The organism is Methylobacterium sp. CM6257 (assembly GCF_054611515.1).
The window spans coordinates 4,022,497-4,079,324 of the sequence record NZ_CM137735.1 but is presented as its reverse complement, the minus strand read 5'-3'; the positions used below and the strand labels follow the sequence as shown (position 1 = coordinate 4,079,324).

Below are 56,828 nucleotides of genomic sequence, written 5' to 3'. Positions count from 1 at the left end.
CCCGCATGCCCGGATCGTTCGTGGCGTTGTAGAGGCGCGTCGCCAGAATGCGGCCGGTCGCCTCGGCGGCGACGTTGCAGTACATGTCGGCCGCGATGTTGCCGCTGGCGTAGATGTGGCTCATGTCGAAGGGCAGGCCGTCGGAATTGCCCGGGAAGGCCGCCATGCCGGTGGACAGCAGCGTCTTGTGCAGCATCCCCTCGGCGATGTGGCGCGGATTCTCGCCGCCCATGACGGCGCCGACGATCGCGTCCGCAGCCCCGGCCTCCTGCACCTTGGTGGGTGCGGTCTCGAGGTTCATCGCCACCGCGGTCGCGAGCATCTCGATATGGCCGATCTCCTCGGTGGCCGTATTGAGCAGCATGTCGCGGTACTTGGTGGTCGGAGCGCGATTGCCCCAGGCCTGGAAGAAATACTGGAAGCAGACCCGGATCTCGCCCTCAATGCCGCCGATCGCCTGCTGGAGCATGCGGGCGTAGAGGGGATCCGGGCTCTCGACCCGGACTGGATACTGGAGTCGCTTGTCGTGATAGTACATGATGTCTGTCCCTCGCGAGAGGCACGGCGCACTCAAGCCCACCGCGCGATCGGCCGCCAGCCCCGTACTCCGTGGGAGCATTGAGCCTCGCCTTTATCCAACCCCGCTGTCGGAACCCGGTTCGATCTCCAGGCGCATTTAGAACGATTAAGACGCGTTCAATTCGATTTTCTCACGTTGAATCAAGCTACAAGCATCGAAAATTTCGTTCCATTGCGATGCCTCAACCGGCGAACACGGATCACAACACAGGTTAAGACGCACATACGCATGTTAGAATGACGGATCGGCTCGCCTTGGTCGGGTGCAGAACCTGCCGCAGCGCGCCGTCAATCTGAGGATCTGTCTTCCGGACCCTTCCTCGAAGCCGCGCAGCCGAGATGGGTACCGCGAGCGGAGCCGCGCCGCCCAGCCCCCGAACGCGGATATCAGCCAAGCTTTTCCGGAATTCATCCCGAATTCGCACGACGAAATCCGGCTTCTCTCGGGCGTACGGTGGCGTACGCAGCAATCAATACATGGTTCAGCATTAGCCAGAAGACACGGATCGGTTTTATACATGAAATCGTGCCGATCAATACTGCTTGGCTGATTCAGGGTTGGCGCACCGCCAACGGTTTGGAGTGCACCGATGCTCATCGCCCATCCCACCAACCTGGCAGACCTCCTGGTAGCCCGTCCCGACGACCCCGACGGCTTCGCGAAATCCTTCGGCCTCCCGATGCGGGAGCGCTCGATCCCGAAGCAGCACGACCTGCTGCTGCCCGGCACCGAGCCGGAGGTCGCCCATCTGCTGCTTGCCGGCCATACCTGCCGCTATCGCATGCTGCGGGACGGTCGGCGCCAGATCACCTCCATCCTGGTGCCCGGGGACATGTGCGACCTCGAAGCGATCCTGTTGGGCCGCGCCGATTACGCGGTCAGCACACTCACCCGCTGCACGGTGGGCGAAATCCATCTCTCACGGATCGCCGAGCTCGACAGCCAGGATCTCGCCACCGCTCTGAGCCGGCGCCTGCGCCGCGACGAGGCCATCGCCCGCGAATGGATCGTCAGCCTGGGCCGGCGCGTCGGACTCGAGCGGATGGCGCACCTGCTGTGCGAGTTGCGCTGGCGGCTCGCAGTGGTCGGGCTCGCGACAGAGGACAGCTTCGAGATGCGGATCACGCAGAACGATTTCGCCGATGCCCTGGGCCTGACCTCCGTACACGTGAACCGCGTGCTGAAATGCCTGCGCGACAGCCAGCTGATCCACCTGAAGAGCGGCCGGTTGACCTTCCTCGACCGTGGACGGCTGGAACGCCTCGCGCAGTTCGACCCGGCCTATCTGGAGACCTGGGCCGATCCGATCTGAGGCTAAGTCCGCTCGATGGCTTCGGTCGATCTGACCCGTGGGAGCGCGGCGCTCGCAGGGACGGCGGCGCATCAGGGTCTGTCATCCGCAGCCGCGCGAGCCGCACCCGATCCGGAGTACCGGATTCCAGACCCTTTCCTGACATGCCGATGCCGGTCCGGCTGGCCGCCTCCGGCGCCGTCGGCTCGGAAAAGTGCCCCACCCATCGCAGGCAGGCGAGGCCAAGTCGGGTCTCGGGTGAGATCTCGTCGGAACCTGCATGAACGGGCGACGAGATACCGGATCGGCATCGGAGACGGGAGCGATCCGGCCCATTCTCGACTAGGCCCGCAGGCAGCGGACCGCTTTGACATAAGCCAATCTTGCGATGCCCGCCGCGGCTACAGAAGCCCGGTCCGCCGGGCGAGCATCACGCCGAGGGCTAGGCCGGCGGCCAGGCTGACGGCCAGCATGGCGAAGTTCGTCCAGAACCGGACCGGCCGGCTGGAACCGTCGATCCCGCTCGCGCGCAGCCGCACCCAAGGCACGTAGAGGTAGAGCGCGATGAGGGTCAGGATCAGGAACGCCAACGTGGCGAGCCGCCCGGTCACGAGCGCGGCGCCGGCCAGGACGGCCCAGCCGAGGACGAGGCCCACCATGGTGAACAGGGCTGTCGAATTCACGTCCGCACGATCCCTTCAGCGGATGACCTCTGCGGGGCGGCCACCTCGGCGACGCAGTCTGCCACAGGCTGCGTCACAGCGCCCGAAGCATCAACCGGGCTGATCGCTAGATCGGAGAGTTTGCTGGTGCTGCGAGAGAGGATTGAACTCTCGACCTCTTCATTACCAATGAAGTGCTCTACCACTGAGCTACCGCAGCAGGTGACCGGAGCGCTCCGCGGGGGGCGTGTCCGTCCGGCCGAGTGGGGCCATAACGGATCGTCGACGCGTTGGCAACGCCGTGTTGCGCATCCAGGCGTTTTAGGTGCGGCACGCGGCGCGGATGATGGCGGCGAGACCCGGCTCGGACACCGCCTCGGCAGCCTCCGCAGGCGTGAACCAGCGCAGCTCGCGCTGATTCTCCTCCGGGAAATGCTTGAGCTGCTTGCGGACCTTGAGCGGAAACACCTTCACCTGACACAGGACGGCATCGAGGTTCTTCAGGCGCTTCTGATAGATGTAGTGGCCGAGCGGCCGCTTGCCGACGGCACCCCGTAGGCCCGCCTCCTCGTAGGCCTCGCGGGCAGCGGCCTGAAACGGCTTGCGGCCCTTCATCGGCCACCCCTTCGGGATCACCCAGCGCCGGCTCTCCCGCGACGTCACCAGGAGAATCTTGGGTTTCCCGTCGCGCCCATGCCGAAATGGCAGCGCGCCGACCTGCCGCCGCGGCTCATCGTCGTCGAAAATGGTCACGACCACACCGCGCGGCGCCGAATCCGGGCCGAACCGGGATCGATCGGAGGCGTATCCGAAGCGTGGGGAACAGCGGGACGGATGATCGGACCCTCGGTCGGCGGCGGACGCACAGGCTATACGGTACAGCCGCTCTCGCAACTCTCGGTAGATGAACCGCGCGTTGCGCTGTGGAGTTCGCCGCCCTCCCGGGGCGCAGGCCGTCGGACCGGCGCCCGGCCGGGCCGGTCACCCGGTTCTGCGCACGGCACGCTCGGCGGCAGCGGCGGGCAGCGCGGCGGCGGCCATCCCGGCCGAGACCGGATCGGTCCCGGCGGGCTTCGCGCCGCTTTCCCGCGCGGGTACCAGGGTCGGGACGGGCGCTGCCGGCGCGGATTGTGTCGGACCAGGCGAGGTCGGGCTGGCCGGGACAAGGGCCGGCGCGGCCGGCGCGGCCTCCGGTTCGACCGGCGGCGCGGAGGCCGCCAGGGTGTTCGGCGGCTCGCGCCACGCGAAGGCGTCGAGGCGCCCGGTGACCGGCGAGACCGGCGCCCAGGTCTCGGAGGCGATGCCGTCGGCGATCCAGACGCGGTCGCGCGGGGCACGAGCGGCGCGGGCGAGCCACTCGCGGGCCTGACCGGAGGCGGCGCCGTGCTCGGCCTCCTCGATCGCCGCCATCATCAGGCAGGCGCGCGCGGTCGGCCGGTCGGCGAGCAGCGGCTTCACGGCCTCCCGGGCGCGCTTGTAATCCCGCGCGTCGAGGGCGGCCTGCCCCAGGGCGAGCCGGGACTCCGGATCCCAGACGGACAGCTTCGCCAGGACCTCGGCGCGGGCGAGACGATCGCGGACCGAGTCACCGGGCCGCAGGCCGAGATAGACCTTGGCGAGGTCGGGATGGGGATTGGCCTTCCAGGCCGCCTCGACGATCCGGGCCGCCTTCTTGAAGTCGCCGCGGCGGGCGAGGAGCCGGCCGGCGATGCAGGCCGCCGGCACCAAGTCCGGGGCGAGCTTGACCGCCCGAAGAGCCCGTTCGGTGGCGAGTTCGGGCTCGCCGGCCTCGCGCTCACCGGCGATCGCCGTCAGCAGGACGGCCCGCTGGCGCCGGGCGCTCGCCTTGTCGATCAGACCCAGCGAGGAGCGCCGCTCGATGGTCTCCAGAGCCGCGGCCCAGTCCCCGTCCGCGCTCTGGGCTTCCAGGAGCGCGTCGTTGGCCCAAGGGACGCTCGGGGCGAGGCGGGCAGCCTCCACCGCGTAGGCCCGGGCGGCCGTCTCATCCTCCCGGCGGCGGGCCTCGACGAACAGGCCGCGCAGGCCCAGCACCCGCGTTTCCGGATCGTCGACCATGCGCTGGAAGGCGCTCTCGGCCGCGTCCCGGTCGCCGGAGATCTGCGCCGCCTGCGCCTTGAGCAGCAGCGTCAGGGGCTCGGTGCCGAGCAGCCGCTCGGCGTCCCCAGCGAAGCGGCGGGCCGCAAGGGGATCGCCCGAGCCCACCGCCACCATGCCCCGGGAAAGGGCGGAGAGACCTTTGGCCCGGCGCCGCTCGGCGGAGCCGCGGACCAGGGCTTCGGGCAGGCCGATCACGCCGCGCACGACCGCCCAGAGCAGGCCGAGCCCGATGGCCGCGACGATCACGCCGACGAGGGCGACCGCGAGGCTGGTGCCGATCTGGTAGCCGTTCCACACGATGGTGACGGTGCCGGGCCTGTCGGCGATCCAGACCGCCCCGTAGGCGGCGAGTGCGAGCAGGGCCAGGAAGGCGAGGGCGCGCCACATGGGGTCAAAGTCTCCTGTCGACGGCCGTCCGGCGGCCGCCCCTGGGTGCGGGAGGAGCGGAGCGCCTGCGCGTCCGCCCGGAGAGGTTGCGGCCGCGCAGCGCGCGGATCGATGCCGTCACCGTCTAGCGGCCGGAGGCGGCGGGCGCCGTCGAGGACGGCGCGGCGCCGGTGGGCAGAGCCTTGAAGGCGCTCGCCAGCAGCGTCCGCACAGCCTCCTCGGCGTCGGCCCGGGCCTTGAGCTTGGCACCGAAATCGCCCGCCTGATCCCGCGCCTCGGCAGGCAGCGCGGCGAAGGCCGCGGAGGCCGACGGCAGGTCGCCCCGGTCGAGCGCCGCCTGGACCTTGCCCTCCGGATCGGCGGAGGCCTCGGGGGCCGCCGGAGCGTCGACCTTGCGCACCTGCACGAGGCCGTCGGCCATGCTGAGGAGCTTGGAGCGAAAATCGCCCGTCTCGGCGGCGTTCTTGGCCCGCTGCGCCTGCCGCTTGGCTGCGATCTTCTCGGCGATGGGACGGAACTCGTCGGCGAGCTGGCCCGCCGTGGGAGCCCCCGTCTCGGCGAAGGGCGCGAGGGACGCGGCCTGCGAATCCGTGCCCGGATCGAGCTTGCGCAGGCTCGCCAGCGGCTCGGCATAGGGCATGCCGGCTTCCAGCGCGGCGGCCACACGGTCGACCACCACGACCCGCAGGGCCGCGTGGACGGTGCCGGCCTCGGCGCGCTGCGCTACGCTCTTGTCCAGGGCGGCGATCTGCTCCGCCTGCTCCTGCAGCCGGCGATCGACCGCCTTCGCGGCCTCCGCGGCCTGAGCCTGCCCGGCCTCGGCGGCGGTACGGCTCGCCTGGGTCGCCGCCTGGACCGCCTCCGTGGCAGCCTTCACCCGCGCCTCGAGTGCCTGTTGCAGCGAATCGAGACGCTGGCCCAGAGCCGCATCGGCCTCGGCATTGGCCTTGGTCCGCTGCTCCACCTCGCCCTGGAGTGCGGCGATCTGCTTGGATGCGTCTTCCGCCGCCCCCTTGTTCGCCCCGCCATCCTCCAGCGCCTTCAGCCGGTTCTCCAGATCGGCGATCTGCTTGGCGTTGTCCTGGACGACGCCGAGCTTCGAATCGGCGGGCTGGTCGCGGCCGGGCTCCTCTTGAAGTGCGGCCACGCGCTGGTCGAGGCTGTCGAGGCGGGCGACGAGATCCGCCGGCACGGCAGGCGCCTGCCCGGAGCCTTGCCCGTCGGTCGTGCCCGCAGCCGACGCCGGGGCGTTGGCGCCCTTGTCCAGCGCCTGCTTGGCGGCCGACTCGGCGGAGGCCACGCGCTTTTCGAGGCCGGCGAGGGCATCGCGGGGGGCGAGCCCATCGATACGTTTGTCCAGGGACGCGAGCTGGCCCGACAGCCTCTGATCGAGGGCGTTGAGGCGCGGGTCGGGACCGATGCCGGCCTTCTCGGCGCCGAACAGCAGGCCCGCCCCGATCACGCCGCCGAGCAGGCCGGCGGCCGCGATCGAGCCGAACCCGGCGCGCGCGCGGGCGGGCGGCGGGGCCGCAGGGGGCGGCACGTCGGCCGAGGCCGCACCCGCCCCCCCTTTCGGCGGCTCCTTCGCGCCATCCTTCATGCCGTCCTTGGGCGGCTCCCGGCCAGGCGTCGGCGGATCGGGGATGCGCTTGGCCTTCAGGTCGATGATCGGCCCGGCCGTCACGGCACCGGCGGCCGCCGCGCCCGCAGCGCCCGGCGCGGCACCGGCCGGGCGGGCGCCGGCCTGCGGACCGGAGCCTGGCTGGCCAGCCTTCGGCGGCTCGGCCTTCGCGGCCTCCGGCTTCGGAGGCTCGGACTTCGCGCCGGTCGAACTCGCCTTGGCGGCCTCCTGTGCGGCGGCCGTGGGGCCGCTGGGCTTGCCCGGCTCGACCTTGCCCGGCTCACCCTGAGGGGCATCCGGCTTCGCGCCGTCCGCGGCACCCGCGCCGGTACCAGGCTTGCCGGTCTCCGGCTTCGCCTCGGGGGCGCCGGGCTTGGCGGCCACGACAGGATCGGTCGCGGGCTTGGGCGGCGTGCCGGCACCGGAACCCGGGGTTGGCGCGGTCGGCTTTGCGCCGCCGGCAAGGGGAGCCGACGAAGAGGCGGATTTCGGCCCCGACCCGGGCTGACCGGGCTTCGAGGCCGCGGCGTCCGGCTTCCGGCCGCCAGGTCCGGGCTTGTCGGCGTCGCTGGGTGGTTGCGTCACGGGCAAGTCCTCCAACTCTTCGGCGTCGCCGCGACCCCCTAGCACCGCGGTGGCCCCCGGCGCGAGGGCGAGATACGGCGGCTCGTCGCACCTGTCACCGCATGCCTGCGTCCGCCAGGGCTTCGAGCAGCTCCGTTTCCCGCGGGCGTGCCGCGACGAAATGGACCGGGATGCCGTCCGCTTCCAGGGGGGCCGCGACGTCCGCCGACAGGCAGTAATGCCTCAGGGCGCGGAAAGCTCCGCCGTGACCCGCTCCATCCACGAGCGCGAGCGCGACGGCGGCGCTGCGCCGGGAATAGTGCAGGACGGCGTCGAGGGCTCCCTCGGCGAGCGCGGTATCGACGGCATCCGGCAGGTTGCCCAGCGCCTCCGCCGTATAGGCCACGAAGGTTGTGAGTCGGAAACCGGCGGCCGCGAGCGTCGCGGCGGGCTCGCCCTTGCGCTCGGCCCCGGTCGCGTGGAGCAGGCACGCGCCCGGCGCGAGCGCCTCGGCGACCAGGACGGAGAGCCCGGCGGCGTCACCTGGCCCCTCCCGCACCGGCCCGAGCCCGGCCTCCGCGGCCAGCGCGGCCGTCCGGGCACCGACCGCGAAAACCGGCAGGTTCCGCAGGGAAGCGGCCTGTCGAAGGGTCGGCACGGCGTTGGCGCTGGTCAGGAGCAGCGCATCGAACGGCCCCTCGGGCGGGCGGGCACCGGTAGGCCGCACCACGAGGACCGGGGCCACGAGCGGCGCGTGGCCGCGCGCCGCCAGCGCCGCGCCGGTCCGCGTCGCCCCCGGTTCCGGCCGCGCCACCCAGACGCGCACGCTCTAGCCTTCGAGCTTCAGGCGGACGCCGTGGCGCACCGCGCCCCCCGGCGCGAGCCGGCGCTGCGAGTCGCGCTCGGCCAGGTCGCCGGAGAAGTCCGCCCAGTCGGCGTAGCCGGTCCAGCATTCCAGCGACAGGAAGGGCGCGGTCGGCTTGGTCCAGACCGCCAGATGGGGGAAATCGGCCATCTCCATGCGGATCGCCTTGCCGGGCCCGGTGAAGCGCATCCGGTGGCTGCGCGCGTTCCGGAACACGAAGGCCTCGGTGAAGATCGCCGGGTCGAGGGGCAGCGTGTCGCCCGCCATCGGGATCGGCTGCTCGTCGCGCAGCAGCAGGCCGCCGGGACCGACCCGCGGGGCGAAAGGGCGCTCGGCGTGCTCGAATTCCACCGCGTAGCCGCCGTCCTTGGCGCGCGTCCCGCCCGCGAAGGGCCACGGGAAGGCCGGGTGGAACCCGAGCGCGTAGGGCAGGGGCCCGTCGCCGGGATTGGTGACGGTCACGTCGAAGTCGAGGCCGGCCGGCCGCACCCGCGCGGCGACGTCGAGCCGGAAGGCGAAGGGGTAGTGCGCCCGGGTCTCCGGCCCGTCGGTCAGGCGCAGCGTCACCGCGTCGGCGCTCTGCGCGACCACCTGGAAGGGCAGGTCGCGGGCGAAGCCGTGCTGGCCCATCGGGTAGCTCGCGCCTCCGACGCGGATCTGGCCGCCCTGCGAGGCGCCGACCACCGGGAAGAGCCACGGGGCGTGGCGGTTCCAGTACGCCGGGTCACCGCTCCAGAGGTACTCGGTCCCGCCGACCCGCCAGGAGACCGGTTCGGCCCCGTGCGTAGCAAGCACGGCCGTGGTGCCGTCCGGTGCGGTCAGCTCGATGCGCATGCTCACTGTGGTCTCCCGGTCAACCCTCGGAGAGCCGAGGTAACGGAGGCAGACGCGGACGCAAGGGCCTCGTCACGCCGCCGTGCCGAGCCCCGGCAGGACTTTCTCGGGCGGCCCGGAGGCGACGAGCCGGCCGGCCTCCAGAACATGGACCGCGTCGGCCCCCTCCAGGGTCGATAGGCGGTGGGCGATCAGGATCAGCGTCCGCCGGCCCGACAGGGCCCGCAAAGCCCGCATCACCGCTCCCTGCGTCTCGTCGTCGAGGGCCGACGTCGCCTCGTCGAACACGATCACGTCGGGGTCGTGGTAGAGCGCCCGGGCGATGCCGATGCGCTGGCGCTGGCCGCCCGAGAGCCGCGCCCCGCGCTCGCCGACCCGCTCCGCGTAGCCGTGCGGCAGGGCGGCGACAAAATCGTGGGCGCCGGCGAGCCGCGCCGCCCGCTCCACCGCGGCGGGATCCGGCACGTCGAGACCGAGCGCGATGTTCTCCGCCACCGTGCCGTCCACCAGGAACACCTCCTGCGGCACGTAGCCGATGCGGTTCTGCCACGCCGGCAGGGCGGCGGGATCGAGAGGCTGCCCGTCCACGGTGATGCGGCCGGCGCTGGGGCCCAGCACCCCGAGGATCAGGCCGGCGAGGGTCGACTTGCCCGAGCCGGTCCGGCCAGCAAGCCCGACCGTGGTGTTGACCGGGATCGTCAGGTCGATGCCGGCGAGGGCCGGCCGGCCGGTGCCGTAATCGAAGCCGACCCCTTCGAGACGGATCTCCCGTTTGAAGGGCAGGCGCCCCGCGGTGCGGGGGAGGGGCTCCCGCTCGTCGGCAAGCTCGTCGAGGATCACCTGCACCGCCGGCAGGGTGAAGCGCATCAGCGCCACCGAGGTGAAGATGTTCTGGAAGGCCGGCAGCATGCGGTAGCCCGCGAAGGCGAACAGGCCGAGCAGCGGCAGGATCCCGGCGACGTCGAGCCCCTGCGCCAGGGCGAACAGCACCACCACGATCACTCCGCCGAAGGCCAGCGCCTCGATGACGAAGCGCGGCATCTGGCCGGTGAGCTGGCTCGCCGCGGTGGCGATCGCGTAGGCGCGCGCCGGGGCGTCGAACCGCGCCGCGAAGGCCTCCGCGCGCCCGTAGAGCTTCAGCTCGGTGAGCGCCCCGAAGGTCTCCTGCACGATCCGGAAGCGGGCCTCGTTGTCGGCCACGGTGCGGCTGCCGAGCCGGGCGAGCCGGGCCCGCATCACCAGGTAGATGCCGACATAGAGCCCCCCGAAGCCGCCGCCGAGGATCAGCGCGAGCTGCGGCGCGTAGGCGACCAGGAAGGTGATCACCGCGAGCGCCGAGCTCGCCCGCGAGGCCAGCACGGTAGCCGGGGTCAGTGCGCCGATCACCAGCCGGTCGGTCTCGGAGAGCACGTTCTTGGCGAGTTCGGCGCTGTTGGCCTGTGCGAAGAACAGCCGCTCGCGGTCGAGGTAGCGGAACAGCAGTCGACGGCTGAGGCCGTAGCCCGCGAGATGCGTGAACCGGAGCTGCGCGTAGGTCAGCCCGGCATTGACCACCGCCGTGGTGAGGATCGCCGCGAGGGCCGCACCGCCGGTGACCAGCAGGAAGCTGCGCTCGTCAGTCAGGCCGAGGAAGGTCCGAGCCTGGGCCAGATAGGGGATGCGGTTCGCGGCGGACGGATCGCCGACCAGCGTCAGGAACGGGATCACCGAGGCGACGCCGACCACCTCCAGCAGCGCCGCCACCGCGAGGCCGAAGGCGATCAGGGCGAGGCGGTGCCGGTCGGGCGCCCGCATGGCGCGCACGAGATCGATCAGCGCGCGCATGTCTTCGACGGGTTGGGCTCGGTGGCTCGCATGACCGGTCCGGGCTTAAGGGGCGCGCTCCGGCCTGTCCACGCCGCGCTCAGCCGACCTTCCTGAGGGAGGCGAGGTCCACGGCACCCGTCTGGCTGGAGAAGGTCAGCGTCTGCGAGCCCGGGTCGGCCCGCGCGACGCCACTGATACGGTGATCGCCGCTGTCGTAGTAGGTCGAGACCTCATCGTCGCGGGCATGAGGAGCCGGTGCTTGCCGGGGTAGAAGGCGTATTTCATCCCGTTCTGCGCCCCGCTGGTCGATGGCACGCCGAGATCCTTCGGCCACCAGGGCTCAATGCCCCCATCGGCTCCTTGGGCTTCATGAGTTCCATTGCCTTCATCGGCTCCACGGCCTCAATCCTCCCGTCGGCTGCGAGACGGGAGGACGCGGGCGTGCGGGAAGCCCGTCTCGAACCGACGCCGCACGGTGACGCTCTCACCCTTGGCGACGAGACCGCCGCCCCCGCAGCCGGTCCCCACCAGGGCCTGGCCGGTGGCGTCCTGAACCACGAACCTGCTGCCGACGAGCTGGGTGACCGTGCCCCGGATCGCCATCGCGCCCGAGGGTGCCAGCGCGGGGATCGAAACCGGCTCGACCGGCGCCGGCTGGCTTGGCGTGCCCTGCGCCAGGGACAGGCCTACGGCACGGAGCGCCAGCGGCGCGGTCACCGGCCTGCGGGCGGAGTTGCGCCTGCCCACCCGATCGCGCGAGGATCAGGCGAGCGCCTCGCGCAGGATCGGGCGGATGCGCGGATCGGCGCAATGGGCGACGTTGAAGCGCATGTAGCCGTTCCACTCGTCCGACAGGCTGAACGAGGTGCCCGGCGCCAGCACCATGCCCCGGGCGAGCGCCCGGCGGGCGACGTCGGCCCCGTCGCGCCCGTCCGGCAGGCGCATCCACAGGAAGAAGCCGCCCCGGGGCTGCGCCCAGGTTTCCAGGCCGCAGGCGCGCAGCGCCGCCGAGGACTGCACCATCGCGCCGGCCAAGCGCCGGCGGGTCTCGGCGAGGTGCCGCCGGTAGGCACCCTCGGTGATCAGCGTGTGCACGAGGGCCGCGGTGACGTGCCCGTTGCCGAGGCTCAGCGCCAGCTTGAGATCGACCAGGGGCTCGACCCAGTCGGGCCGCAGGGCGATCCAGCCGCAGCGCGCGGCGGCCGACAGGGTCTTCGAGAAGCTGCCGATCTGGATCACCCGCTCCAGCCCGTCGAAACCCGCGAGGCGCGGGGCCGCCTCGGGCTCGAGATCGCCGAAGATCTCGTCCTCGACGATGAGGGTGTCGTGCGCCTCGCACAGCTTCAGCAGGCGATGCGCCACCGTCGGCGCGAGGCTCGCCCCCGTCGGGTTCTGGAGCGCCGCGTTGGTCAGGTAGAAGCGCGGCCGGTGCCGCTCCAGCAGGGTGGCGAACGCCCGCAGGTCCGGCCCCTCCGGGGTCACCGGGACGCCGACGACCGAGACCCGCTGGGCGCGCAGCAGCGCGAGGAAGTTGAAGTAGCAGGGATCGTCCACCAGTACGGTGTCGCCGGGCTGGAGCAGAAAGCGGCAGACGAGGTCCAGCGCCTGTGTGGCGGATTCCACCAGCACGATCTGGTCGGGCTCGGCGCCGACGCCTTTCTCGCCGACCTTGCGGGCGATCTGGTTGCGCAGAGGCTCGTAGCCCAGCGGCCGGTCGTAATTGGTCATCTCGGCGAGGTCGGCCCGCGCCACCCGGCGGAGGCCGCGCCGGATCGCCTCGTGGGGCATCCAGGAATCGGGCAGCCACCCGGCCCCGGGCTTGAGCTGGTCGGAGCCCGCCTGCTGCGCCTGCCGGGTGATCCAGAGCGGGTCGACGATCCGGTCTAGTCGGGGCCCCATCGCCTGGAGCGAGAGCGGCCGGGTCTTGCCGGCGACGTAGAAGCCGGAGCCCGGCCGCGCCACCACGGCGCCCTCTGCGGCGAGCCGCTCATAAGCCTCCACGACGGTCGACTTCGAGACCTTCATCGCGTCCGCGAAGGCGCGCACCGACGGGATCCGGACGCCCGGGACCAGCCGCCGCGCCGCGATCCGCTCGCGGATCTCCCCGGCCACGGCTTCGACACGCGTCCCGGCAGGCTTGGTGGCGATCGACATCCGTACTGCCCATCCGACCGGACAATTCTTCCGAACCGTACCGAAGTGTTCCTGTCGCCGCCAGCCCCGCCGGGGCAGGATCGCGCCGCCCCAGAGAGACGGAGGAGGGGATCATGGACCATTGCCTTTCCGGGACGGCCGACAGCGGAACCCGGCCCTCGCGGATCGCCCGGTCGGCCGGAGCGATCGCCGAGGCCATCGCGGAGGTGCGGGCCGGCCTGTCGCGCGCGGGGATGAACCGCCGCGTGATGCAGCGCCTCTCGACGCTGTCGGCGCGGGAGCTGAAGGATATCGGGCTGACGCCGCAGGACGTGGCCGACGCCCACGCGCCGGGGATCGGCGATGCCATCGATCTGCTGATCGGGCGGCGCGACGAACGTCGGAGCGCCCAACGGACGACACGGCGGTGGTGACCGGGCAGGGGGTGGCCTAGGATCGCCCGGATGACGCTGCGTGATGTTCTGGCCGCGCTCTTGGTGGTCACGATTCTCGGGGTGAACTTCGTGGCCATCAAGGTCGGGCTGGAGACGGTCCCGCCGCTGATGCTGTGCACCCTGCGCTTCGCCTGCGCGGCCGCCCCGGCAGTTCTGGTGATCCGGCCGCCCCGGGCCCCCGCCGCCCTGGTGGCCGGGTTCGGTCTGGCGCTCGGGGTCGGGCAGTTCGGGCTGCTGTTCACGGCGATTCGACTCGGGATGCCGGCCGGCCTGTCGTCGCTGCTGATCCAGGTCCAGGTGCCGTTCACCGTGGCGCTGGCCTGGGCCCTCCTGAAGGAGCGCCCACGGGGCCTTCAGGTCCTGGGCGGCGTCATCGCGCTCCTGGGCGTGGCCGCGGTGGCTCTCGGACGCGCCGGGGGCGCCCCGCCAGGCCCGTTGCTGATGGTGGTCGGCGCCGCGCTGGCTTGGGCCTGCGCGAACGTGATCGCGAAGCGGATCGGCCGGGTCGACATGCGCGCCCTGATGGTCTGGGGCAGCCTCGCCACGACACCGCCGCTGCTGGTCCTGTCGCTGGTCGTGGAAGGGCCCGGCGCCCTGACGGCCCTGGCGCATCCGGACTGGCTGACGGTCCTGTCCGTCGCGTTCCAGGCCTATCCGACGACGCTCCTCGCCTTCGGCCTCTGGAACCGGCTCCTGACCCGTTACCCGGCGGCCGCCGTGACGCCCTTCGCCCTCCTGGTTCCCGTGGCGGGGATCCTGAGCACGCACCTGATCCTCGGCGAACCGCTGAGCGCCGACATCCTGGCGGGCGGCAGCCTGATCCTCGCCGGGATCGCCTTGAGCCTCCGCGGCACCCGCCCGAGCCCAGTCCCTGCGATGAAGTCCGAACCCGAAGCGCCTAAGGCGGCCTGACCATTGGTCGAAGGCCGGGGAGGGGATCGCCCTAGCGGTCCGGATCAGTCCGGCCGAAACGGACGTCTTCCCACTGGCGCGGAGAGCCGCAGGACCGCCTTTACTGGATGTTCAGGGAACGTGGCGCGGGCGACGGGGCTCGAACCCGCGACCTCCGGCGTGACAGGCCGGCACTCTAACCAACTGAGCTACGCCCGCACGGCGTGGCCGCCTTGAAAGGGGCGTTTCGCCCGGCGACGGGGCGGGGTTTATGGGGCGCGTCGGGAGCTGTCAAGCGTGTCCGGCGCGGATTCGCACCGACCTCGACTTAGGGACCTGCGCGCTTCCGCCGTGTTGCAGCTGCGCCGCCGCCCGCCCATCTCAGGACACGGGTGACAGCGCGCTTTGTGCGACGCGACAAGCCATTGTCACGGGGCGGCGGCTCGACTAAGCCTCCGGCCGCGCGCACCCTGGCATAAGAACAATTCCACGGGCGAATCCGGGTCGGCGTCGCACCGCGGTTTTCTACGTCTCGCGAGGCCCTGGCATGACCGGATTGTTGGCGGATTACCTGCCGCTCATCGTGTTCATCGGCGTGGCGCTGTTCATTGCCACGGCGTTGCTGGTCGTGCCGTTTCTGGTCGCCTTCAAGAGCCCGGATCCGGAGAAGCTCTCGGCCTACGAGTGCGGCTTCAACGCCTTCGACGATGCCCGCATGAAGTTCGACGTGCGCTTCTACCTCGTCGCGATCCTGTTCATCATCTTCGACCTCGAGGTCGCGTTCCTGTTTCCCTGGGCGATCACCTTCGGGGATCTGGGCTGGTTCGGCTTCTGGTCGATGATCGTCTTCCTGGGCGTGCTGACCGTCGGTTTCGTCTACGAGTGGCGCAAGGGCGCCCTCGAGTGGGACTGACGTCCCGCCGCCAGCCGCCCGCACAGAATCCTTGAGTCGCCGATGGCCCTGATCACTGATACCAACCGCGCCCCCGCGATCGCGCCCCAGCCGAAGGGGATCATCGATCCCAACACCGGCCGCCCGATCGGCGCGGACGATCCGACCTTCCTGTCGATCAGCGACGAGCTGGCCGACCGGGGCTTCCTGCTCACCACGACGGACGAGCTGATCAACTGGGCCCGGACAGGCTCGCTGATGTGGATGACCTTCGGCCTCGCCTGCTGCGCGGTCGAGATGATGCAGATGTCGATGCCGCGCTACGATTGCGAGCGATTCGGCTTCGCGCCCCGCGGTTCGCCCCGCCAGTCCGATGTGATGATCGTTGCCGGAACCCTGACCAACAAGATGGCCCCGGCCCTGCGCAAGGTCTACGACCAGATGCCGGAGCCGCGCTACGTCATCTCCATGGGCTCCTGCGCCAACGGCGGCGGCTACTACCACTACTCCTATTCGGTGGTGCGCGGCTGCGACCGGGTGGTGCCGGTGGACATCTACGTGCCCGGATGCCCGCCCACCGCCGAGGCGCTGCTCTACGGCGTGCTGCTGCTGCAGAAGAAGATTCGCCGAACCGGCACGATCGAGCGCTGAGGAGCGGCCATGACGAACGGCATCTCGATCCTCCCTCACACGCAGCCGGAATACGGCGCGGGCGCCCTGCCGGGCCTGGTCGAGCGCATCACGGGTGCGCTCGGGCCGGCGGTGGTGTCTCACACCCTCGCGTTCGGCGAGCTCACGCTAGTGATCCAGGCCTCCGACATCGTCTACGCGCTGACCTACCTGCGCGACGATTCCGGCTGCGCCTTCCGCAACTTCATCGACATCTGCGGCGTGGACTACCCCCAGCGCGAGAAGCGCTTCGACGTGGTCTACCACCTGCTCTCCCTGCGCCACAACGTGCGCATCCGGTTGAAGGTTCAGACCGACGAGGTGACCCCTGTCCCCTCGGTGATCGAGGTGTTTCCCGCCGCCAACTGGTACGAGCGCGAGACCTACGACCTCTACGGGATCCTGTTCTCGGGTCATCCCGACCTGCGCCGCCTGCTCACCGATTACGGCTTCGAGGGGCACCCCCTGCGCAAGGACTTCCCGCTCACCGGCTTCGTCGAGGTCCGCTACGACCAGGACCAAGCGCGCGTGGTCTACGAGCCGGTGCAGCTAACCCAGGAATTCCGGAACTTCGATTTCCTCTCGCCCTGGGAGGGCACGGATTACGTGCTGCCGGGCGACGAGAAGAAGTCGGCCTGAGAACGGGGCCGTCCGATGACCGAACACAACATCCGCAACTTCGCGATCAACTTCGGCCCGCAGCATCCGGCGGCGCACGGCGTGCTCCGCCTCGTGCTGGAACTCGACGGCGAGGTGGTCGAGCGGGTCGATCCGCATATTGGGCTGCTCCACCGCGGCACCGAGAAGCTGATCGAGTACAAGACGTACCTGCAGGCGACGCCCTATTTCGACCGGCTCGACTACGTGTCGCCGATGAACCAGGAGCACGCCTTCTGCCTGGCGATCGAGAAGCTCGCCGGGATCGAGGTGCCACGGCGCGCGCAGCTGATCCGCGTGCTGTTCTGTGAGATCGGCCGCCTGCTGTCGCACCTCCTCAACGTCACCACGCAGGCGATGGACGTCGGCGCCCTCACGCCCCCGCTCTGGGGCTTCGAGGAGCGCGAGAAGCTGATGATCTTCTACGAGCGGGCCTCCGGCGCCCGGCTCCACGCCAACTACTTCCGGCCCGGCGGCGTCCACCAGGACCTGCCGCCGAAGCTGATCGACGACATCGACGCGTTCTGCGACCCGTTCCTGCAGGTCGTCCAGGATCTCGACGACCTCGTCATGGCCAACCGCATCTTCAAGCAGCGCAACGTCGACATCGGCATCGTGTCGGTGGACGAGGCGATGCAGTGGGGCTTCTCGGGCGTGATGGTGCGCGGCTCAGGAATTCCCTGGGACCTGCGCAAGGCGCAGCCCTACGAGTGCTACGAGGAGATGGAGTTCGACATCCCCGTCGGGAAGAACGGCGACACCTACGACCGGCAGGTGATCCGCATGGAGGAGATGCGCCAGTCGGTGCGCATCATGAAGCAGTGCATTGCCAAGCTGCGCGAGCCGGCCGGCCAGGGCCCGATCGCCGCGCTGGACGGCAAGTTCGCGCCGCCGCCGCGCCGGGAGATGAAGCGCTCGATGGAGGCGCTCATCCACCACTTCAAGCTCTACACCGAGGGCTTCCACGTGCCCGAGGGCGAGGTCTACGCCGCGGTCGAGGCGCCGAAGGGCGAGTTCGGCGTGTACCTGGTGTCCGACGGGACCAACAAGCCGTATCGCTGCAAGATCCGCGCGCCGGGCTTCGCGCATCTGCAGGCGATGGACTGGATGTGCCGCGGGCACCTCTTAGCCGACGTGTCCTGCGTGCTCGGCACGCTCGACATCGTGTTCGGCGAAGTGGATCGGTAAGACAGAAGCGATGGCAAACCGCAGACTCGCCCCGGCCTCGGAGCAGCCCGAGAGCTTCGCGTTCACCCCCGAGAACGCGGAGTGGGCGAAGACCCAGATCGCCAAGTACCCCGAGGGGCGTCAGGCCTCCGCGGTCATCCCGCTCCTGTGGAAGGCGCAGGAGCAGAACGGCGGCTGGCTGCCGCGCGCCGCCATCGAGGCTGTGGCGGCCGAGCTCGGCATGCCCAACATCCGCGTGCTGGAGGTTGCGACCTTCTACACGATGTTCGCCCTAGAGCCGGTGGGGCGCTTCTGGATCCAGGTCTGCGGGACGGTCCCGTGCGATTCCTGCGGAGCGCGCGGGCTGAAGGAGATGCTCCAGGCCCGGCTCGGGCCGCCCGGCCATGTCTCGGCCGACGGCAACTTCTCGTGGCTCGAGGTCGAGTGCCTGGGCGCCTGCTGCAACGCGCCGATGGTGCAGATCAACCAGGACTACTACGAGGACCTGACCCCGGAATCGCTGGGGCAGCTGATGGACGATCTCGCCGCCGGCCGGCCCGTGAAGGTCGGCTCGCAGATCGGGCGCGTCTCGTCCGAGCCCCTGGGCGGCGCCGACACCCTCACCGACCCGACCCTGTTCGACGGCTCGCGCGTCGGCGCTTGGCGCAAGCGCTTCGAGGAGGCCGGCAAGACTGAGGAGCCGGTCGCCGCGACCGGCGAGGCAGCCGCGAGCACGCAACAGGCCGCCACGGATCCGAAGCCGGCCCGGCCCGATGCCGGGCGCCCGGTGGAGCGGACGGTGAGCGATGCGCCGGCCCAGCGCGCCGCCGCGGGCGAGACGCCGGTCAAGCCCGAGGATCGCGCCGACGCGGCCGAGCGCGGCCGTTCCACCGCCAAGCACGGCGTCGCGCGCCAGGGCGACGCGGACGTGCTCGACGCGCCGGCCAAGCGGGTCGCCGAGGGTGAGCCGGCCGCCGGCGATCAGGGCCATCAGGAAGCGCCGGACCGCGACGCGGTTCCGCAGCAGCCCGAGGCCTCCGGCGCGAGCCAGGCCGAGGTGGCAGCCGAGGATGAGGAGGCCCGCGTCGCCGGGGCTCTCGCGGCCCTGCCGAAGGACGCGACCCCCGAGCAGAAGGCGAATGCGGTCGGCACCCGGCCGCTGGGCCTCGACGCCGCCCGCGCCGGGCAGCCGGACGATCTCACCCGGATCAAGGGCATCGGCCCGGGCAACAGCCAGCGCCTGAACGGGCTCGGCATCTACCATTTCGACCAGATCGCCGGTTGGTCCCGCGCCGAGATCGCCTGGGTCGGCACCTACCTCGCGTTCCCGGGTCGCATCGACCGCGAGGACTGGGTGGGGCAGGCCAAGGCCCTGTCGGCGCCGGCTCAGTGAGGACCTGACATGCTGTCGGATCAGGATCGCATCTTCACCAACCTCTACGGGCTGCACTCTCCGGGTCTGGAGGCCGCCAAGAAGCGCGGCGCCTGGGACGGGACCAAGTTCCTGCTCAGCCAAGGCCGCGACTGGATCATCGAGGAGATGAAAGCCTCGGGTCTGCGCGGCCGCGGCGGCGCGGGCTTCCCCACCGGCCTCAAATGGTCGTTCATGCCCAAGAAGTCCGATGGGCGCCCGCACTACCTCGTGGTCAATGCCGACGAGTCGGAGCCGGGCACCTGCAAGGACCGGGAGATCATGCGGCACGATCCGCACCTCCTGATCGAGGGCTGCATGCTGGCCTGCTTCGCCATGGGCGCACATGCCTGCTACGTCTACATCCGCGGCGAATACGTCGCCGAGAAGCACGCGCTCCAGAAGGCGGTGGACGAGGCCTACGCGGCCCGCCTCGTCGGCCAGTCGAACGTGCACGACTACCCGTTCGACATCTACGTCCACCACGGCGCGGGCGCCTATATCTGCGGCGAGGAGACGGCCCTCATCGAGAGCCTCGAGGGCAAGAAGGGGATGCCGCGGCTGAAGCCGCCATTCCCGGCCAATATGGGCCTCTACGGCTGCCCCACGACGGTGAACAACGTCGAGTCGATCGCGGTCGCCGGCACGATCCTGCGCCGGGGCGGTGCGTGGTTCGCGGGCCTCGGCGGCAAGAACAACACCGGCACCAAGCTCTTCTGCGTCTCCGGCCACGTCAACAAGCCGTGCAACGTCGAGGAGGAGATGGGCATCACCTTCCGCGAGCTCATCGACCGCCATTGCGGCGGCATGCGCGGCGGCTGGGACAATCTCCTGTGCTCGATCCCGGGCGGTTCGTCGGTGCCGCTGGTGCCGGGTGAGCAGATCGTCGACGCCAAGATGGATTTCGACACGCTCCGCAACCTCGGCTCCGGCCTAGGCACGGCGGCGGTGATCGTGCTCGACAAGTCGACCGACATCGTCGCGGCGATCACGCGGATCTCGTACTTCTACAAGCACGAATCCTGCGGCCAGTGCACGCCCTGCCGCGAGGGTACCGGCTGGATGTGGCGGGTGATGCAGCGCATGACCGAGGGCCGCGCGCAGAAGCGCGAGATCGACATGCTGTTCGAGGTCACCAAGCAGATCGAGGGGCACACCATCTGCGCGCTCGGCGATGCGGCGGCGTGGCCGATCCAGGGCCTGATCCGGCACTTCCGTCCCGAGATCGAGAAGCGCATCGACCGTTACACCGCCAACCCGCACAGCGAGCCTGTGCCGATGGCAGCCGAGTAGAGGCACGATGCCGTTGTCCAACCCACAGCTTCATCCCGAGGTGCCCGCGTCAGCGGGCCTCGAAGGAGGCCTCCGGAGATCGCGGGGCGGGCTGGAAATCTCCTTCGAGGCTCGGCTGCGCCTCGCACCTCGGGATGAGGGCGTGGGTGGGATCAGACCTCGCGCGTTTGGGCCAGTTTACGAGACGATCCGATGACAAAAATCCTCGTCGACGGCACCGAGGTCGATGTTCCCGCCGACTACACCCTGCTCCAGGCCTGCGAGGCCGCGGGGGCCGAGATCCCGCGCTTCTGCTTCCACGAGCGCCTGTCGATCGCCGGCAATTGCCGCATGTGCCTCGTCGAGCTGAAGGGCGCGCCGAAGCCCGTGGCGTCCTGCGCCTACGCGGTGAAGGATTGCCGCCCCGGCCCGAACGGCGAGCCGCCGGAGGTGCTGACGCGCTCGCAGGGCACCAAGAAGGCCCGCGAGGGGGTGATGGAGTTCCTCCTCATCAACCATCCCCTCGACTGTCCGATCTGCGACCAGGGCGGCCATTGCGACCTCCAGGACCAGGCGATGGCCTACGGGGTCGATTCGACCCGCTACAAGGAGAACAAGCGCGCGGTCGAGGAGAAGTATATCGGCCCGCTGGTGCGGACCGCGATGAACCGCTGCATCCACTGCACCCGCTGCGTGCGCTTCCTCGCCGAGGTGGCGGGCGTGCCGGACCTCGGCGCGATCGGCCGCGGCGAGGACATGGAGATCACCAGCTACCTCGAGCAGTCGATGGCCTCGGAGCTTCAGGGCAACGTCGCGGACCTCTGCCCGGTGGGCGCCCTCGTGCACCGGCCGCAGAGCTACAACGTGCGGCCCTGGGAGCTGAACAAGACCGAGTCGGTCGACGTGATGGACGCGGTCGGCTCAGCGATCCGCATCGACACGCGCGGCCGCGAGGTCATGCAGATCGAGCCGCGGATCAGCGAGGAGATCAACGAGGAGTGGATCTCCGACAAGACCCGCTACCACATCGACGGGCTGCGGATGCAGCGCCTCGACCGGCCCTACCTGCGCGAGAACGGCCGGCTCCGGCCCTCCTCCTGGGCGGAGGCGTTCCAGGCCATCGCCGCCAGGGTCAAGGGCACGGATCCGAAGCGCATCGGCGCGGTCGTCGGAGATCTCGCGGGCGTGGAGGAGATCTTCGCGCTGCGCGAACTGATGCGGAGTCTCGGCTCGCCGAACCTCGACTGCCGCCAGACCGATGCCGGCCTCGACCCGGCGCTCGGCCGTGCCTCGTACATCTTCAACCCGACCATCGCGGGCATCGAGGCGGCGGACGCGATCCTGATCGTCGGCGCCAACCCGCGCACCGAGGCCTCGCTGCTGAACGTGCGCATCCGCAAGCGCTGGCGCATGGCGCCGCTGGCGGTGGGTGTCATCGGCGAGCCGATCGATCTGACCTATCCGAGCCACTACATCGGCGCGGGCCCCGACTCGCTCGCGGCGCTCGCCCGCGGCGAACACAGCTTCCTGGAGGTGCTCAAGGCGGCGAAGGCGCCGCTCGTGATCGTCGGCGCCAATGCCGAGCCGGGGGTTCTGGCCGCGGCGGCGTCGCTCGCCAAGGAGATCGGCGCGGTCTCGACGGAGTGGAACGGCTTCGGCGTTCTGCACACGTCGGCAGCGCGAGTGGGGGCGCTCGATCTCGGCTTCGTGCCGGGGGAGGGCGGTCTGACCTTCTCGGGCATGCTGGAGCCGGGGGCACTCGACGTGCTGTTCAACCTCGGGGCCGACGAGCGCGACGTGCCGCCGGGCGCCTTCATGATCTACCAGGGCACCCACGGCGATCGCGGGGCCTCCCGCGCCGACGTGATCCTGCCGGCCGCTGCCTACAGCGAGAAGTCGGCAACCTGGGTGAACACGGAAGGCCGAGTCCAGATGGGCAACCGCGCCGCCTTCCCGCCGGGCGACGCCCGCGAGGATTGGGCGATCCTGCGCGCCCTGTCGGACGTGCTGGGTCACCGCCTGCCTTTCGATTCGCTCACCGCGCTCCGCCGGGCACTCTACGCCGCCCACCCGCACCTCGCGGCGGTCGGGACCGTGGAGCCGGGCAACGTGGCGGAGGCTGTTGACCGGCTCGCCGTCCGCGGCAGCACGACAGGCGGACCGGCCTTCGCCTCGCAGGTGACCGACTTCTACCTCACCAACCCGATCACCCGCGCCTCGCGCATCCTTGCCGAATGCTCGCGCATCGCCCGTGAGCGCGCCGCCGAGGCGCGGCCCCTGGCGGCGGCCGAGTAGGAGCCACCGATGACCCCGCTCGAAATCCTCGGGACCGTGCTCCTGATCGTGCTGAAGAGCTTCGTGCTCCTCGCCGCGCTCCTCGTCTTCATCGCCTACGCACTGCTCGCCGACCGGAAGATCTGGGCGGCGGTGCAGCTCCGCCGCGGCCCGAACGTGGTCGGGCCGTTCGGCCTGTTCCAGTCCTTCGCCGACCTGATCAAGTTCGTGATCAAGGAGCCGGTAATCCCGGCGGGCGCCAACAAGGCGATCTACCTGCTGGCGCCGCTGGTCTTCGCGATGCTCGCCCTGTCGAGCTGGGCGGTGATCCCGCTCGCCGACGGCTGGGCGATCGCCGACATCAACGTCGGCATCACCTACATCTTCGCGATCTCGTCGCTCGGCGTGTACGGCGTCATCATGGGCGGCTGGGCGTCGAACTCGAAATACGCGTTCCTGGGCGCGCTCCGCTCGGCGGCGCAGATGATCTCCTACGAGGTGTCCCTCGGCTTCGTGATCATCTGCGTGCTGCTCTGCGCCGGCTCGCTCAACCTGTCGCGCATCGTGATGGCGCAGGATACCAGCCTCGGCATCTTCGGCTGGTACTGGCTGTGGCTGTTCCCGATGTTCGTGGTGTTCTTCGTCTCGGCGCTGGCCGAGACCAACCGCCCGCCCTTCGACCTGCCGGAGGCCGAGTCGGAGCTCGTGGCCGGCTACATGGTCGAATATTCCTCGACCCCGTACCTGCTGTTCATGCTGGGCGAGTACGTCGCCATCATGAGCATGTGCGCGCTGGGCACGGTCCTGTTCATGGGCGGCTGGCTCTCACCGATCCCGTTCGCACCCTTCACCTGGGTGCCCGGCGTGATCTGGTTCGTCCTGAAGGCGAGCTTCCTGTTCTTCCTCTTCGCGATGGTGAAATCCATCGTGCCCCGCTACCGCTACGATCAGCTCATGCGCCTCGGCTGGAAGGTGTTCCTGCCGCTCTCGTTGATCTCGGTCGTGGTCGTCGCCTTCGTGCTCAAGCTGACCGGCCTCGCGCCGGGCGCCTGAGCCCACCCTTCGCATCGGAGATCCGGGCATGAAGCTCGATCAGGTCGCCAAGAGCCTTCTCCTGAAGGAGTTCGTGTCCGGGATGATCCTCGGCATGCGCTACTTCTTCAAGCCGAAGGCCACGATCAACTATCCCTTCGAGATGGGCCATCGCGGCCCGCGCTTCCGGGGTGAGCACGCGCTCCGCCGCTATCCCAACGGCGAGGAGCGCTGCATCGCCTGCAAGCTCTGCGAGGCGATCTGCCCCGCCCAGGCCATCACCATCGAGGCCGGCCCGCGCCGCAACGACGGTACCCGCCGCACGACGCGCTACGACATCGACATGGTGAAGTGCATCTATTGCGGCATGTGCCAGGAGGCCTGCCCGGTGGACGCCATCGTCGAAGGGCCGAACTTCGAATTCTCGGTGGAGACCCGGGAGGAGCTTCTCTACGACAAGCAGAAGCTCCTGCTGAACGGCGACCGCTGGGAGCGCGAGATCGCCCGCAACATCGCGATGGACGCGCCTTACCGCTAATGCATCATTCCGAAAGGCGGTCACCGGCTTTCGGAAGAAGATGATGCAACACCAAGGCTCTAGAGCATCGCACCGGTTCCCGTTTCCGGTGCGATGCTCTAGAGCCATGCCGGGGGCGCTGTTGTGCCCCCGCCGACCGGGTTCTATAGACGGGCCGCCCGCTGCGGACCGTCTCCACGCACGGCAGAAGGGGCCGCTCCGGCGGCCGATCCCGACCAGCGCATGACCGCAGCAGCCGCCTTCTTCTACCTGTTCGCGAGCATCACGGTCGCGTCGGGCTTCATGGTGATCGCCTCGCGCAATCCCGTCGCCTCGGTGCTGTTCCTGATTCTCGCCTTCGTGAACGCCGCCGGACTGTTCGTCCTGATGGGCGCCGAGTTCCTCGCGATGATCCTCGTGGTCGTCTACGTGGGCGCGGTGGCGGTCCTGTTCCTGTTCGTGGTGATGATGCTCGACGTCGACTTCGCCGAGCTGCGCCAGGGCTTCCAGCAATACCTGCCGATCGGCGGCCTGATCGGGGCGATCTTCCTGGTCGAGCTGCTGCTGGTGGTGGGCTCCTGGAGCATCGATCCGGGTCTCGTCCAGGCGCCGCTCGGCAACGTCGCGGCGGCCGAGAACCTCACCAACGCCCAGGCGCTCGGCCGGGTGATCTACACGGAATACGCCTACTTCTTTCAGCTCGCCGGCCTGATCCTGCTGGTCGCCATGATCGGCGCGATCGTGCTGACGCTCCGCGACCGGCCGGGCGTCAAGCGCCAGAACATCGCGGTGCAGAACGCCCGCACCCAGGCGATGGCAGTGGAGACCCGCAAGGTCCCGTCGCGCCAGGGTGTCGAGGTCTGATGCCCGCCGGAGGATTGGAACGATGATCGGCCTGAGCCACTACCTGACCGTCGCGGCGATCCTGTTCACGCTCGGCGTGCTCGGCATCTTCATCAACCGCAAGAACATCATCGTCATCCTGATGTCGGTCGAGCTGATCCTGCTCTCGGTCAACATCAACCTCGTCGCCTTCTCGACGCAGCTGAACGACATCACCGGACAGGTCTTCGCCCTGTTCGTGCTGACGGTCGCGGCCGCCGAGTCGGCAATCGGCCTCGCGATCCTCGTGGTGTTCTTCCGCAATCGCGGCTCCATCGCGGTGGAAGACGTGAGCATGATGAAGGGCTAGGGCCTTCTTCTTCGCGCGCCCCGAGTGACATCCGGACGCCGCCGCTTGAGCGGACGGCCCGGAGGACGGACTGCAAGAGAGCGATGTATCACGCGATCGTCTTCTTCCCGCTCATCGGCTTCCTGATCGCCGGCCTGTTCGGCCGGTACATCGGGGCGCGGGCCTGCGAGTACATCACCACGGCGCTCCTCGCCTTCACGGCGCTGATCGCCTGGGGCGTGTTCCTCGACGGCGGCCACGCCGAGCGGGTGCAGGTCGCCTCTTGGTTCTCGGCCGGGGACCTGCAGGTCGACTGGGCCTTCAAGATCGATACCCTGACCCGGGTCATGCTCGTGGTCGTGACCACGGTCTCGACCCTCGTGCACCTCTATTCCGTGGGCTACATGGAGGAGGATCCGCACCGGCCGCGCTTCTTCGCCTACCTGTCGCTGTTCACCTTCGCCATGCTGATGCTGGTGACGGCCGACAACCTCGTGCAGATGTTCTTCGGCTGGGAGGGCGTGGGCCTCGCCTCCTACCTGCTGATCGGCTTCTGGTACGAGAAGCCCTCGGCCAACGCCGCCGCCATGAAGGCGTTCATCGTCAACCGCGTCGGCGATTTCGGCTTCTCGCTCGGCATCTTCCTGGTCTTCGCGCTGACCGGCTCGGTGGCGTTCGACGCGATCTTCGGCAAGGTCGACACCATCAAGACGCTGAGCTTCCACTTCCTCGGCTACGACTGGAACGCCCTGACGCTCGCCTGCCTGCTGCTGTTCATGGGCGCCATGGGCAAGTCGGCGCAATTCCTGCTGCACACCTGGCTGCCAGACGCCATGGAGGGTCCGACGCCGGTCTCGGCGCTGATCCACGCCGCCACCATGGTGACCGCCGGCGTGTTCATGGTCGCGCGCCTGTCGCCGCTGTTCGAGGAGGCGCCGAACGCGCTCATCGTGGTGACGGTGATCGGCGGCATCACGGCCTTCTTCGCGGCCACGGTCGGCCTCGTGCAGAACGACATCAAGCGGGTGATCGCCTACTCGACCTGCTCGCAGCTCGGCTACATGTTCGTGGCGCTCGGCGTCGGCGCCTACGCGGCGGGCGTGTTCCACCTGTTCACCCACGCCTTCTTCAAGGCGCTGCTGTTCCTGGGAGCCGGCTCGGTCATCCACGCGATGCACCACGAGCAGGACATGCGGAACATGGGCGGCCTGCGCCGCTACATCCCCTACACCAGCGCCATGATGGCGATCGGCTCGCTCGCGCTGATCGGCTTCCCCTACACGGCCGGCTACTATTCGAAGGACGCGATCATCGAGGCGGCCTACGCGTCGACCCGGCCGGGCCACACGCTCGCCTTCCTGTGCACCGTGGTGGCGGCCTTCTTCACCTCGTTCTACTCGTGGCGCCTGTTCTTCATGACCTTCGAGGGGCCGGCCCGATGGGGTGCGCACGCGGCCCACGACCATCATGACGCCCCCGCGGTGGCGCACTCCGCCATGGCGCACGAGGCGGATGGGGCCCCCGGCCACACCGAGGGCGTCGCCCACGACGACCGCGGCCACGATATCGAACCGGCGCACAAGAGCGACCTCGTCGCCGACGACCATCACGGGCACGGCCACCACGGTGACCACACGCCCCACGAGAGCCCGCTGGTGATGACGATCCCGCTGGCGATCCTCGCCTTCGGCGCGCTGTTCGCCGGGATCATCTTCCACAACCGCTTCATCGGCGAGGGGATGGACGGATTCTGGGGCCACGCCCTGGCGCACGGCCCCGAGAACCACATCATGCACGAGATCCACGAGGTCCCGGCGCTGGTCTCCTATTCGCCGCTGATCATGCTGATCCTCGGCTTCGTCCTGGCCTTTTGGATGTACATCCGCCGGCCGGAGCTGCCGGGCCAGCTCGCCGCGCAGCAGCCGTCGCTGTACCGCTTCCTGCTCAACAAGTGGTACTTCGACGAGATCTACGACCGGATCTTCGTCCGGCCGGCCAAGGATTTCGGCCTGTTCCTGTGGAAGCAGGGCGACGGGAGGATCATCGACGGGCTCGGTCCCAACGGTATCGCGGCGCGCGTCATTGACGTGACCCGCGGGGTCGTCCGCCTCCAGACCGGCTACCTCTACCACTACGCCTTCGTCATGCTCATCGGCGTCGCCGGCCTGATCAGCTGGTACCTGATGTCCGGCCTGCCCAAGGGTGCTCACTGACATGCTCGGCCTCGGCATCCTCTCCGGTCTGCTGATCGTGCCGCTCTGCGGCGCGGCCTTCATCCTGACGCTGAACGGCGACGAGGAATCGGTCGCGCGCAACAGCCGCTGGGCCGCGCTCGCGACCACGATCGTCACTTTCCTCCTCTCTCTGGTGGCATGGAGCCGCTACGACGCCGCCTCGTCGAGCTTCCAACTGGTGGAGAGCCACGCGTGGCTCACCGAGACGATCCGGTTCAAGCTCGGCGTCGACGGCTTCTCGATGCCGCTGATCCTGCTGACCACCTTCCTGATGCCGTTCTGCATCGGGGCCTCGTGGCACTCGATCCATTTCCGGGTGAAGGAGTACTTCGTCGCCTTCCTCGTCCTCGAGACGACGATGATCGGCGTGTTCGCCTCCCTCGACCTGCTGCTGTTCTACCTGTTCTTCGAGGCCGGCCTGATCCCGATGTTCCTGATCATCGGCATCTGGGGTGGGCAGCGCCGGATCTACGCGAGCTTCAAGTTCTTCCTCTACACCCTGCTCGGCTCGGTGCTGATGCTGCTCGCCGTGATGGCGATGTACTGGCAGGCCGGCACCACCGACATCCCGACCCTGCTGCAGTACCGCTTCCCGGTGCAGATGCAGACCTGGCTGTGGCTCGCCTTCTTCGCCTCCTTCGCGGTGAAGATGCCGATGTGGCCGGTCCATACCTGGCTGCCCGACGCCCACGTGGAGGCGCCCACCGCCGGGTCGGTGATCCTGGCCGGCATCCTCCTGAAGATGGGCGGCTACGGCTTCATCCGGATCTCGCTGCCGATGCTGCCGGTGGCGAGCCAGGACTTCGCCCCACTGGTCTTCGCCCTCTCGGTGATCGCGATCATCTTCACCTCGCTCACCGCGATGATGCAGACCGACATCAAGAAGCTGATCGCCTACTCGTCGGTGGCCCATATGGGCTTCGTGACGCTGGGCCTGTTCACGCTGAACGAGCAGGGCATCCAGGGCGCCCTGTTCCTGATGATCTCCCACGGCATCGTGTCGGGCGCGCTCTTCCTCTGCGTCGGCGTCATCTACGACCGGATGCACACCCGCGAGATCGCCGCCTATGGCGGCCTCGTGAAGCGCATGCCGCTCTACGCTGTGGCCATGATGGTCTTCACCATGGCCAATGTCGGCCTGCCAGGCACCTCCGGTTTCGTCGGCGAGTTCCTGTCGATGCTCGGCGCCTTCAAGGCGAACCCGAACGTCGCCTTCTTCTCGACCTTCGGCATCATCCTGTCGGCCGCCTACGCCCTGTGGCTCTACGCCCGTGTGATCTACGGCAAGCTGGAGAAGCCGAACCTCCAGGGCATCCTGGATCTGGATCTCCGGGAAAAGATCATCCTGGGCCCTCTCGTGGCACTGACGATCTATTACGGCGTGCACCCGGCCCCCGTGCTCGACGTGTTCGCACCCTCGACCGACGCGCTGATGACCAGCATGAAGGCCGCCCTGTCCAACACCCAGACCGCCGCCGCCGCGCTGCCGGTCCCGCGCTGAGACGGAACAGATGCCCACCGTCCACTCCGTCCTGCCCTCGCTGGCCCCGCTCCTGCCCGAGCTGATCCTCGGCGTCGGGGTCATGGTTCTGATCCTCTACGGCGCCTGGCGCGGTGACCGCTCGGCGGAGACCGTGAGCATCGGCGCCCTGGCTCTGCTGCTCGTCGCCCTGTTCGTGGTCGTGTCGCAGCCGGTCCACGGCCGGGTGACCACCCTGTCGGGGGCGTTCGTGTCCGACGCGTTCTCCAAGGTGATGAAGTCCTTGGTGCTGCTGGGCTCCTCGGCGACGATCCTGCTGGCGCATGACTTCTTCAAGCGTGAGCGCATCAACCGGTTCGAGTTTCCGGTCCTGATCGTGCTCTGCACCATCGGCATGATGGTGATGGTCTCGGCCAACGACCTGATCGCGCTCTATCTCGGCCTGGAGCTGCAGTCGCTCGCCGCCTATGTGATCGCGGCCTTCCACCGGGATGACCTGAAGTCCACCGAGGCCGGCCTCAAGTACTTCGTGCTCGGCGCGCTCTCCTCGGGCATGCTGCTCTACGGCGCCTCGCTGATCTACGGCTTCACCGGCACGGTCTCGTTCCCCGGCATCGTCTCGGCGCTGAACGAGAACGCGGGTCTGGGCATCGTGCTCGGGATCGTGTTCGTGGCCGCCGGCGTGTGCTTCAAGATGTCGGCGGTGCCGTTCCACATGTGGACGCCGGACGTCTACGAGGGCGCGCCAACTCCCGTGACGGCGTTCTTCGCCTCCGCGCCTAAGATGGCGGCGGTCTCGATGACGGTCCGCGTCTTCATCGGCGCGCTCCCGGATGTGACGGCGGTCTGGCAGCAGATCTTCGTCTTCGTCTCAGTGGTGTCGATGGCGCTCGGCTCCTTCGCGGCCATTGGCCAGACCTCGATCAAGCGGCTGATGGCCTACTCGTCCATCGCCAATATCGGCTACGCGCTGATCGGACTCGCCTGCGGCTCCGAGGAGGGGATCAGCGGTCTCGTCACCTACATGATCATCTATCTGGCGATGACGCTGGGCTCCTTCGCGATCATCCTGTCGCTCCGGCGCCGGGACGTGATGTTCGAGTCGATCGAGGATCTCGCGGGCCTGTCGCGGACCCATCCCTGGCTCGCCTTCTGCCTCGCCGCGATGATGTTCTCGCTCGCCGGCATCCCGCCGCTCGCCGGGTTCTTCGCGAAGTTCTACGTGTTCGCTGCCGCCATTAAGGCGGGCCTCGTGACGCTCGCGGTGATCGGCGTGGTGACCAGCGTGGTCGGCGCCTACTACTACCTGCGCGTCGTGCGGATCATGTATTTCGACGAGCCGAAGGAGCCCTACGAGGCGATGGCGCCGGGACTGCGCGTGGTGCTGGCCCTGTCGAGCGTCGTGGTGGTTCTGTTCTTCCTGATGCCGGGGCCGCTGGTCGGCGCCGCCGGTCGGGCGGCCCGGGCTCTGTTCTAGGCCGGCCTTGAGCTATCGACTCGGGCCCGAGGCACGCGCCCAGGGCCACCGCCTGCATGTCCACGAGACCCTGGCCTCCACCAACACGGAGGCCATGGCGCAGGCGCGTGCAGGGGAGACCGGCCCGCTCTGGGTCGTGACGCACCGCCAGGAGGCGGGCCGGGGCCGGCGCGGCAATACCTGGGCGTCCCTGCCCGGCAATCTCGCGGCGAGCGTGCTCTGGCCAGTCGCCGGAGTCGCGCCGGAGCACCTCGCGGAACTCGGGTTCGTGGCCGGCCTCGCCCTGATCGAGGCGCTGGACGCGGCCTGCGGCACCCTGCCGGATACCGGTTCCGGCACCAAAGCCCGATCTCTCAGGCTCAAGTGGCCCAATGACGTGCTGCTCGGCGGCGCGAAGCTCGCGGGCCTGCTGTTGGAGGCGGAGACGCTGCCGGCCGGCCGGCGGGCGGTCGTGGTCGGCTTCGGCGTCAACGTCGCGGCGGCCCCGGAGGGTTTCCGCGCAGCAAGCTTGGCAGCGGCGGGTTACGCGGGCAGCGCGGAGGCGCTACTGGAACACCTCTCGGACCGGATGGCTGCGCGGGCACGCGCCTGGGACCGGGGACGGAATTTCGCTGACCTGCGCGCGACTTGGCTCGCGCGGGCCGCGGGTCTCGGGTCGGAGATCGCGGTGCACAGCGGCGGGCACATCCTGCGGGGCGTGTTCGAGACGATCGACGAGGGGGGGCGGCTCGTGATCCTCGCCCCCGATGGGAACCGGCATACCGTGACGGCGGGCGAGGTGCATTTCGGATCGGCCGCGACGGCGGCCTGACGTTGGACGACGACAGATGGTGATGGGACAGGAGGAGCTGGTCTTCCTGCCGCTCGGCGGCGTGGGCGAGATCGGGATGAATGCGGCGCTCTACGGGTTCGGCCCGGAGAAGGGCCGGAAGTGGATCATGGTCGATTGCGGGATGGGCTTCGCCGGCGAGGAGAAGATGCCGGGGATCGACCTGATGTACCCGGACCTCACCTTCATCGAGGAGAAGCGCAAGGATCTGCTGGGCATCTTCATCACCCACGCGCACGAGGACCATATCGGGGCGATCTCGGAGTTGTGGCCCCGCCTCAAGGCGCCGGTCTACGCCACGCGCTTTGCCAAGAACCTGCTGGAGACCCGCCGCCTCTCCGATCCCGGCGCGCCGAAGGTCGACCTGCGGGAGGTGAAGCCGGGCCGGCGCGTGACCGTCGGCCCGTTCGAACTCGAATACGTCCCGGTCTCGCACTCCATCCCCGAGTCGAACGCCATCGCGATCCGCACGGCGGCGGGCCTCGTCGTCCATACCGGCGACTGGAAGATCGACCCGACCCCCGTGGCCGGTGAGGTCACCTCGCCCGAGGCGTTCAAGGCGCTCGGCGACGAGGGCATCCTGGCCCTCGTCTGCGATTCGACCAACGTGGTGCGCGAGGGCTTCTCTCCGAGCGAGCAGGAGGTCGCGGCGACGCTGAAGCGGCTGATTGCGGAGGCTCCGCACCGGGTCGCGGTGACCACCTTCGCGTCGAACGTCGCCCGCATCCGCGCCGTGGCCGAGGCGGCCGTGGCCTGCGGGCGTGAGATCGTGGCGGTCGGCCGGGCCATGGATCGGGTAATCGACGTGGCCCGGGAGTGCGGCTACCTCGACGGCCTGCCGGAGTTCCGCCGCTCGGATTCCTGGAAGAGCCTGCCCCGCGAGCGCGTCGTGGCCCTGCTCACCGGCTCGCAGGGCGAGCCCCGGGCGGCGCTCGCCCGGGTCTCCCGCCGCGACCACCCGGATATCAGCCTGACCGCGGGCGACCAGGTCATCTTCTCCTCACGCGCGATCCCCGGCAACGAGCGCGACGTCGGCGCGATCATCAACGATCTGATCGAGCAGGGTGTCGAGGTGGTCACCGACCGGACCGAGCTCGTCCACGTCTCCGGCCATCCGCGCCGGGACGAGATGGTCGAGATGTACAAGTGGACCCGCCCCGGCACCGCGATCCCGGTGCACGGCGAGGCGCTGCACCTCGACGAGCATGCCCGCTTCGCCCGCGCCCAGGGCGTGCAGAACGTGGTCAAGGCCCGCAATGGCAGCCTCATCCGCCTGAGCCCCGGCAAGCCCGAGGTGATCGACCACGTGAAGGGCGGCCGCCTGTTCAAGGACGGCGACGTCCTGATCGACGAGAAGGATCGGGCGATCCCCGAGCGGCGCAAGCTCATGCAGGCGGGTCTGGTCTCGGTGGCCATCGCCATCGACGAGGACGGGGTCGTGCTCGGCGAGCCGGCGGTGGACATCATCGGCCTGCCCAACCGCGGACGCTCCGGCGAGCCCCTGATCGAGACGGTGGTCGATGCCGTGTCGCGCACCCTGTCGGGAATGTCGCGGGGCAAGCTGAAGGATTCGGAGGGCGTCGAGAAGACGGTCGACCGAGCCGTGCGCACCGCAGTCAACGAGGTCTGGGGCAAGAAGCCCGCCTGCCACGTGCAGGTGGTCGAAGTTTGAGGTACGAGATCGGAAGAGCGTACCACGGCGGAGCCAATCGCCCCTCATCCTGAGGTACCCGCGCCAGCGGGTCTCGAAGGCGCCCTCCAGTCAGAACCGCGATTTCTGGAGGTCTCCTTCGAGGCTGCTACGCAGCACCTCAGGATGAGGTCGGCGGAGGGAACAGGCGCGATCTGCCGATCGGTACGCGAACGGGGAGGAACCAGCATGATCGGGCGTCTCAATCACGTGGCCATCGCGGTGCAGGATCTCGATGCCGCCTGCGCGGTCTACCGCGACACGCTGGGCGCCACGATCACACCCCCCCTTCCGCAGCCCGAGCACGGCGTCACGGTCGTGTTCGTGGAGCTGCCGAACAGCAAGATCGAGCTGATGTCCCCGCTGGGCGAGGGCTCGCCGATCGAAGCTTTCGTGGCCCGTAACCCGGGCGGCGGCATCCACCATGTCTGCTACGAGGTGGACGACATCCTGGCCGCCCGCGACAAGCTCAAAGCGCAGGGCGCCCGGGTGCTCGGCACTGGCGAGCCGCGGATCGGCGCCCACGGCAAGCCGGTCCTGTTCCTGCACCCGAAGGACTTCCTCGGCACCCTGGTCGAACTCGAGCAGGTGTGAGCCGGATGATGAACACGCTGGCCCGCTCGACGCCGGTGACGCTCGCCGTCATCGCCGTGCTGATCGCCGCCTTCGTGGCGGCGGCGGTGGGCCTGTTCAAGCTGACCGTAGGGGGCGCCATCGCCCTCTACTTTGTGGTCTGGTGGACGCTGCTCTTCGCGGTCCTGCCCCTGCGCAACCAGCCTGAGACGCGGCCGACCCATGTCGTGCCGGGACAGGATCCGGGTGCGCCCGCAGCCCCGCGGCTGCGCGAGAAGGCCATCTGGACGACGCTTGTGGCAGGGGCTGCCTTCCTGATTGCCCTGGCGGTGTTCCCGCTCACCGGATTGTAGCGCGGCTCAGAGGAGCGATACCGCGGGCGTCACCGTCAGCGACTTGCCCGCTCGGGCGACCAGCTGCGCGAAGGCCAGGGCGGCTGCGGAAGCCTGCGCGGCCGACGGGAAGGTCTGATCTGACTCGGCGATCGTCTCGCCGGTGCCGTTGAGCAGGACCCAGGACCAGCTTGTGTCGTCCTGACGGATCTGGAAGTAAATGGCAGGCTCGCTGGGCAGGCTCCGCGGCCGACCACGCATCGCAAAAAAGCCTGGCGCGTTAATGGCTTGGCAAGACAAATTCGAGAGGCGGACGAACCTGCGGGTTCTCCGCGCTTTCACCGCCCTCCACAGCGCGGCCTGGTGCAGCCGTCCGAAACCGCCCGCGGCCGCGGGTCGAGGCGCATCCCGCGGGAGAGGCAAAACCAGCGTCGGCGCGTATGGCCAAGAATAAAAAAAGCAAGGCCCGAGGCCTTGCTTTTCAAGCTTCAGTGGCTCGACCTTTAAATATCCCACGCATTGGCTGCGGGGCGGTCGCTTTTCCTCCCGAGACTCGGACCTTGCGCCACCTCTTCCGGGCGTCGCAAACATCGCGGGACGCTTATAGGAACAACAATTCGTGTTGTCACCGGGTCTCCGAGAAAAATCTGCGCTTTCTTGCCGGCAAATGGGCAGACCGCCTTTGGCCCGAGCAGCCAGCCGCTCGGTAGCGCTCCGGCGCCACCGGTTCGCCGCGATTACGCCGCGCCGTGGTCGCGCAGTGCTTGTAATTTGCTTCTGCGGCGTGTTGTGTGCCCGCGCGCCGCGGCTCCTCCCGGCCAGATCCAATCCTAAGATCCTGCAGACATGCGTCTCTCCCGCTACTTCATGCCGACCTTGCGCGAGACGCCCAAGGAAGCCGAGATCGTCTCGCACCGGCTGATGCTGCGCGCCGGCCTGGTCCGCCAGGAAGCTGCCGGCATCTACGCGTGGCTGCCGCTGGGCCTGCGGGTTCTGGAGCGCGTCTGCGCGGTAATCCGCCGGGAGCAGGACCGCTCCGGCGCCATCGAGATCCTGATGCCGACGGTACAATCCGCCGAGCTGTGGCGAGAATCCGGACGCTACAACGCTTACGGCAAGGAGATGCTGCGCCTGAAGGACCGGCACGATCGCGAGATGCTCTACGGCCCCACCGCCGAGGAGATGGTCACCGAGATCTTCCGGGCGAGCGTGCGCTCCTACAAGGACCTGCCCAAGAATCTCTACCAGATCTCGTGGAAGTTCCGCGACGAGGTGCGGCCGCGCTTCGGCACGATGCGCTCGCGCGAGTTCCTGATGAAGGACGCCTACTCGTTCGACTTCGATCAGGCCGGGGCACGCCACGCCTACAACCGCATGTTCGTGGCTTACTTGCGCACCTTCGCGGGACTCGGCCTGAAGGCGATCCCGATGCGCGCCGATACCGGCCCGATCGGCGGCGACCTGTCCCACGAGTTCATCATCCTGGCCAAGACCGGCGAGAGCGAGGTCTTCTGCGACAAGGCCTATCTCGACTTCGAGATTCCGCCCGAGACCGTCGACTTCGACGACGTCGCCGCCCTCCAGGGCATCGTCGATGCCTGGACCTCGCACTACGCGGCCACCGAAGAGATGCACGAGCCGGAGGCCTTCGCGGAGGTGCCGGAGGAGAGCCGCATGGCCGCCCGCGGCATCGAGGTCGGGCACATCTTCTATTTCGGCACCAAGTATTCTGAGCCGATGGGCGCCAAGGTCGCCGGTCCGGACGGGATCGAGCGGCCCGTCCATATGGGCTCCTACGGGATCGGCCCGAGCCGGCTGGTGGCGGCGATCATCGAGGCCAGCCACGACGAGGCCGGCATCATCTGGCCGGACTCCGTCGCCCCCTTCGACGTGGCGCTGATCAACCTCAAGGTCGGTGACGCCGCCACCGACGCCGCCTGCGCGCAGATCCAATCCGACCTGGAGACCGCCGGCCTGTCGGTGCTCTACGACGACCGGGACGAGCGCCCTGGCGCCAAGTTCGCCACCGCCGACCTGATCGGCCTGCCCTGGCAGGTGATCGTCGGGCCGAAAGGACTGGCCGAAGGCAAGGTTGAGCTGAAGCGGCGTGCCGGGGGTGAGCGCGAGAGCCTCGCCACCGTCGACCTGCTGGCCCGCATTCGCCGCGTCTGAGACCTCCCATGGCGGCCTCAGCGGCGATCGATCGGGTGAAGGGCTTCACGGCCTCGCTCCGCGAGGGCACCGCGCCCTTCGCGCCGTTCGAGTGGATCCTCGCCGGCCGCTATCTGCGGGCGCGCCGCCGGGGCGGCGGCGTCTCGGTTGTGGCCTTCTTCTCGGTGCTCGGCATCGCGCTCGGGGTCGCGACGCTGATCATCGTCCTCTCGGTGATGAACGGATTCCGGGCGGAGCTGCTGTCGAAGATCGTGGGCATCAACGGCCACCTCTTCGCCACGCCGATCGACCGGCCGTTCAACGACTGGGCCGACCTTTCCGAACGCCTGTCGAAGGTGGCGGGCGTGCGCGCAGCGGTGCCGCTTGTGGAGGGGCAGGCCTTCGCGTCGTCGCAATACGGCGGCTCGGGCGTCATCATCCGCGGCGTGCGGGCCGCCGATCTCGAGGCGCTGGCGGCCGTGTCCACCTCGATCCGCGGCGGTACCCTGGAGGGCTTCGACGACGGCACCGGCGTACTGATCGGACGGCGGCTGGCCGACACGCTGGGGCTGCAGGCCGGCGACACCATCACGCTGGTCACGCCCAAGGGCTCCTCCACGCCCTTCGGAACGGCGCCGCGCACCAAGAGCTACACGGTCAAGGCGGTGTTCGAGGTCGGCATGACCGAGTTCGACCAGACCTTCGTGTTCATGCCCCTCTCCGAAGCCCAGGCCTTCTTCAACAAGGACGGCGACGTCAGCATGATCGAGGTCTATGTCGACGACCCCGACCATGTCGGCGACATGCGCGAGCCGCTGGAGATGGCGGCCGAGCGCCCGATCCTGCTGACCGACTGGCGGCAGCGCAACCGGACCTTCTTCGGGGCGCTGGAGGTCGAGCGCAACGTGATGTTCCTGATCCTCAGCCTGATCGTCGTGGTGGCGACGCTGAACATCATCTCGGGGCTGATCCTGCTGGTGCGCGACAAGTCGAGTGACATCGCGATCCTGCGCACCATGGGAGCGACGCCCGGCACGATCATGCGGGTGTTCCTGATCAACGGCGCGCTGATCGGCGTGGTCGGGACGCTCAGCGGTCTGGCGCTCGGCATCCTGATCACGCTCAACATCAAGCCGATCCAGCACGTGCTGTTTCCGGGCGCCTGGGACCCGACCGTGCGGTTCCTCGCCGAGATCCCGGCCCAGATGAACCCGAAGGAGATCACCGCCGTGGTGATCACCGCGCTGCTGCTGTCGCTCGCCGCGACGCTCTATCCCTCCTGGCGCGCCGCCCGGCTCGATCCGGTGCAGGCCCTCCGCTACGGCTGACGGGCCGCCTCCTCATGAGCGATTCGAGCCAGAGAACCGGTGCCCAGCCGGTGCCGGCCCTGTTCTTTTCCCGCGTGGAGCGGCGCTACCCCCAGGCCGAGGGCGCGCTCGAGATCCTGCGCGGCGCGGACCTCGCGATCTGGCCGGGGGAGCTGGTGGCGCTGGTGGCGCCGTCCGGCGCCGGCAAGTCGACCCTGCTGCACCTCGCCGGCCTCCTGGAGCGTCCGGACGGCGGCGAGATCTATATCGGCGGGCAGCCCACCGCCGCGATGCCGGATGCCGAGCGCACCCGCCTGCGGCGCGAGGAGATGGGCTTCGTCTACCAGTTCCACCACCTGCTGCCGGAATTCTCGGCGCTGGAGAACGTGGTGATGCCGCAGCTCATCCGCGGCCTGAAGAGCCCGGAGGCCAAAAGCCGCGCCACCGAGCTCCTGAGCTTCCTCGGCCTCAAGGAGCGCCTGCCGCATCGCCCGGCCGAGCTGTCGGGGGGCGAGCAGCAGCGCGTCGCCATCGCCCGGGCGGTGGCCAATGGGCCGCGGCTGCTGCTCGCCGACGAGCCCACCGGCAACCTCGATCCGGGCACGGCCGGCCACGTCTTCTCGGTGCTGCTCGCCCTGGTGCGGGCTTCCGGGCTCGCCGCGCTGGTCGCGACCCACAATCTCGACCTCGCCGCCCGCATGGACCGGCGGGTGACGATCCGCGACGGGATGATCACGCCGCTCGACTGAGCGCCGGCGACACGCGCGGTGCGGCGAGCGCTTTACTGGGGCTTGGCCGGAGGGCGATCGCCTGCTCCCGGCTGAGGCCGGCCCGTCGTCCTCACCCTTGCAGGGCAGAGTATCTTCGCTGCGGGCTCATCCGCCTGATCACGCGCCACGCGCCGATCGCAGGCCCGATCGCTCGGGCCGCGGCCGCCCGGACGGCCTTCCGGTCGCTGGATTTCGTGTGCTGGGACATTCCGGTGCCCATCGGAGCCGCCGCGGGGTGCGCGGCGCGCCCAAGAGCACGCATCTTTTAATCCACCCCGCCGCGTGCGACGCGGCACGCCGCGACAGACATCGCCACCATATATAGTAATCACGCAAGACAAAACAGAACCGGACAAACGGTCTGTACTCTGCAATCTCTGGAGCAACCTCATGAAGAGCCGTTTAGCTGCCGCACTCACTGTACTTGTCCTTGGAGGCGCGCCGCTCTCGTCAGCCATGGCGGCCAACGAGACCCGCTGGACCGGCTTTGCCCCCTATACGCCAGAGACCACCGGCGCGCTCGGGCTCGGCGCCCACGATGCGCCCTTCTACGAGGGCTGCCCGATGAGCTCGGCGGCCGAGGGCAATGCCAACCAGCAGACCCGCCCTGTGAAGCAGTACGGCCAGACCGCCGGCGGATACCGCTGCTGATCCGGCGGGGAGGCGGATGAAGCTCAAGGCTCTCTCCTACGCGATGATCGGCGCTTTCGTGAGCGGCCTTGTCATGACGCTCGTCGGCTCGGTCAGCGTGCTGCTGAGCCACTGATGCCGCGGCGCTGCCCGACGCAGGGGCGGCGCCGCTCCGGACATTCCGGCCAGGGCTCAGGGCTGGATGGCCGCGATCAAGCTGAACGGATCCGAGCCCTGTCGGGGATCAGTGCCCCGGAGCGGAGCCTGCTGCGCGGCGCCGGCCGGCTTCGGTCCGTGCATCCGAGGCGGCCAGCGCCTCGAGATGATCACAGGCCTCCGTGATCGCGTCGCGGCTCTCCGCCATGCGCGCCCGGGCCTGCGCGCAGGCCCGGATCACTGCCGGGTCGGTCAGCAGCCGGCCAATCACCCGGGCGGCGCGGGCCGGCCGAAAGGCACGGCGGCTCAGGGTGGCCCCGAGAGTCCGGTCCTTCAGGCGCCGCCCCTCGTCGAAATGATCGAACGCCACCGGGACCACGAGCTGCGGGATACCCGCCGCAAGCGCCTGCGCCACCGTCCCGACGCCGCCGTGATGGACCAGGACGGCGCTCCGGGGCAGCAACGCGCTCAAGGGGGCGTAGGGCAGGTGGATGATCCCGTCCGGCAAAGGCTTCGGGATCTGGCCGCCCTGCGGCGCGAGCAGGACTCCGCGCCGGCCCATCCGGCCGCAGATCTTCACCGCGGTGTCGAAGAAGCCGGCGCCCTGGCGCATCGCCGAGCCGTAGGTGAATACGATCGGCGCCTCGCCCTCCGCCAGGAAGGCCTCCAGCTCCTGCGGCATCGCCGGCACGTCGCCGAACCGATCGACGAGGGGGAAGCCGAGTTGCACCGCCTGGGCGGGCCAGTCAGCCTGCGGCTCGGCATACCAGTCGGGGAACATGAGCAGCATGCGCGCCGGGCTGTTCCACCAGTGCCGCAGCCGGTAGACCGGATCGAGGCCGAGGCGCTCGCGCAGGGCGTTCAGCGGAGGCAGCGTGAACGGACCGACCGCGACCTTGTCGACGCCGAGATTCACGTAGGCGCGCAGCGCGGCCGGCAGGAAGCGCGGCAGCGGCAGCCCCGGCAGCCGGGGCGGATCGTACCGGCTCTCGATCAGGAACGGCATCACGTGCAGCGTGGCAGTGGGCAGGTCGTAAAGATCCTGGGCGAGCCGCGCCCCCCAGCCCAGCGGTGAGGCGACCACGAGCAGGTTGACGCCGCGCGCCCGGGTCGCCCCGAGCCACAGACAGGCCGGCTCCGCCACCTGCAGGGCATAATCGAACATGGGCCGGAAGCCCTGTTGTGGATGCCAGAGATCCGGCTGCCGGATCACCGCCTCGTAATCGGAAACCGTGCCGAGAGGCTGGAAAGCGAGGCCGGCGCGGCGCGCCATGGCCTCGAACGGTGCCGGGGCCGCCAGCGAGACGCCGTGCCCGCGCGCCAGGAGTTGGTGCCCCAGCGCGATGAACGGCAACACGTCGCCGTGTGTCCCGACAGCCACCAGAGCGATGTCGAGCCGTCCGACCGTTCGTTGCGCGGAAATGGCCTGCTCCTTCGAACCCCCCGATCAGCTGACGAGTTCGCCTTGTTCCGGGGCCATGCCAGCCCGCCCGATGCGTATCAAGTCACTTTTTACCGAGATTCAAAAGCGCGGGGAGGGTGCGCCCGCAGGCTCTTCCATCAGAACAAAACATGAACATAATAGGCCTCGAACACGGGAGGCACGACGATGCTGAAGCGGGTGGTCCTGACCGGGATGGTCGAATTCATGGCGTTCGGAATGCTGTTCGCCGCGGTTGGCGCCTGGGCAATAGCTCTGGCACCGGTTCGTTAGCCGGTCTTTATCGCGACCTTGCGGAGGCACCGTTCCGGCAGGCACGCACAGGAAATTGCCGCGGCCCGGCTCGGTCGTCGGCGATCGGTGGGATTCTGGTCTGAGGGCCAAAAGGATAGTGGATAGTGCCGGCGCTGATGCACGGCGGGTACAGCCCTGCGTAGCCCGAGCGACGATGCTGGCAGGCTGTAAGTGGGACCGCCATGCCAAAAGTCCTGAAGGAAGTCGGGTTCGTCCACCTCCATGTCCACTCGTCCTATTCCCTGCTTGAAGGGGCACTGAAGGTCGGCTCCCTGATCAAGGCCGCGGTGGCGGACCGCCAGCCGGCCCTGGCGCTCACCGACACCAACAACCTGTTCGGGGCGCTCGAATTCTCCGAGAAGGCAGCCGGAGAGGGTGTCCAGCCGATCGCCGGCGTGCAGCTCTCGGTGGCGTTCGAGTCCGCCGATCCGCACCAGCGCCAGGCGCCCACGAGCCACGGCATCGTGCTCCTCGCCCAGGACGAGACCGGCTACGCCAACCTGCTGCGGCTGGCGAGCCGCGCCTATTTCGACACGGCGCTCGGCGAGGCACCCCGCCTCGACGCCGCGGCGCTCGCCGGATCCTCGGACGGGCTGATCGCACTCACCGGCGGCCTGTCCGGTCCGCTCGATGCTGCCTTCCGGGCCGGGCGGCCCGAACTGGCGCTCGCCCGCCTGAAGCGGCTCAAGGAGGCGTTCGGCGAGGACCGGCTCTACGTCGAGTTGCAGCGCCACGGCCTGCCCGAGGAGGGGCGAGTCGAAACCGCGCTCCTCGACCTCGCCGGACGGCACGGCCTCGGCATCGTCGCGACGAACGAGCCCTACTTCGCCAAGCCCGACGATTACGACGCGCACGACGCGCTGCTCGCCATCGCGGAGGGCCGCCTCGTCTCGGACGAGCGCCGCCGTCGGCTGACGCCGAGCCACGCGTTCAAGACCCGGGCCGAGATGGCCGAGCTGTTCCGCGACCTGCCGGACGCGCTCCAGGCCACCGTCGAGATCGCCATGCGCTGCGCCGTCCGGGCGCGGACCCGTAAGCCGATCCTGCCGAATTTCGGCGCCGTGGCAGCGGGCGAAACGCCGCCCATGGCGGAGGCCCTGGCGGAGGCGGCGGACACCGGCGTGCAGGCGGTCTCGGCCGACGAGCCGACCGAGCTGCGCCGGCAGGCCGAGGCCGGGCTGGAGCTGCGCCTGAAGCAGCACGGCACGGCGCCGGGCTTCTCGGAGGAGGATTACCGCAAGCGCCTCGCCTTCGAGCTCGACGTCATCGTCAAGATGAAGTTCCCGGGCTACTTCCTGATCGTCTCGGACTTCATCAAGTGGGCCAAGGACCACGACATCCCCGTGGGTCCGGGCCGCGGCTCGGGCGCCGGCTCGCTGGTGGCGTGGTCGCTGCTCATCACCGACCTCGACCCGCTGCGTTTCGGCCTGCTGTTCGAGCGCTTCCTCAACCCCGAGCGCGTCTCGATGCCGGATTTCGACATCGACTTCTGCGTCGAGGGCCGCGAGCGGGTGATCCGCTACGTGCAGCAGCGCTACGGCGAGGGGCAGGTCGGGCAGATCATCACCTTCGGTACGCTCCTCGCCCGCGGCGTGCTGCGCGACGTCGGCCGCGTGCTGGAGATGCCCTACGGGCAAGTCGACAAGCTGACCAAGCTCGTGCCGCAGAACCCCGCGAACCCCGTGACGCTCGCCCAGGCGATCGAGGGCGAGCCGAAGCTCCAGCAGGCCATGGAGGAGGAGCCGATCGTCGCCCGGCTCATCGACATCGCCAAGAAGCTGGAAGGCCTGCACCGGCACGCCTCGACCCACGCGGCCGGCGTGGTGATCGGCGACCGGCCGCTGGAGGAGCTGGTCCCGCTCTACCGAGACCCGAAGACCGGCATGCGGGTGACCCAGTTCAACATGAAATGGGTCGAGCAGGCGGGGCTGGTGAAGTTCGACTTCCTGGGTCTCAAGACCCTGACGATGCTGCGCTGCTGCACGGATCTGCTGAAGAACCGCGGCATCGGGATCGACCTCGCCTCCCTGCCGCTGGATGACCGGAAGACCTACGAGCCCATGGGCCGGGGCGAGACGGTCGGCGTGTTCCAGGTGGAATCGGCCGGCATGCGCAAGGCGCTCTGCGAGATGCAGGCCGACCGCCTGGAGGACATCATCGCGCTGGTGGCGCTCTACCGGCCGGGCCCGATGGCCAACATCCCGGTCTATTGCGAGCGCAAGCTCGGCCGCGACGCCGGCAACGAGGCGTCCTGGTACCCGGATCCGAAGCTGGAGCCGATGCTGAAGGAGACCTTCGGCATCATCGTCTACCAGGAACAGGTGATGGAGATCGCCAAGGTTCTCGCCGGCTACTCGCTCGGCGAGGCCGACATGCTCCGGCGCGCCATGGGCAAGAAGATCCGCGCCGAGATGGACGCGCAGCGCGACCGCTTCCTCAAGGGCTGCACCGAGCGCGGGCTGACCAAGGCCAAGGCCAACGAGATCTTCGACCTGCTGGCGAAGTTCGCCGATTACGGCTTCAACAAGAGCCACGCGGCGGCCTACGCGCTGCTGACCTACCAGACCGCCTACCTGAAGGCGAACTACCCGGTCGAGTTCCTGGCCGCCGCCATGACGCTCGACATCGACAACACCGACAAGCTCGCCGAATTCCGCCAGGACGCGCAGCGCCTCAAGATCACGGTCGAGCCGCCCTCGATCAACACCTCCGGCGAGGTGTTCGAGGTACGCGACGGCAAGATCTTCTACGCGCTGGCGGCCATCAAGGGTGTCGGCCGCGAGGCGGTTCGGGCGCTGGTGGAGGCGCGGGGCGACCGCCCGTTCAAGGACCTCGCCTGCCTCGCCCGCCGGCTGAACCCGCGGCTGATCAACAAGCGCACCCTGGAGAGCCTCGTCCAGGCCGGGGCGCTCGACTGCATCGAGCCGGACCGGGCCCGGGCCTTCGCGGCGATCGAACCGATGATGAAGCTCGCCGCCAGCGCGGCGGAAGCGGAATCCGCCGGCGTCACCGACATGTTCGGCGGCGTGGTGGCGGACGACGTGAGCTTGCGCATCCCGCCGCACGAGATCTGGCCCATGGCCGACACGCTCAAGCGGGAATACGCGGCGATCGGGTTCTTCATCTCGGGCCACCCGCTCGACGAGTACGGCGACCTGCTGGACAAGCTGCGCGTCCAGAGCTGGGCCGATTTCTGCCGCGCGGTGCGAGCCGGAACCAGCAGCGTCGGCCGCGTGGCGGCCTCGGTGCTCGACCGGGCGGAGCGGCGCACCAAGACCGGCAACAAGATGGGCATCGTGACCCTCTCAGACCGGACCGCCCATTTCGAGGCGATCATCTTCTCCGAGGGGCTCGGTCAGTACCGCGACATCCTCGAGCCGGGCCGCCCGCTCGTGCTCCAGCTCCAGGCGAACCTGGAGGGCGAGGATGTCCGCGCCCGGATCCTCACCGCGGAGCCCCTCGATCAGGCGGTGGCGCGCCACCAGAAGGGCATGCGGATCCATCTGAGCGACCCACGCGGGGTCGCGCCCGTGCAGCAGCGGCTGTCGATGCGCGGCGAGAGCGAAGTCTCGCTGATCCTCAAGCTCGACGGCGGCGGGCGCGAGGTGGAGATCCGGCTGCCGGGCAAGTTCCAGGCGACCCCGGCGCTGGCCGGCCAGCTCCGGACCGTGCCGGGCGTGGTGCAGGTGGAGGTCAGCTGAGCGGAGTGCTGCGGCGCGGGCTAACACCCGCGCGATCGTCAGCTTTGGAGAGGTGCGGTGGACGGGACGCCTCTGCCCGCCGCACCGAACAGCCCCGGATCCGGCTGGTTGGACCTCTGCGCCTTGCTGCGAGGATCCATGGATCAGCCCCGCCCGAAGCCGACGACCGAGACGGATGATCCGGGCCAGCACCGGCCGGGGGGTGGCCTCCTGCACGCACTTGGGACGGGCGTGATCACGGGCGCGGCCGACGACGATCCCTCCGCCATCGGGACTTACGCGAGTGCCGGCGCCAAGTTCGGCCTCGGGTTCCCCTGGATCGCGCCGGCCGTCCTGCCGATGATGTACGTGGTCGTGTGCATCTCGGCCAAGCTCGGACAAGTCTACGGCAAGGGCCTGTTCGCCATCGTGCGCGACCGCTACCCGCGCTGGATCCTCTACCCGCTCGTACTCGGTGCCTTCTCGGGCAATGTCATCGAGGCGGCGGCCAACCTCGGCGGGATCGGCGCGGCCTACGACCTCGTGCAGGGGTTCGGCCGGGAGGGGAGCCTTCACGCCCGCCCGAGCGAGGCCAAGCTGTTCTACGGCACCATCGCGGCCGTGACGGCGCTGGCGGCCGGGCTGAACTTCCTCGGCTTCAACCCGATGCGGGCCCTGGTCTGGTCCGGCATCGTGCAGGGCTTCTCGGTGCCGCCGCTCCTGCTGCTCATGATGCGGATGACCAACGACCGGGCCATGATGGGCGCGCACCAACGGGCAGGTGACGACCTGGCTGGGCCGGATCACCACCGCGGTGACGTTCCTCGCCACGGTTTGCCTCGTCGTGACGTGGTTCCCGTGAGGCGCGGGCCAGGCCGCCTCAGAACGGCGCTGCCAAGCAGCCGCCGAGGGCGCTCTTCAGCGCGGCGGCGTCGGATTCCGCCACCGTGAACGTCGCCGTCAGGGCCGGGTCGCCGCCCCGCGGGCTCGCCTGCGTCCAAGTGAGCTTGGTGCCGGGCTGGGTGAGCGCCAGGGCGACGCCGCGCAGCGGATCCTCGCTGCGGCGGGCCCCCGTCACTGTCATGGTGAAGCCGGCCTCCGCCCCGGTCGCCGCACCCTGGACCGGCATGCGTACGGAACGCACGCTGCCGGCGCTGGAGACCAGGATCCCGGTGAGCGGCGTCGCGCTGCCGGAGCCTTCCAGCCCGGCGAAGTCGAAGCGCGGCGCCAGCTCGGCATAGCGCGGTACCGTCAGGGCCGCCGACAGGCCGGTTCCGGCCGGATCGCAGGCGACGTGCAGGGTCGCGGAACGCTGATCGGTGCCCAGATCGGCGGCGCCGGACAGGTCCGCGCTGCCTCCGGGCGCCCTGGCGCCCCCGGCCAGCAGCGGCGTCCGCCCGGTGAGGATGTCGGACAGCCTGTCTCCGCGGCTCAACGGCCCAGCGAGGAGGGCCACCGCGGCGATGACCACGACCGCCAGGGCTACGCCGATCCGGAGCCGCATTCCTTCCTCCGCCTGTGGACATTCCGGGCCGGCGGCATAGACGATCGCGGCTCCGCCGCAACCCTTCGTTCACCAAAACCGCAGGAACTGCGCCGCGGCCCCACCCGAGTGCGCCGCAGCAACTCCCCACAAACAGATCGATCCTATGCACCGACGCTTAAGCTTGAGCGTCGCGATGCGCACGAAGATCCTGCTCGTCCTCACCCTCTTGGTCTACGTCACGACCGGCCGCGCCCCCGGGATCCGGGAGCCGCGCAACCCGGATGCGGAGCACGCGGGCGGGCGCGTCGCCGTCGTGATGAAGCGGGCCTGGTCCTGAAGCTCAGGACCCCGGCGCGCAGGCCCTGAGCCGTTCGGCCACAAGGGCCTGGAGGCTCCAGAGGTGCCGGTCGCGGATGCCGAGCCGCTCGCAGGCCTCCACGGTCCGGAACAGGTACTCGGCGCTCGGCCCCTTATGCCCGCAGGCGGCAGCGATCTTGTCGGCGATCTCGGCATCCGAGAGCCGGCCGGCGTAGCGGTCGCTGGCACGGTTGGCCAGGAAGGTGAGCGCCGAGACCGTCCCGGCCTCGGTGGCCACCGGCAGCCAGCGGGCGACGTAGCCCCGGCCGCGCATCTCCCGCCGCCAGACGGGCATCAGCGCCTCGCGGATCTCCATCCCGGGCAGGCGGAAGGCGACGCCCCGGCACAGGCCGCCGCGATCGAGGGCCAGGACGAAGCCCGGCCGCTCGGGTGTGCCGCGAAAGCGCCGCTGCAGCAGACAGAAGCGGCGGTGGAAGCCGCGCACCGTCCCGATCCTGCGCTCGGCCACCGGGAATTCCGGATTCCACATCAGCGAGCCGTAGGCGAAGACCCAGAGGTCGCTGCCTTCGCGGCCGGCGACGATGTCCTCCAGCCCAGGGCGCAGCTCCGCGTCGCTGAGGATGTCGAGGGCGCTCGGGTCGTCGGGCACGGGATCGGAATGGGCGCGGGCGATTAGATCGAGGCTGAGGTCGAGGGCGGGGGGCATGACCCTCAACGCCGCGGCCTCACCGCTTGTTGCCCAGCGCGTCGAGCTCCGGGAAGGGCCGTGTGCGGTGCCCGCTGCAGACCTCGTCGTCGTCGAGAACCGTGAGCCGGTCGTTCCCGTAGTGCAACGCCACCTTCGGCCGCTCGGGCTTGCCGAAGGTCCGGCCGTACATACGGCCCGAGACGCAGTAGATCACCCGGCCCTCGTCCTCGATCGGCCCGGCGATCCGGCTGCCCGCGAACCGCACCGGCAGCAGCGAGACCGAACCGAAGGCGACCTGCTTCAGCGCCAAGGCGGCGATCCGCTGGAGGAGAGCCGGGGAGGGCGCATCCTCGGGTGCGGACGTGCCCGTCCGCGGCGCGGCATGAGTCCCGGCGGCGGCGAGGGAGAGGATGACGACGAGGGCGGCGCGGGGCGGCATCGGTCACCGCTAAGCGGCCAAGGCTGCCTGGGGCTGGCGAGCGCGCGGGCAGCGTCGGTCGACACGGATCCCTATATGATGGGGACGTGCGGAGCGCGTCGGTCGCGCGCCGCACCCCACCCACTCCGACCCCTCACCTCAAGACGCGACGCGCGATGCAATGGACCGACGACGCCCTGGTGCTCGGCCTGCGCCGGCACGGGGAGACCGGCGTCATCCTGGAGGCGATGACCGAGCATCACGGGCGCCATCTCGGCCTCGTGCATGGCGGGCGCTCGCGCCGGATGCAGCCGGTGCTTCAACCCGGCAACCGCGTCCGGCTGACTTGGCGGGCGCGCCTCGACGAGGGCCTCGGCTCCTACGCGGTCGAGCCGCTCGAGTCGCAGGTGTCGCGGCTGATCGGGTCGAGCCTCGCCCTCTACGGAATGGGCCACATGGCCGCCCTGTTGCGGCTTCTTCCGGAGCGCGATCCGCATCCGGCGCTCTACGCGGCAGCCGGGATCCTGGTCGAGCTTCTCGACGATCCGGCCATCGCACCGCCGCTGATGGTCCGGTTCGAGCTGGCGATCCTGGCGGAACTCGGCTTCGGCCTCGACCTGACGGCCTGCGCGGCCACCGGCGGCAACGACGCCCTGGCCTACGTGTCGCCGAAGAGCGGCCGGGCGGTCAGCGCCTCGGCGGGCGAGCCGTACCGCGATCGCCTGCTGGCCCTCCCGACTTTCCTGCACGCGGGCGGCCCCCCCGGCCCGGACGGCGTTGCGCAAGGGTTTACCTTGACGGGGTACTTCCTGGACCGGCACGTCTGGGGTCCGCGCGGCCTCGGCATGCCCGAGGAGCGGGCGCGATTCGTTGCGCTCGGCCGCGAGGCCAGGTAATGTTCGCGTTATGTTCTAACTGCTCGCGACCGTTGCTCCGGGGCGCCGCAGGCGAGCCTGGAATCCAGAGCCGCCACGCCGCCGGATGCAATGGGCATCGTCCGGCAGGGGCGGCATGTCTGGATTCCAGGCTCCGCTTCGCGGCCCCGGACTGACGGGCGAGCCGGCAGAGACGTCGAGAGTTTAAGGAGCCGTCATGGGCCAGCCCTTCGAGCCGCCGTCCGGCGACGGGATCGAGAGCGTTGAACTGAAATCCGCGCTTGAGGAGCGCTACCTCGCCTACGCGCTCTCCACGATCATGCACCGGGCGCTGCCGGATGCCCGCGACGGCCTGAAGCCCGTGCACCGGCGCATCCTGTACGGGATGCGGCTGCTCCGGCTCGACCCGACCACCGCGCACAAGAAATGCGCCAAGATCGTCGGCGACGTGATGGGCGATTTCCACCCCCACGGCGACCAGGCGATCTACGACGCGCTGGTGCGGCTCTCCCAGGATTTCGCCCAGCGCTACCCGCTGGTCGACGGCCAGGGCAATTTCGGCAACATCGACGGCGACGGGCCTGCCGCCTACCGCTACACCGAGGCGCGGCTCACCGAGGTCGCCCGGCTGCTCCTCGACGGGATCGACGAGGACACGGTCGATTTCCGGCCCTCCTACAACGGCGAGAAGGAGGAGCCGGTGGTGCTGCCGGCGGCCTTCCCGAACCTGCTCGCCAACGGCAGCCAGGGCATCGCGGTCGGCATGGCGACCTCGATCCCGCCGCACAACGCCGCCGAGCTCTGCGACGCGGCGCTCTACCTGATCAACCACCCCGAGGCGACCTCGGGGCAACTCGCCAAGTTCGTCCAGGGGCCGGACTTCCCCACGGGCGGCATCTTGGTCGATTCGGCCGAGTCGATCGCCGAGGCTTACCGGACCGGGCGCGGCGCCTTCCGGGTCCGTGCCCGCTGGACCAAGGAGGATCTCGGCCGCGGCACCTGGAACATCGTCGTCACCGAGATCCCCTACGGCATTCCGAAGGGCCGGCTGATCGAGAAGATGGCCGAGCTCCTTCAGGAGAAGAAACTCCCGCTCCTGGCCGACGTGCGCGACGAGTCGGCCGAGGATGTGCGCATCGTGCTGGAGCCGCGCTCGCGCACGGTGGATCCGGTGATCCTGATGGAATCGCTGTTCCGGCTCACCGAGCTCGAGGCGCGGATCCCGCTCAACCTCAACGTCCTGGTCGGCGGCCTCGTGCCGAAGGTGATCGGGCTCGCCGAGTGCCTGCGCGAGTGGGTCGACCACCGCCGCGTGGTGCTGCAGCGCCGCTCCCGCTACCGCCTCGGTCAGATCGACCGCCGCCTGGAGATCCTGGGCGGCCTGCTCATCGTCTACCTCGACCTCGACGAGGTGATCCGCATCATCCGCGAGGAGGACGAGCCGAAGACGGCGCTGATGGCCCGGTTCGAGCTCACCGAGGTCCAGGCCAACGCCATCCTCGACACCCGCCTGCGCTCCCTGCGCAAGCTGGAGGAGATGGAGCTGAAGCGTGAGTTCGAGGCGCTCACCGCCGAGAAGGCCGAGATCGACGCGCTGCTCGCCTCCGAGCCGGCGCAGTGGAAGGCGATCCAGGCGCAGATCCGCGCCGTGAAGAAGACCTTCGGCCCCGAAACCAAGCTCGGCAAGCGCCGCACGACGCTGGCGAGCCCGCCGGATGTGGGCGGCATCGACTTCACCGCGGCTTTGGTCGAGCGCGAGCCGATCACCGTGATCGTCTCCACCAAGGGCTGGATCCGGGCTCTGAAGGGCCACGTCGCCGACCTCTCGGGCGTGGCGTTCAAGGGCGACGACAGCCTGAAGATCGCCTTCCCGACCGAGACCACGCAGAAGATCCTGCTGCTCGCCACCAATGGCAAGGTGTTCACGCTCGAGGCCTCGAAGCTGCCGGGCGGGCGCGGCTTCGGTGACCCGGTGCGGCTGATGGCCGACCTCGACGACGGCACCGAGATCGTGGCGGCGCTGCCCTACCGGCCGGAGACCAAGCTGCTCATCGCGGGCTCGGACGGGCGCGGCTTCGTGGCGCCGTCCGACGCGCTGGTGGCCAACACCCGCAAAGGCAAGAACGTGCTCGGCCTCGACGGCGACGCCACCGCGGCCGTGCTGGTGCCGGCGGAGGGCGACCACGTGGCGGTGGTGAACACGGAAAAGCTGCTGCTGATCTTCCCGATCTCCGAGGTGGCGGAACTCGCCCGCGGCAAGGGCGTGCGGCTCCAGCGCTGTCGCAGCGGCCAGCTCATGGACGCGCATGTCTTCAAGCTGGCGGACGGCCTGCCCTGGCAGGACGGCTCGCCGGAGGGGCGTCTCGCCAACACGTCGGTGCTGGAGAAGTGGCTTGGCCACCGGGCCGAGGTCGGGCTGATGATGGCGCGCAGCTTCCCGAAATTCGAGCGTTTCGGACGCTGAGCGGCGGTGTCCCCGACTGACGGCGTGAGGGACCTCCAACCCACCCCCTCATCCTGAGGTGCCGAAGCGCAGCGGCGGCCGCCTTTGGGGCTGCTGCGCAGCACCTCAGGATGAGGGCGAGGTTGGGACGAAGCTCGTTTCAGGGGCTCACCAAGTCGCGCTCTCTCCGATACGGTGTTGTCCGTCTCTCGGTCGGTCGCCCGGATCGGGCAGGTTCGCTGCGGATCAGCGCCCCTTCACGGCCGCCTCGTCCGCCGCCCAGAGGTGCTGCGCCGCGTAGGCCCGGAACGGGCGCCACGCCTCGGCCCGGGCGAGGAGCGCGGCCGGGCTCGGGCGGCCGGCGCCGGTCTCAAGGGCCCGCAGCAGGCCGACATCGCCCACCGGCAGGGCGTCCGGCAGCTTGAGGGCCCGCATGGCGATGTACTGCGCCGTCCACGGGCCAATTCCCCGAATCGCCGTGAAGCGCAGGATCGCGGCCTCCAAAGTCTCGGCCGGGGCGAACAGATCCGGATTGGCCAGCGCTGCCGCGGCGAGCGCCCGGATCGCCGCGCCGCGGGCGCGCGGCATGTTGAGGGCCAGGGCGATGTCCGCCTCGGCCAGGGCTTCCGGTTCCGGGAAGACGTGGGTCAGGCCGCCCAGCGGCTCCGCGAGCGGCGTCCCGAAGGCCGCCACCAGCTTTCCGGCGAGCCGGATCGCGGCCGAGACCGAGACCTGCTGACCGAGGATCGCCCGGCAGCCCGTCTCGAATGGATCCCAGCCCCCCGGCAGCCGTAAGCCCGGTCGTGCCGCCACGAGTGGGGCGAGAACCGGATCTCGGGCGAGGCAGCCCGCGATCGCGGCCGGGTCGGCGTCGCAGTCGAACAGGCGGCGCAGGCGCCCGGCGACCGCCGGGACGGCGCCGGCCTCAATGCCGCGGAGGCCAACCTGCAGGCCGCCCGCGCCGGGCTCCACCGTCAGGACGCCGTAGCGCCCCTCGACGCTAACCGTGCGCGCGTAGGCCGATCCGGCGGGGTCAGCCGCCTCGACGCCCGGGATCGCGCGCTTGGCCAGGAAGGCGTGGATCGCCGGCCAGTCGTAGGACGCGCGATAGGGCAGGCGGAGGCCGAACGCGGCCGGGGTCTCCGCAAACGCGAAGGGCGGCCTCGCGGCCGCCCCGTTGGTCTCGTCTAAGGACAGGCTCCGGCTCAGCCGCGCTGGTCCACGGGCACGTAGTCACGCCGGGCCGGGCCCACGTAGAGCTGACGCGGACGGCCGATCTTCTGCGAGGGATCCTCGATCATCTCGGCCCATTGCGCGATCCAGCCCACCGTGCGGGCCACCGCGAACAGCACCGTGAACATGTCGGTGGGGAAGCCCATCGCCTTGAGGGTGATGCCCGAGTAGAAATCGATGTTCGGGTAGAGCTTCTTCTCGATGAAGTACTCGTCCTTCAGGGCGATCTGCTCCAGTTCCATGGCGACGTGGAGCAGCGGATCGTCGGTCTTGCCGAGCTCCTTGAGCACCTGGTGGGTGGTGCTCTGCATGATCCGGGCGCGCGGGTCGTAGTTCTTGTAGACCCGGTGGCCGAAGCCCATCAGCCGGAACGGATCGTTCTTGTCCTTGGCCTTGGCGACGTACTTGCCGACGTTCTCGGGCGTGCCGATCTCCATCAGCATCTTGAGCGCCGCCTCGTTGGCGCCGCCATGGGCAGGTCCCCACAGGCAGGCGATGCCGGCCGCGATGCAGGCGAAGGGGTTGGCACCCGAGGAGCCGGCGAGCCGCACCGTCGAAGTCGAGGCATTCTGCTCGTGGTCGGCGTGCAGGATGAAGATCTTGTCGAGGGCGCGCGCGAAGACCGGGTTCACCTCGTACTCCTCGCACGGCACCGCGTAGCACATGCGCAGGAAGTTCGAGGTGTAGTCGAGGTCGTTCTTCGGATACACGAACGGCTGGCCGATCGAGTACTTGAAGGCCATCGCCGCCAGCGTCGGCATCTTGGCGATCATGCGGATCGACGCGATCAGCCGCTGGCTCTCGTCCGTGATGTCGGTCGAGTCGTGGTAGAAGGCCGAGAGCGCGCCGACCGAGGCGACCATCACGGCCATGGGGTGCGCGTCGCGGCGGAAGCCGGTGAAGAACCGGTTCATCTGGTCATGCACCATGGTGTGGCGCGTGACCCGGTAGTCGAAATCGGCCTTCTGTGCGGCGGTCGGCAGGGTGCCGAACAGCATCAGGTAGCAGGTCTCGAGGAAGTCGCCCTTCTCGGCGAGCTGCTCGATCGGGTAGCCGCGATAGAGCAGCACGCCCTCGTCGCCGTCGATGTAGGTGATCTTCGATTCGCACGAGGCGGTCGAGGTGAAGCCCGGGTCGAAGGTGAAGGCGCCGGTCTGGGCGTAGAGCTTGCCGATATCGATCACGTCCGGCCCGATCGTGCCGGATTTCACCGGCAGCTCGATCGTCTTGCCGTCCACGGTGATGGTGCTGGATGCGCTCATGGATCGTGGACCCTTTTCTGGCGACGTGGCGGATGCCGGCCTCGGGCTGCCCGAGGTGAGCCCGGGGCCGGAGCACGCCGCGTCATGTTGCGGGTGCTCACAGGCCCTGGGTTACTCAAACGGCACTGCAGCAGCAACGGGGTGGGTGACAACCCGACCCCGACGCCAAGCGAAATCCGGGCCGCGGCCCGCAGTTCCCGCCGGCGCGACCCGCCGCGCCCTCAGCCCTGCGACACCTGATCGCCGAGCCGGGCGAGGGTCTCGTCCCGGCCGAGCACCGCCATCACGTCGAACAGGGGCGGGGAGGTGGTGCGCCCGGTAAGCGCCGCTCGCAGGGGTTGGGCCACCTGCCCGAGTTTGCAGCCCGCGGCCTCCGCGTACTGGCGCACCGCGCCCTCGGTCGCCGCCGCGCTCCACTCGGTCAGGGCTTCGAGCGCCGGGCGCACGCCGGCCAGGCGCGCGCGGCCATCGTCGGAGAGGAGGGCGCGCGCCTTGTCGTCCAGCGCCAGCGGGCGCTGCGCCGTGAGGTAGTAGGCGCTGTCGAGGAGCTCGATCAGGGTCTTGGCTCGCTCCTTCAGGCCCGGCATGGCCTGGGTGAGCTTGTCCTTGAGGGCGGGCTGGAGCGGCGCCGAGAGGCCGCGCTCGGGCCCGACATTCGGCAGGATCGTCTCGATCGCCGCCACGAGGTCGGCATCGGCGCTGGTGCGGATGTAGAGGCCGTTGAGGTTGGCGAGCTTGGCGAAGTCGAAGCGGGCCGCCGAGCGCCCCACCGAGCCGAGATCGAAGGCCGCGATCATCTCCTCGGTGGAGAAGACCTCCTGGTCGCCGTGGCTCCAGCCCAGCCGCACGAGGTAGTTGCGCAGGGCCGCCGGCAGGTAGCCGAGATCGCGGTAGGCCTCGACGCCGAGCGCGCCGTGGCGCTTCGAGAGCTTGGCCCCGTCGGACCCGTGGATCAGCGGGATATGGGCCATCTTGGGCACCTCCCAGCCGAGGGCCGAGAAGATCTGGCTCTGGCGCGCGGCGTTGGTGAGGTGGTCATCGCCGCGGATGATCTGCGTGACGCCCATGTCGTGGTCGTCGACCACGACGGCGAGCATGTAGGTCGGCGTCCCGTCCGAGCGCAGCAGGACGAGGTCGTCGAGGTCCTTGTTGGCCCAGGTCACCCGGCCCTGCACGGCGTCCTCGACCACGGTCTCGCCCTCGGTCGGCGCGCGCAGACGGATCACCGGTTTGACGCCGGCCGGGGCCTCGGACGGGTCGCGATCGCGCCAGCGGCCGTCGTAGCGCGGCGGACGCCCTTCCGCGCGGGCGGTCTCCCGCATCTGCGCCAGCTCCTCGGCGGTGGCGTAGCAATGGTAGGCGCGGCCCGATGCCAGCAGCTCCTCGGCCACCGCCCGGTGGCGCTCGGCCCGGGCGAACTGGAAGATCACGTCCCCGTCCCAGCCGAGGCCAAGCCAGGACAAGCCGTCGAGGATCGCGTCGATCGCGCCCTTGGTGGAGCGCTCCCGGTCGGTATCCTCGATGCGCAGCAGCATGCGGCCGCCGGTGTGGCGGGCATAGAGCCAGTTGAACAACGCCGTGCGGGCTCCGCCGATATGCAGGTAGCCGGTGGGCGAGGGGGCGAAGCGCGTGACGACGGCTGAGGACATCGGTCCGGTATGTTCGGGGGACAGTCGCGAAAGGGCGGTGGAGCGGCGAGGGGCTCGACAGGGCGCCCGTAGCACGAAGCGTCGACTGTAGCACGGGCGGATCGGTGCGTTAAGAATCGCCGAAGGAATCGCCCGGCCGTCGGCACAGGTCGCGCGGATCGGGACGGCGGCAATGCGGCGGATCGGCGCGAGGCTGGCAGGGGGCGCCGTGGCGCTGGCCGGTCCGCGTGCCGCGGCGCTTCCGGCACTTGGCGCGTGGGTCACCGCAGGTCTCGCCCGGGAAGCCGAGCAGCGCCGCCTGTTCCCCTGGCTGGCCGTGGCCTTCGGCGCCGGCATCCTGGTCTACTTCGCGGTCGCCGACGGCGCCCCGATCCTCGCCGCCCCTCTGGTCGGCGCGGCCCTCGCCCTGGCACCGGTGCCGATTCTCGGCGCGCGACCGGCGGCCTTGGCCGCCGCGCTGACCCTGGCGGCCGGGTTCCTCGGCTTCGCGGCGGCGGCCTGGCGGGTCTCGCAGGTGGCGGCCCCGATCCTCGCTCGCACCACAATCGGCCCGCTCACCGGGACGGTCGAGGCCCTGGACGACCGGGAGGTCGGCGCCCGGCTGGTGATCCGGGTGGAGAGCTTCGCGGGGCTCGCGCCGGAGGTGCGGCCCGTCCGGGTCCGGGTCTCGTTCCGCAAGACGCCGACCGCGCGGCCCGGGGACGTCATCGCCGCCACCGCGCGGCTGCTTCCGCCCCCGGAGGCGGCTCGGCCCGGCGGCTACGACTTCGCCCGGGACGCGTATTTTCAGAGCATCGGTGCGGTTGGCTCGCTGCTCGGCGCGGTCACGGTCCGTGCGCCTTCGGAGCCGCCGCCCCTGGGCCTGCGGCTCGCCGCCATGCTGGACGAGGCCCGCAACGCGCTTACCCGCCGGATCGCCCAGGCAGAAGGCGGCCAGGCGGGCGCGGTGGCGGCGGCCCTGGTGACGGGCAAGCGCGGGCTGATCGGTCCGGCGACCAACGATGCGCTCCGCGCTGCCGGCATCTACCACGTGGTCTCGATCTCGGGGCTGCACATGGTGCTGGCCGCCGGCGTGGTGTTCTGGCTGGTGCGGGCCGTCCTCGCCCTCGTGCCCTACTGCGCGCTGTTCTGGCCGATCAAGAAGATCGCCGCCGGCTTCGCCATGGCGGGGGTAACCGCCTACTGCGCCTTCTCGGGCTGGGACATCGCCGCCGAGCGCTCGCTGATCATGACCCTGATCATGCTGGGCGCGATCCTGGTGGACCGGCCGGCCCTGTCGATGCGCAACCTCGCGCTGTCCGCGCTGATCGCCCTGGCCCGCGAGCCGGAGGGCCTGCTCGGCCCGAGCTTCCAGATGTCGTTCGGGGCGGTGGCCGGGCTGATCGCCTGCGCGCGGCTGATCGACGGGCGCCTCTTCGTGCGCCCCGGGGCGGGGCGGATCGGGCGGCTCGTCGGCACCGGCCTCTCGGCAGTCACCGGCACGCTGGCCACGACCCTGGTGGCGCAGGTCGCGACCGCGCCCTTCGCCACCTATCATTTCCAGACGATCCAGCCACTCGGACTCGTCGGCAACGCCCTGACCCTGCCGCTCGTCTCCCTCGTGGTGATGCCGTCCGCGGTCATCGGGATCCTGGCCTATCCCTTCGCCCTCGACCGGCCGATCTGGTGGCTCATGGGGCAGGCCGTCGGCGGCATGCTGGCGATCTCCGAATGGATCGCCGGGTTCGAGCGGGCGACCCTCGTGCTGCCGGCTTTCGGCACCGGCGCGCTGACTCTGCTGACGGCGGGATTGCTGCTGGCGACGCTTCCGGCCTCGCGCCTGCGCTGGCTCGCGCTGCCGCCCGTTCTGTTCGGACTCTGGCTCGCCGCCCTGCCGGAACGCTACGACCTCTACGTCGACCGGCAAGGCGGGGGCGCTGCCGTGCGGAGCCCCGACGGCCGGCTCACGGTGCTGGGCAAGCCGTCCGCCTTCGTGCTGGAGCAGTGGCTGAAGGCAGATGGTGACGGGCGGCGAGCCAACGCGATGATCGGCTCGCAGCCGGGCGGGCGGTGCGATCGGCTCGGCTGCACGGCGCAGCTACCGGACGGACGGGCGGTGGCCCTGGTCCGGGACCGACGCGCCTTTTCGGAGGATTGCGCCCGG

The 56,828-nt window shown here is 69.8% G+C and carries 50 protein-coding genes and 2 tRNA genes (2 of these 52 only partly in view); 31 read left to right on the top strand and 21 right to left on the bottom strand.

Features of this window, described 5'->3' with window-relative positions:
- Positions 1-538 carry the 5' portion of a manganese catalase family protein gene (locus ACYCO6_RS19965; RefSeq protein WP_459762546.1) on the bottom strand. The gene continues 320 nt to the left of window position 1, outside the view, so 538 of the gene's 858 nt are visible here — the first part of the coding sequence; it begins with the start codon at positions 536-538; its stop codon lies off the left edge, out of view.
- Between the two features lie 631 nt (positions 539-1,169).
- On the opposite strand from ACYCO6_RS19965, the gene ACYCO6_RS19960 reads away from it, so the two are divergent.
- Entirely contained in the window at positions 1,170-1,892 is a 723-nt protein-coding gene (locus ACYCO6_RS19960; RefSeq protein ID WP_459762544.1) for a Crp/Fnr family transcriptional regulator, read from the top strand.
- A 380-nt stretch (positions 1,893-2,272) separates the two neighbouring features.
- Here ACYCO6_RS19960 and ACYCO6_RS19955 read toward each other — a convergent pair whose 3' ends face one another.
- From ACYCO6_RS19955 to ACYCO6_RS19905, 11 genes are all read right to left on the bottom strand, one after another.
- On the bottom strand, positions 2,273-2,554 hold the full coding sequence (locus ACYCO6_RS19955) for a hypothetical protein (RefSeq protein ID WP_459762542.1): 282 nt from the start codon (positions 2,552-2,554) through the stop codon (positions 2,273-2,275).
- Positions 2,555-2,678: 124 nt separating this feature from the next.
- Positions 2,679-2,753, bottom strand: a tRNA-Thr gene (locus ACYCO6_RS19950).
- A 101-nt stretch (positions 2,754-2,854) separates the two neighbouring features.
- On the bottom strand, positions 2,855-3,286 hold the full coding sequence (locus ACYCO6_RS19945) for an NUDIX hydrolase (RefSeq protein ID WP_459762540.1): 432 nt from the start codon (positions 3,284-3,286) through the stop codon (positions 2,855-2,857).
- A gap of 228 nt (positions 3,287-3,514) precedes the next feature.
- Positions 3,515-5,038: a heme biosynthesis HemY N-terminal domain-containing protein gene (locus tag ACYCO6_RS19940; protein ID WP_459762538.1), complete on the bottom strand. Its 1,524-nt coding sequence runs from the start codon at positions 5,036-5,038 to the stop codon at positions 3,515-3,517.
- Between the two features lie 124 nt (positions 5,039-5,162).
- Complete coding sequence (locus ACYCO6_RS19935) at positions 5,163-7,244, bottom strand: translation initiation factor 2 (protein ID WP_459762536.1); 2,082 nt, start codon at positions 7,242-7,244, stop codon at positions 5,163-5,165.
- Between the two features lie 94 nt (positions 7,245-7,338).
- Positions 7,339-8,049 (bottom strand): uroporphyrinogen-III synthase, encoded by a 711-nt coding sequence (locus tag ACYCO6_RS19930; RefSeq protein WP_459762534.1) that lies wholly within the window; start codon positions 8,047-8,049, stop codon positions 7,339-7,341.
- 3 nt (positions 8,050-8,052) lie between these two features.
- Positions 8,053-8,928 (bottom strand): aldose 1-epimerase family protein, encoded by an 876-nt coding sequence (locus tag ACYCO6_RS19925; RefSeq protein ID WP_459762532.1) that lies wholly within the window; start codon positions 8,926-8,928, stop codon positions 8,053-8,055.
- A gap of 66 nt (positions 8,929-8,994) precedes the next feature.
- On the bottom strand, positions 8,995-10,746 hold the full coding sequence (locus ACYCO6_RS19920) for an ABC transporter ATP-binding protein (protein ID WP_459762530.1): 1,752 nt from the start codon (positions 10,744-10,746) through the stop codon (positions 8,995-8,997).
- A gap of 79 nt (positions 10,747-10,825) precedes the next feature.
- Positions 10,826-11,062, bottom strand: coding sequence for a hypothetical protein (locus tag ACYCO6_RS19915; RefSeq protein ID WP_459762528.1), 237 nt, complete (start codon positions 11,060-11,062; stop codon positions 10,826-10,828).
- A 68-nt stretch (positions 11,063-11,130) separates the two neighbouring features.
- Complete coding sequence (locus ACYCO6_RS19910; protein WP_459762526.1) at positions 11,131-11,445, bottom strand: hypothetical protein; 315 nt, start codon at positions 11,443-11,445, stop codon at positions 11,131-11,133.
- 45 nt (positions 11,446-11,490) lie between these two features.
- The gene (locus ACYCO6_RS19905; RefSeq protein WP_459762524.1) at positions 11,491-12,882 is read right to left on the bottom strand and encodes an aminotransferase-like domain-containing protein; all 1,392 of its coding nucleotides are present in this window, start codon (positions 12,880-12,882) and stop codon (positions 11,491-11,493) included.
- A gap of 113 nt (positions 12,883-12,995) precedes the next feature.
- Between ACYCO6_RS19905 and ACYCO6_RS19900 the strand changes: the two genes are divergently transcribed.
- Both ACYCO6_RS19900 and ACYCO6_RS19895 read left to right on the top strand, forming a co-directional pair.
- On the top strand, positions 12,996-13,295 hold the full coding sequence (locus tag ACYCO6_RS19900) for a DUF1127 domain-containing protein (protein WP_459762522.1): 300 nt from the start codon (positions 12,996-12,998) through the stop codon (positions 13,293-13,295).
- A 30-nt stretch (positions 13,296-13,325) separates the two neighbouring features.
- A complete protein-coding gene (locus ACYCO6_RS19895) occupies positions 13,326-14,228 on the top strand; it encodes an EamA family transporter (protein ID WP_459762520.1) in 903 nt (300 codons plus the stop codon).
- Between the two features lie 121 nt (positions 14,229-14,349).
- Here the strand turns inward: ACYCO6_RS19895 and ACYCO6_RS19890 are convergent.
- A tRNA-Asp gene (locus ACYCO6_RS19890) sits at positions 14,350-14,426 on the bottom strand.
- A gap of 328 nt (positions 14,427-14,754) precedes the next feature.
- Between ACYCO6_RS19890 and ACYCO6_RS19885 the strand changes: the two genes are divergently transcribed.
- The 18 genes from ACYCO6_RS19885 (at position 14,755) to ACYCO6_RS19800 (ending at position 33,905) form a co-directional block, all read left to right on the top strand.
- Positions 14,755-15,120: an NADH-quinone oxidoreductase subunit A gene (locus tag ACYCO6_RS19885; protein ID WP_007560754.1), complete on the top strand. Its 366-nt coding sequence runs from the start codon at positions 14,755-14,757 to the stop codon at positions 15,118-15,120.
- 42 nt (positions 15,121-15,162) lie between these two features.
- Positions 15,163-15,750, top strand: a complete 588-nt coding sequence (locus ACYCO6_RS19880) for a NuoB/complex I 20 kDa subunit family protein (protein WP_010686017.1) — start codon at positions 15,163-15,165, stop codon at positions 15,748-15,750.
- A 9-nt stretch (positions 15,751-15,759) separates the two neighbouring features.
- Positions 15,760-16,407 (top strand): NADH-quinone oxidoreductase subunit C, encoded by a 648-nt coding sequence (locus tag ACYCO6_RS19875; RefSeq protein WP_459762517.1) that lies wholly within the window; start codon positions 15,760-15,762, stop codon positions 16,405-16,407.
- Between the two features lie 15 nt (positions 16,408-16,422).
- Positions 16,423-17,613 carry an NADH-quinone oxidoreductase subunit D gene (locus ACYCO6_RS19870; RefSeq protein ID WP_459762515.1) on the top strand — a complete coding sequence of 397 codons (1,191 nt, stop codon included), beginning with the start codon at positions 16,423-16,425 and terminating at the stop codon, positions 17,611-17,613.
- 10 nt (positions 17,614-17,623) lie between these two features.
- Positions 17,624-18,985, top strand: a complete 1,362-nt coding sequence (gene nuoE, locus ACYCO6_RS19865) for an NADH-quinone oxidoreductase subunit NuoE (RefSeq protein ID WP_459762513.1) — start codon at positions 17,624-17,626, stop codon at positions 18,983-18,985.
- Between the two features lie 9 nt (positions 18,986-18,994).
- Positions 18,995-20,296, top strand: a complete 1,302-nt coding sequence (gene nuoF, locus ACYCO6_RS19860; RefSeq protein WP_459762511.1) for an NADH-quinone oxidoreductase subunit NuoF — start codon at positions 18,995-18,997, stop codon at positions 20,294-20,296.
- A 192-nt stretch (positions 20,297-20,488) separates the two neighbouring features.
- Entirely contained in the window at positions 20,489-22,570 is a 2,082-nt protein-coding gene (gene nuoG, locus ACYCO6_RS19855) for an NADH-quinone oxidoreductase subunit NuoG (protein ID WP_459762509.1), read from the top strand.
- A 9-nt stretch (positions 22,571-22,579) separates the two neighbouring features.
- Positions 22,580-23,602: an NADH-quinone oxidoreductase subunit NuoH gene (gene nuoH / locus ACYCO6_RS19850; RefSeq protein ID WP_459762507.1), complete on the top strand. Its 1,023-nt coding sequence runs from the start codon at positions 22,580-22,582 to the stop codon at positions 23,600-23,602.
- 28 nt (positions 23,603-23,630) lie between these two features.
- Positions 23,631-24,119 carry an NADH-quinone oxidoreductase subunit NuoI gene (nuoI, locus tag ACYCO6_RS19845; RefSeq protein WP_007560744.1) on the top strand — a complete coding sequence of 163 codons (489 nt, stop codon included), beginning with the start codon at positions 23,631-23,633 and terminating at the stop codon, positions 24,117-24,119.
- Positions 24,120-24,341: 222 nt separating this feature from the next.
- Complete coding sequence (locus ACYCO6_RS19840) at positions 24,342-24,962, top strand: NADH-quinone oxidoreductase subunit J (RefSeq protein WP_459762504.1); 621 nt, start codon at positions 24,342-24,344, stop codon at positions 24,960-24,962.
- 22 nt (positions 24,963-24,984) lie between these two features.
- A complete protein-coding gene (gene nuoK, locus ACYCO6_RS19835; protein WP_010686008.1) occupies positions 24,985-25,290 on the top strand; it encodes an NADH-quinone oxidoreductase subunit NuoK in 306 nt (101 codons plus the stop codon).
- 83 nt (positions 25,291-25,373) lie between these two features.
- A complete protein-coding gene (gene nuoL / locus ACYCO6_RS19830) occupies positions 25,374-27,482 on the top strand; it encodes an NADH-quinone oxidoreductase subunit L (RefSeq protein WP_459762501.1) in 2,109 nt (702 codons plus the stop codon).
- Position 27,483: 1 nt separating this feature from the next.
- Positions 27,484-29,004: an NADH-quinone oxidoreductase subunit M gene (locus ACYCO6_RS19825; RefSeq protein ID WP_459762499.1), complete on the top strand. Its 1,521-nt coding sequence runs from the start codon at positions 27,484-27,486 to the stop codon at positions 29,002-29,004.
- Between the two features lie 10 nt (positions 29,005-29,014).
- Positions 29,015-30,460, top strand: coding sequence for an NADH-quinone oxidoreductase subunit NuoN (gene nuoN, locus ACYCO6_RS19820; RefSeq protein WP_459762497.1), 1,446 nt, complete (start codon positions 29,015-29,017; stop codon positions 30,458-30,460).
- A 7-nt stretch (positions 30,461-30,467) separates the two neighbouring features.
- The gene (locus ACYCO6_RS19815) at positions 30,468-31,271 is read left to right on the top strand and encodes a biotin--[acetyl-CoA-carboxylase] ligase (RefSeq protein ID WP_459762495.1); all 804 of its coding nucleotides are present in this window, start codon (positions 30,468-30,470) and stop codon (positions 31,269-31,271) included.
- A gap of 16 nt (positions 31,272-31,287) precedes the next feature.
- Positions 31,288-32,961 carry a ribonuclease J gene (locus tag ACYCO6_RS19810; protein ID WP_459762493.1) on the top strand — a complete coding sequence of 558 codons (1,674 nt, stop codon included), beginning with the start codon at positions 31,288-31,290 and terminating at the stop codon, positions 32,959-32,961.
- A gap of 207 nt (positions 32,962-33,168) precedes the next feature.
- Entirely contained in the window at positions 33,169-33,573 is a 405-nt protein-coding gene (gene mce / locus ACYCO6_RS19805; protein ID WP_043381911.1) for a methylmalonyl-CoA epimerase, read from the top strand.
- 5 nt (positions 33,574-33,578) lie between these two features.
- Positions 33,579-33,905, top strand: coding sequence for a DUF1467 family protein (locus ACYCO6_RS19800; protein WP_459762490.1), 327 nt, complete (start codon positions 33,579-33,581; stop codon positions 33,903-33,905).
- Positions 33,906-33,911: 6 nt separating this feature from the next.
- Here the strand turns inward: ACYCO6_RS19800 and ACYCO6_RS19795 are convergent, their stop codons facing one another.
- Positions 33,912-34,106 carry a hypothetical protein gene (locus tag ACYCO6_RS19795; RefSeq protein ID WP_459773625.1) on the bottom strand — a complete coding sequence of 65 codons (195 nt, stop codon included), beginning with the start codon at positions 34,104-34,106 and terminating at the stop codon, positions 33,912-33,914.
- Between the two features lie 624 nt (positions 34,107-34,730).
- Here ACYCO6_RS19795 and proS point away from each other — a divergent pair.
- The 4 genes from proS (at position 34,731) to ACYCO6_RS19775 (ending at position 38,763) form a co-directional block, all read left to right on the top strand.
- A complete protein-coding gene (gene proS, locus ACYCO6_RS19790; protein WP_459762488.1) occupies positions 34,731-36,056 on the top strand; it encodes a proline--tRNA ligase in 1,326 nt (441 codons plus the stop codon).
- 8 nt (positions 36,057-36,064) lie between these two features.
- Positions 36,065-37,363: a lipoprotein-releasing ABC transporter permease subunit gene (locus ACYCO6_RS19785; RefSeq protein ID WP_459762486.1), complete on the top strand. Its 1,299-nt coding sequence runs from the start codon at positions 36,065-36,067 to the stop codon at positions 37,361-37,363.
- Positions 37,364-37,377: 14 nt separating this feature from the next.
- The gene (locus ACYCO6_RS19780) at positions 37,378-38,091 is read left to right on the top strand and encodes an ABC transporter ATP-binding protein (RefSeq protein ID WP_459762484.1); all 714 of its coding nucleotides are present in this window, start codon (positions 37,378-37,380) and stop codon (positions 38,089-38,091) included.
- Positions 38,092-38,502: 411 nt separating this feature from the next.
- Entirely contained in the window at positions 38,503-38,763 is a 261-nt protein-coding gene (locus tag ACYCO6_RS19775; RefSeq protein ID WP_459762482.1) for a hypothetical protein, read from the top strand.
- 223 nt (positions 38,764-38,986) lie between these two features.
- Here the strand turns inward: ACYCO6_RS19775 and ACYCO6_RS19770 are convergent, their stop codons facing one another.
- The gene (locus ACYCO6_RS19770; protein ID WP_459762480.1) at positions 38,987-40,279 is read right to left on the bottom strand and encodes a glycosyltransferase; all 1,293 of its coding nucleotides are present in this window, start codon (positions 40,277-40,279) and stop codon (positions 38,987-38,989) included.
- 536 nt (positions 40,280-40,815) lie between these two features.
- Here ACYCO6_RS19770 and dnaE point away from each other — a divergent pair.
- Positions 40,816-44,334 carry a DNA polymerase III subunit alpha gene (dnaE, locus tag ACYCO6_RS19765; RefSeq protein WP_459762478.1) on the top strand — a complete coding sequence of 1,173 codons (3,519 nt, stop codon included), beginning with the start codon at positions 40,816-40,818 and terminating at the stop codon, positions 44,332-44,334.
- A gap of 138 nt (positions 44,335-44,472) precedes the next feature.
- The gene (locus ACYCO6_RS19760) at positions 44,473-45,264 is read left to right on the top strand and encodes a divalent metal cation transporter (protein WP_459762476.1); all 792 of its coding nucleotides are present in this window, start codon (positions 44,473-44,475) and stop codon (positions 45,262-45,264) included.
- On the opposite strand, the gene ACYCO6_RS19755 is transcribed toward ACYCO6_RS19760, so the two are convergent.
- Entirely contained in the window at positions 45,194-45,817 is a 624-nt protein-coding gene (locus tag ACYCO6_RS19755; RefSeq protein ID WP_459762474.1) for a hypothetical protein, read from the bottom strand. The genes ACYCO6_RS19760 and ACYCO6_RS19755 overlap by 71 nt on opposite strands.
- Before the next feature lie 175 nt (positions 45,818-45,992).
- On the opposite strand from ACYCO6_RS19755, the gene ACYCO6_RS19750 reads away from it, so the two are divergent.
- Positions 45,993-46,136 (top strand): hypothetical protein, encoded by a 144-nt coding sequence (locus ACYCO6_RS19750; protein ID WP_459762472.1) that lies wholly within the window; start codon positions 45,993-45,995, stop codon positions 46,134-46,136.
- 3 nt (positions 46,137-46,139) lie between these two features.
- On the opposite strand, the gene ACYCO6_RS19745 is transcribed toward ACYCO6_RS19750, so the two are convergent.
- Together ACYCO6_RS19745 and ACYCO6_RS19740 are read right to left on the bottom strand one after the other, a co-directional pair.
- Positions 46,140-46,823: a gamma-glutamylcyclotransferase gene (locus ACYCO6_RS19745; RefSeq protein ID WP_459762470.1), complete on the bottom strand. Its 684-nt coding sequence runs from the start codon at positions 46,821-46,823 to the stop codon at positions 46,140-46,142.
- Between the two features lie 19 nt (positions 46,824-46,842).
- The gene (locus ACYCO6_RS19740; RefSeq protein WP_459762468.1) at positions 46,843-47,244 is read right to left on the bottom strand and encodes a hypothetical protein; all 402 of its coding nucleotides are present in this window, start codon (positions 47,242-47,244) and stop codon (positions 46,843-46,845) included.
- 155 nt (positions 47,245-47,399) lie between these two features.
- Between ACYCO6_RS19740 and recO the strand changes: the two genes are divergently transcribed.
- Together recO and parC are read left to right on the top strand one after the other, a co-directional pair.
- A complete protein-coding gene (gene recO, locus ACYCO6_RS19735; RefSeq protein WP_459762466.1) occupies positions 47,400-48,119 on the top strand; it encodes a DNA repair protein RecO in 720 nt (239 codons plus the stop codon).
- A gap of 196 nt (positions 48,120-48,315) precedes the next feature.
- On the top strand, positions 48,316-50,562 hold the full coding sequence (parC, locus tag ACYCO6_RS19730; protein WP_459762464.1) for a DNA topoisomerase IV subunit A: 2,247 nt from the start codon (positions 48,316-48,318) through the stop codon (positions 50,560-50,562).
- A gap of 225 nt (positions 50,563-50,787) precedes the next feature.
- Here the strand turns inward: parC and ACYCO6_RS19725 are convergent, their stop codons facing one another.
- From ACYCO6_RS19725 to gltX, 3 genes are all read right to left on the bottom strand, one after another.
- The gene (locus tag ACYCO6_RS19725) at positions 50,788-51,612 is read right to left on the bottom strand and encodes a DNA-3-methyladenine glycosylase family protein (protein WP_459773624.1); all 825 of its coding nucleotides are present in this window, start codon (positions 51,610-51,612) and stop codon (positions 50,788-50,790) included.
- 134 nt (positions 51,613-51,746) lie between these two features.
- On the bottom strand, positions 51,747-53,036 hold the full coding sequence (gene gltA / locus ACYCO6_RS19720) for a citrate synthase (RefSeq protein ID WP_459762462.1): 1,290 nt from the start codon (positions 53,034-53,036) through the stop codon (positions 51,747-51,749).
- A gap of 221 nt (positions 53,037-53,257) precedes the next feature.
- Complete coding sequence (gltX, locus tag ACYCO6_RS19715; protein WP_459762460.1) at positions 53,258-54,685, bottom strand: glutamate--tRNA ligase; 1,428 nt, start codon at positions 54,683-54,685, stop codon at positions 53,258-53,260.
- A gap of 172 nt (positions 54,686-54,857) precedes the next feature.
- Here gltX and ACYCO6_RS19710 point away from each other — a divergent pair, with 172 nt between their 5' ends.
- Positions 54,858-56,828, top strand: the 5' portion of a protein-coding gene (locus ACYCO6_RS19710) for a ComEC/Rec2 family competence protein (RefSeq protein ID WP_459762458.1). Its footprint extends 309 nt past the window's final position; only the first 1,971 of its 2,280 coding nucleotides appear in the window; the start codon lies at positions 54,858-54,860; the stop codon falls past the right edge of the window.

What these genes read in the sequence shown, in the direction of transcription:
- ACYCO6_RS19960 (WP_459762544.1), top strand. Translation starts at nt 1,170, where the DNA reads ATGCTCATCGCCCATCCCACCAACCTGGCAGACCTCCTGGTAGCCCGT.
- ACYCO6_RS19940 (WP_459762538.1), bottom strand. Translation starts at nt 5,038, where the DNA reads ATGTGGCGCGCCCTCGCCTTCCTGGCCCTGCTCGCACTCGCCGCCTAC.
- ACYCO6_RS19920 (WP_459762530.1), bottom strand. Translation starts at nt 10,746, where the DNA reads ATGCGCGCGCTGATCGATCTCGTGCGCGCCATGCGGGCGCCCGACCGG.
- ACYCO6_RS19905 (WP_459762524.1), bottom strand. Translation starts at nt 12,882, where the DNA reads ATGTCGATCGCCACCAAGCCTGCCGGGACGCGTGTCGAAGCCGTGGCC.
- ACYCO6_RS19900 (WP_459762522.1), top strand. Translation starts at nt 12,996, where the DNA reads ATGGACCATTGCCTTTCCGGGACGGCCGACAGCGGAACCCGGCCCTCG.
- ACYCO6_RS19895 (WP_459762520.1), top strand. Translation starts at nt 13,326, where the DNA reads ATGACGCTGCGTGATGTTCTGGCCGCGCTCTTGGTGGTCACGATTCTC.
- ACYCO6_RS19885 (WP_007560754.1), top strand. Translation starts at nt 14,755, where the DNA reads ATGACCGGATTGTTGGCGGATTACCTGCCGCTCATCGTGTTCATCGGC.
- ACYCO6_RS19880 (WP_010686017.1), top strand. Translation starts at nt 15,163, where the DNA reads ATGGCCCTGATCACTGATACCAACCGCGCCCCCGCGATCGCGCCCCAG.
- ACYCO6_RS19875 (WP_459762517.1), top strand. Translation starts at nt 15,760, where the DNA reads ATGACGAACGGCATCTCGATCCTCCCTCACACGCAGCCGGAATACGGC.
- ACYCO6_RS19870 (WP_459762515.1), top strand. Translation starts at nt 16,423, where the DNA reads ATGACCGAACACAACATCCGCAACTTCGCGATCAACTTCGGCCCGCAG.
- nuoE (WP_459762513.1), top strand. Translation starts at nt 17,624, where the DNA reads ATGGCAAACCGCAGACTCGCCCCGGCCTCGGAGCAGCCCGAGAGCTTC.
- nuoF (WP_459762511.1), top strand. Translation starts at nt 18,995, where the DNA reads ATGCTGTCGGATCAGGATCGCATCTTCACCAACCTCTACGGGCTGCAC.
- nuoG (WP_459762509.1), top strand. Translation starts at nt 20,489, where the DNA reads ATGACAAAAATCCTCGTCGACGGCACCGAGGTCGATGTTCCCGCCGAC.
- nuoH (WP_459762507.1), top strand. Translation starts at nt 22,580, where the DNA reads ATGACCCCGCTCGAAATCCTCGGGACCGTGCTCCTGATCGTGCTGAAG.
- nuoI (WP_007560744.1), top strand. Translation starts at nt 23,631, where the DNA reads ATGAAGCTCGATCAGGTCGCCAAGAGCCTTCTCCTGAAGGAGTTCGTG.
- ACYCO6_RS19840 (WP_459762504.1), top strand. Translation starts at nt 24,342, where the DNA reads ATGACCGCAGCAGCCGCCTTCTTCTACCTGTTCGCGAGCATCACGGTC.
- nuoK (WP_010686008.1), top strand. Translation starts at nt 24,985, where the DNA reads ATGATCGGCCTGAGCCACTACCTGACCGTCGCGGCGATCCTGTTCACG.
- nuoL (WP_459762501.1), top strand. Translation starts at nt 25,374, where the DNA reads ATGTATCACGCGATCGTCTTCTTCCCGCTCATCGGCTTCCTGATCGCC.
- ACYCO6_RS19825 (WP_459762499.1), top strand. Translation starts at nt 27,484, where the DNA reads ATGCTCGGCCTCGGCATCCTCTCCGGTCTGCTGATCGTGCCGCTCTGC.
- nuoN (WP_459762497.1), top strand. Translation starts at nt 29,015, where the DNA reads ATGCCCACCGTCCACTCCGTCCTGCCCTCGCTGGCCCCGCTCCTGCCC.
- ACYCO6_RS19810 (WP_459762493.1), top strand. Translation starts at nt 31,288, where the DNA reads ATGGTGATGGGACAGGAGGAGCTGGTCTTCCTGCCGCTCGGCGGCGTG.
- mce (WP_043381911.1), top strand. Translation starts at nt 33,169, where the DNA reads ATGATCGGGCGTCTCAATCACGTGGCCATCGCGGTGCAGGATCTCGAT.
- ACYCO6_RS19800 (WP_459762490.1), top strand. Translation starts at nt 33,579, where the DNA reads ATGATGAACACGCTGGCCCGCTCGACGCCGGTGACGCTCGCCGTCATC.
- proS (WP_459762488.1), top strand. Translation starts at nt 34,731, where the DNA reads ATGCGTCTCTCCCGCTACTTCATGCCGACCTTGCGCGAGACGCCCAAG.
- ACYCO6_RS19785 (WP_459762486.1), top strand. Translation starts at nt 36,065, where the DNA reads ATGGCGGCCTCAGCGGCGATCGATCGGGTGAAGGGCTTCACGGCCTCG.
- ACYCO6_RS19780 (WP_459762484.1), top strand. Translation starts at nt 37,378, where the DNA reads ATGAGCGATTCGAGCCAGAGAACCGGTGCCCAGCCGGTGCCGGCCCTG.
- ACYCO6_RS19775 (WP_459762482.1), top strand. Translation starts at nt 38,503, where the DNA reads ATGAAGAGCCGTTTAGCTGCCGCACTCACTGTACTTGTCCTTGGAGGC.
- dnaE (WP_459762478.1), top strand. Translation starts at nt 40,816, where the DNA reads ATGCCAAAAGTCCTGAAGGAAGTCGGGTTCGTCCACCTCCATGTCCAC.
- ACYCO6_RS19760 (WP_459762476.1), top strand. Translation starts at nt 44,473, where the DNA reads ATGGATCAGCCCCGCCCGAAGCCGACGACCGAGACGGATGATCCGGGC.
- ACYCO6_RS19755 (WP_459762474.1), bottom strand. Translation starts at nt 45,817, where the DNA reads ATGCGGCTCCGGATCGGCGTAGCCCTGGCGGTCGTGGTCATCGCCGCG.
- ACYCO6_RS19750 (WP_459762472.1), top strand. Translation starts at nt 45,993, where the DNA reads ATGCGCACGAAGATCCTGCTCGTCCTCACCCTCTTGGTCTACGTCACG.
- ACYCO6_RS19745 (WP_459762470.1), bottom strand. Translation starts at nt 46,823, where the DNA reads ATGCCCCCCGCCCTCGACCTCAGCCTCGATCTAATCGCCCGCGCCCAT.
- ACYCO6_RS19740 (WP_459762468.1), bottom strand. Translation starts at nt 47,244, where the DNA reads ATGCCGCCCCGCGCCGCCCTCGTCGTCATCCTCTCCCTCGCCGCCGCC.
- recO (WP_459762466.1), top strand. Translation starts at nt 47,400, where the DNA reads ATGCAATGGACCGACGACGCCCTGGTGCTCGGCCTGCGCCGGCACGGG.
- parC (WP_459762464.1), top strand. Translation starts at nt 48,316, where the DNA reads ATGGGCCAGCCCTTCGAGCCGCCGTCCGGCGACGGGATCGAGAGCGTT.
- gltA (WP_459762462.1), bottom strand. Translation starts at nt 53,036, where the DNA reads ATGAGCGCATCCAGCACCATCACCGTGGACGGCAAGACGATCGAGCTG.
- gltX (WP_459762460.1), bottom strand. Translation starts at nt 54,685, where the DNA reads ATGTCCTCAGCCGTCGTCACGCGCTTCGCCCCCTCGCCCACCGGCTAC.